Source organism: Streptomyces sp. NPDC101776 (assembly GCF_044766845.1).
Taxonomy (GTDB): Bacteria; Actinomycetota; Actinomycetes; order Streptomycetales; family Streptomycetaceae; genus Streptomyces.
In genome coordinates this window covers 1-47,737 of sequence record NZ_JBIWMV010000038.1, presented here as the reverse complement: position 1 = coordinate 47,737, position 47,737 = coordinate 1, and the positions used below count along the sequence as shown (strand labels likewise).

General features: G+C 69.3%; 44 protein-coding genes and 5 pseudogenes. 29 read left to right on the top strand and 20 right to left on the bottom strand.

What is annotated here, in order from left to right; all coding sequences use genetic code 11:
• The 3 genes and pseudogenes from ACIRRY_RS50045 to ACIRRY_RS50035 form a co-directional block, all read right to left on the bottom strand.
• Nucleotides 1-667: pseudogene (locus ACIRRY_RS50045) on the bottom strand (IS701 family transposase); the annotation flags it as partial.
• Between the two features lie 3 nt (nt 668-670).
• Nucleotides 671-1,333: a transposase gene (locus ACIRRY_RS50040; RefSeq protein WP_403987266.1), complete on the bottom strand. Its 663-nt coding sequence runs from the start codon at nt 1,331-1,333 to the stop codon at nt 671-673.
• A gap of 762 nt (nt 1,334-2,095) precedes the next feature.
• Nucleotides 2,096-2,224: a glutamate-cysteine ligase family protein gene (locus tag ACIRRY_RS50035; RefSeq protein ID WP_403987275.1), complete on the bottom strand. Its 129-nt coding sequence runs from the start codon at nt 2,222-2,224 to the stop codon at nt 2,096-2,098.
• Nucleotides 2,225-2,587: 363 nt separating this feature from the next.
• Here ACIRRY_RS50035 and ACIRRY_RS50030 point away from each other — a divergent pair, with 363 nt between their 5' ends.
• From ACIRRY_RS50030 to ACIRRY_RS50020, 3 genes and pseudogenes are all read left to right on the top strand, one after another.
• Complete coding sequence (locus tag ACIRRY_RS50030) at nt 2,588-4,273, top strand: ribonuclease J (protein WP_403987263.1); 1,686 nt, start codon at nt 2,588-2,590, stop codon at nt 4,271-4,273.
• Between the two features lie 101 nt (nt 4,274-4,374).
• The gene (locus ACIRRY_RS50025; RefSeq protein ID WP_403987260.1) at nt 4,375-5,103 is read left to right on the top strand and encodes a spermidine synthase; all 729 of its coding nucleotides are present in this window, start codon (nt 4,375-4,377) and stop codon (nt 5,101-5,103) included.
• Between the two features lie 51 nt (nt 5,104-5,154).
• A pseudogene (locus tag ACIRRY_RS50020) lies at nt 5,155-5,328 on the top strand (phosphopyruvate hydratase); the annotation flags it as partial.
• A gap of 391 nt (nt 5,329-5,719) precedes the next feature.
• Here ACIRRY_RS50020 and ACIRRY_RS50015 read toward each other — a convergent pair.
• The 6 genes from ACIRRY_RS50015 to ACIRRY_RS49990 form a co-directional block, all read right to left on the bottom strand.
• A complete protein-coding gene (locus ACIRRY_RS50015; protein ID WP_403987257.1) occupies nt 5,720-6,130 on the bottom strand; it encodes a hypothetical protein in 411 nt (136 codons plus the stop codon).
• An 87-nt stretch (nt 6,131-6,217) separates the two neighbouring features.
• On the bottom strand, nt 6,218-6,802 hold the full coding sequence (locus tag ACIRRY_RS50010) for a DUF1097 domain-containing protein (RefSeq protein ID WP_403987254.1): 585 nt from the start codon (nt 6,800-6,802) through the stop codon (nt 6,218-6,220).
• A gap of 2 nt (nt 6,803-6,804) precedes the next feature.
• Nucleotides 6,805-7,836: an alpha/beta fold hydrolase gene (locus ACIRRY_RS50005; protein WP_403987250.1), complete on the bottom strand. Its 1,032-nt coding sequence runs from the start codon at nt 7,834-7,836 to the stop codon at nt 6,805-6,807.
• Nucleotides 7,837-7,873: 37 nt separating this feature from the next.
• Nucleotides 7,874-9,121, bottom strand: coding sequence for a formamidase (gene fmdA / locus ACIRRY_RS50000; protein WP_403987247.1), 1,248 nt, complete (start codon nt 9,119-9,121; stop codon nt 7,874-7,876).
• 46 nt (nt 9,122-9,167) lie between these two features.
• Nucleotides 9,168-9,449: an FmdB family zinc ribbon protein gene (locus ACIRRY_RS49995; protein WP_403987244.1), complete on the bottom strand. Its 282-nt coding sequence runs from the start codon at nt 9,447-9,449 to the stop codon at nt 9,168-9,170.
• A gap of 127 nt (nt 9,450-9,576) precedes the next feature.
• Nucleotides 9,577-10,674, bottom strand: a complete 1,098-nt coding sequence (locus ACIRRY_RS49990; protein ID WP_403987241.1) for a substrate-binding domain-containing protein — start codon at nt 10,672-10,674, stop codon at nt 9,577-9,579.
• 162 nt (nt 10,675-10,836) lie between these two features.
• Between ACIRRY_RS49990 and ACIRRY_RS49985 the strand changes: the two genes are divergently transcribed.
• A complete protein-coding gene (locus tag ACIRRY_RS49985) occupies nt 10,837-11,274 on the top strand; it encodes a MarR family winged helix-turn-helix transcriptional regulator (protein ID WP_403987238.1) in 438 nt (145 codons plus the stop codon).
• A 275-nt stretch (nt 11,275-11,549) separates the two neighbouring features.
• On the opposite strand, the gene ACIRRY_RS49980 is transcribed toward ACIRRY_RS49985, so the two are convergent.
• Nucleotides 11,550-12,590 (bottom strand): LacI family DNA-binding transcriptional regulator, encoded by a 1,041-nt coding sequence (locus ACIRRY_RS49980; RefSeq protein WP_403987235.1) that lies wholly within the window; start codon nt 12,588-12,590, stop codon nt 11,550-11,552.
• Nucleotides 12,591-12,688: 98 nt separating this feature from the next.
• On the opposite strand from ACIRRY_RS49980, the gene ACIRRY_RS49975 reads away from it, so the two are divergent.
• From ACIRRY_RS49975 to ACIRRY_RS49955, 5 genes are read left to right on the top strand one after another with little or no spacing between them, the layout of a single operon-like run.
• Nucleotides 12,689-13,990: an ABC transporter substrate-binding protein gene (locus ACIRRY_RS49975; protein ID WP_403987232.1), complete on the top strand. Its 1,302-nt coding sequence runs from the start codon at nt 12,689-12,691 to the stop codon at nt 13,988-13,990.
• Nucleotides 13,991-14,016: 26 nt separating this feature from the next.
• On the top strand, nt 14,017-14,928 hold the full coding sequence (locus tag ACIRRY_RS49970) for a carbohydrate ABC transporter permease (protein WP_403987229.1): 912 nt from the start codon (nt 14,017-14,019) through the stop codon (nt 14,926-14,928).
• Between the two features lie 8 nt (nt 14,929-14,936).
• Nucleotides 14,937-15,803, top strand: a complete 867-nt coding sequence (locus ACIRRY_RS49965) for a carbohydrate ABC transporter permease (protein WP_403987226.1) — start codon at nt 14,937-14,939, stop codon at nt 15,801-15,803.
• Nucleotides 15,803-17,599 carry a DUF2264 domain-containing protein gene (locus ACIRRY_RS49960; RefSeq protein WP_403987223.1) on the top strand — a complete coding sequence of 599 codons (1,797 nt, stop codon included), beginning with the start codon at nt 15,803-15,805 and terminating at the stop codon, nt 17,597-17,599. Before ACIRRY_RS49965 ends, ACIRRY_RS49960 begins: the two co-directional genes overlap by 1 nt.
• Complete coding sequence (locus ACIRRY_RS49955) at nt 17,596-20,247, top strand: discoidin domain-containing protein (protein ID WP_403987219.1); 2,652 nt, start codon at nt 17,596-17,598, stop codon at nt 20,245-20,247. The genes ACIRRY_RS49960 and ACIRRY_RS49955 overlap by 4 nt, the downstream gene beginning before the upstream one ends.
• 95 nt (nt 20,248-20,342) lie before the next feature.
• Here the strand turns inward: ACIRRY_RS49955 and ACIRRY_RS49950 are convergent, their stop codons facing one another.
• Nucleotides 20,343-22,679 carry a glycosyl hydrolase family 95 catalytic domain-containing protein gene (locus ACIRRY_RS49950; protein ID WP_403987216.1) on the bottom strand — a complete coding sequence of 779 codons (2,337 nt, stop codon included), beginning with the start codon at nt 22,677-22,679 and terminating at the stop codon, nt 20,343-20,345.
• 447 nt (nt 22,680-23,126) lie between these two features.
• Between ACIRRY_RS49950 and ACIRRY_RS49945 the strand changes: the two genes are divergently transcribed.
• Nucleotides 23,127-24,059 (top strand): polysaccharide lyase family 7 protein, encoded by a 933-nt coding sequence (locus tag ACIRRY_RS49945; RefSeq protein WP_403987213.1) that lies wholly within the window; start codon nt 23,127-23,129, stop codon nt 24,057-24,059.
• A 16-nt stretch (nt 24,060-24,075) separates the two neighbouring features.
• Here ACIRRY_RS49945 and ACIRRY_RS49940 read toward each other — a convergent pair whose 3' ends face one another.
• Nucleotides 24,076-26,241 (bottom strand): NEW3 domain-containing protein, encoded by a 2,166-nt coding sequence (locus ACIRRY_RS49940; RefSeq protein ID WP_403987210.1) that lies wholly within the window; start codon nt 26,239-26,241, stop codon nt 24,076-24,078.
• Nucleotides 26,242-26,746: 505 nt separating this feature from the next.
• Between ACIRRY_RS49940 and ACIRRY_RS49935 the strand changes: the two genes are divergently transcribed.
• Together ACIRRY_RS49935 and ACIRRY_RS49930 are read left to right on the top strand one after the other, a co-directional pair.
• The gene (locus ACIRRY_RS49935; protein WP_403983505.1) at nt 26,747-27,223 is read left to right on the top strand and encodes a hypothetical protein; all 477 of its coding nucleotides are present in this window, start codon (nt 26,747-26,749) and stop codon (nt 27,221-27,223) included.
• Between the two features lie 124 nt (nt 27,224-27,347).
• Nucleotides 27,348-27,821, top strand: coding sequence for a hypothetical protein (locus ACIRRY_RS49930; RefSeq protein ID WP_403987207.1), 474 nt, complete (start codon nt 27,348-27,350; stop codon nt 27,819-27,821).
• A gap of 45 nt (nt 27,822-27,866) precedes the next feature.
• Here ACIRRY_RS49930 and ACIRRY_RS49925 read toward each other — a convergent pair whose 3' ends face one another.
• Complete coding sequence (locus ACIRRY_RS49925) at nt 27,867-28,565, bottom strand: response regulator (protein WP_403987204.1); 699 nt, start codon at nt 28,563-28,565, stop codon at nt 27,867-27,869.
• The gene (locus tag ACIRRY_RS49920; protein ID WP_403987201.1) at nt 28,562-29,809 is read right to left on the bottom strand and encodes a sensor histidine kinase; all 1,248 of its coding nucleotides are present in this window, start codon (nt 29,807-29,809) and stop codon (nt 28,562-28,564) included. Before ACIRRY_RS49920 ends, ACIRRY_RS49925 begins: the two co-directional genes overlap by 4 nt.
• Before the next feature lie 132 nt (nt 29,810-29,941).
• Here ACIRRY_RS49920 and ACIRRY_RS49915 point away from each other — a divergent pair, with 132 nt between their 5' ends.
• Together ACIRRY_RS49915 and ACIRRY_RS49910 are read left to right on the top strand one after the other, a co-directional pair.
• Nucleotides 29,942-30,508 carry a class I SAM-dependent methyltransferase gene (locus ACIRRY_RS49915; protein WP_403987198.1) on the top strand — a complete coding sequence of 189 codons (567 nt, stop codon included), beginning with the start codon at nt 29,942-29,944 and terminating at the stop codon, nt 30,506-30,508.
• A 634-nt stretch (nt 30,509-31,142) separates the two neighbouring features.
• Complete coding sequence (locus ACIRRY_RS49910) at nt 31,143-31,325, top strand: hypothetical protein (RefSeq protein ID WP_403987195.1); 183 nt, start codon at nt 31,143-31,145, stop codon at nt 31,323-31,325.
• Nucleotides 31,326-31,335: 10 nt separating this feature from the next.
• Here the strand turns inward: ACIRRY_RS49910 and ACIRRY_RS49905 are convergent, their stop codons facing one another.
• Nucleotides 31,336-33,135 carry a sensor histidine kinase gene (locus tag ACIRRY_RS49905; protein ID WP_403987192.1) on the bottom strand — a complete coding sequence of 600 codons (1,800 nt, stop codon included), beginning with the start codon at nt 33,133-33,135 and terminating at the stop codon, nt 31,336-31,338.
• Nucleotides 33,125-33,859: a response regulator transcription factor gene (locus ACIRRY_RS49900; RefSeq protein WP_403987189.1), complete on the bottom strand. Its 735-nt coding sequence runs from the start codon at nt 33,857-33,859 to the stop codon at nt 33,125-33,127. The genes ACIRRY_RS49905 and ACIRRY_RS49900 overlap by 11 nt, the downstream gene beginning before the upstream one ends.
• 341 nt (nt 33,860-34,200) lie before the next feature.
• Here ACIRRY_RS49900 and ACIRRY_RS49895 point away from each other — a divergent pair, with 341 nt between their 5' ends.
• The 4 genes from ACIRRY_RS49895 to ACIRRY_RS49880 are packed head-to-tail and all read left to right on the top strand — an operon-like array spanning nt 34,201 to nt 37,868.
• A complete protein-coding gene (locus ACIRRY_RS49895) occupies nt 34,201-34,734 on the top strand; it encodes a hypothetical protein (protein WP_403987186.1) in 534 nt (177 codons plus the stop codon).
• Nucleotides 34,721-35,962, top strand: coding sequence for a hypothetical protein (locus tag ACIRRY_RS49890; protein WP_403987183.1), 1,242 nt, complete (start codon nt 34,721-34,723; stop codon nt 35,960-35,962). The genes ACIRRY_RS49895 and ACIRRY_RS49890 overlap by 14 nt, the downstream gene beginning before the upstream one ends.
• Nucleotides 35,959-36,651, top strand: coding sequence for an ABC transporter ATP-binding protein (locus ACIRRY_RS49885; protein ID WP_403987180.1), 693 nt, complete (start codon nt 35,959-35,961; stop codon nt 36,649-36,651). The genes ACIRRY_RS49890 and ACIRRY_RS49885 overlap by 4 nt, the downstream gene beginning before the upstream one ends.
• Complete coding sequence (locus ACIRRY_RS49880; protein WP_403987177.1) at nt 36,648-37,868, top strand: ABC transporter permease; 1,221 nt, start codon at nt 36,648-36,650, stop codon at nt 37,866-37,868. Before ACIRRY_RS49885 ends, ACIRRY_RS49880 begins: the two co-directional genes overlap by 4 nt.
• 57 nt (nt 37,869-37,925) lie before the next feature.
• Here the strand turns inward: ACIRRY_RS49880 and ACIRRY_RS49875 are convergent, their stop codons facing one another.
• A complete protein-coding gene (locus tag ACIRRY_RS49875) occupies nt 37,926-38,513 on the bottom strand; it encodes a hypothetical protein (protein ID WP_403987174.1) in 588 nt (195 codons plus the stop codon).
• A 105-nt stretch (nt 38,514-38,618) separates the two neighbouring features.
• On the opposite strand from ACIRRY_RS49875, the gene ACIRRY_RS49870 reads away from it, so the two are divergent.
• The gene (locus ACIRRY_RS49870) at nt 38,619-38,882 is read left to right on the top strand and encodes a hypothetical protein (protein WP_403987171.1); all 264 of its coding nucleotides are present in this window, start codon (nt 38,619-38,621) and stop codon (nt 38,880-38,882) included.
• A 37-nt stretch (nt 38,883-38,919) separates the two neighbouring features.
• Nucleotides 38,920-39,036, top strand: a pseudogene (locus ACIRRY_RS49865) (IS5/IS1182 family transposase); the annotation flags it as partial.
• Nucleotides 39,037-39,221: 185 nt separating this feature from the next.
• Here the strand turns inward: ACIRRY_RS49865 and ACIRRY_RS49860 are convergent.
• Nucleotides 39,222-39,554, bottom strand: a complete 333-nt coding sequence (locus ACIRRY_RS49860; RefSeq protein WP_403987168.1) for a MerR family transcriptional regulator — start codon at nt 39,552-39,554, stop codon at nt 39,222-39,224.
• 144 nt (nt 39,555-39,698) lie between these two features.
• On the opposite strand from ACIRRY_RS49860, the gene ACIRRY_RS49855 reads away from it, so the two are divergent.
• Nucleotides 39,699-40,034 (top strand): EthD domain-containing protein, encoded by a 336-nt coding sequence (locus ACIRRY_RS49855; RefSeq protein ID WP_403987165.1) that lies wholly within the window; start codon nt 39,699-39,701, stop codon nt 40,032-40,034.
• 442 nt (nt 40,035-40,476) lie between these two features.
• On the opposite strand, the pseudogene ACIRRY_RS49850 reads toward ACIRRY_RS49855, so the two are convergent.
• Nucleotides 40,477-40,746, bottom strand: a pseudogene (locus tag ACIRRY_RS49850) (transposase); the annotation flags it as partial.
• Nucleotides 40,747-41,026: 280 nt separating this feature from the next.
• Between ACIRRY_RS49850 and ACIRRY_RS49845 the strand changes: the two are divergent.
• Complete coding sequence (locus ACIRRY_RS49845; RefSeq protein ID WP_403987162.1) at nt 41,027-42,601, top strand: SDR family oxidoreductase; 1,575 nt, start codon at nt 41,027-41,029, stop codon at nt 42,599-42,601.
• A gap of 64 nt (nt 42,602-42,665) precedes the next feature.
• Nucleotides 42,666-43,079: a hypothetical protein gene (locus ACIRRY_RS49840; RefSeq protein WP_403987159.1), complete on the top strand. Its 414-nt coding sequence runs from the start codon at nt 42,666-42,668 to the stop codon at nt 43,077-43,079.
• Between the two features lie 666 nt (nt 43,080-43,745).
• On the opposite strand, the gene ACIRRY_RS49835 is transcribed toward ACIRRY_RS49840, so the two are convergent.
• On the bottom strand, nt 43,746-44,603 hold the full coding sequence (locus ACIRRY_RS49835; RefSeq protein WP_403987156.1) for a lysozyme: 858 nt from the start codon (nt 44,601-44,603) through the stop codon (nt 43,746-43,748).
• A 332-nt stretch (nt 44,604-44,935) separates the two neighbouring features.
• Between ACIRRY_RS49835 and ACIRRY_RS49830 the strand changes: the two genes are divergently transcribed.
• The 6 genes and pseudogenes from ACIRRY_RS49830 to ACIRRY_RS49805 all read left to right on the top strand — a co-directional run bounded on the left by ACIRRY_RS49830 (nt 44,936) and on the right by ACIRRY_RS49805 (nt 47,378).
• A complete protein-coding gene (locus ACIRRY_RS49830) occupies nt 44,936-45,229 on the top strand; it encodes a hypothetical protein (RefSeq protein ID WP_403987273.1) in 294 nt (97 codons plus the stop codon).
• Nucleotides 45,230-45,394: 165 nt separating this feature from the next.
• A complete protein-coding gene (locus ACIRRY_RS49825) occupies nt 45,395-45,544 on the top strand; it encodes a hypothetical protein (RefSeq protein ID WP_403987153.1) in 150 nt (49 codons plus the stop codon).
• 118 nt (nt 45,545-45,662) lie between these two features.
• Nucleotides 45,663-45,758: pseudogene (locus ACIRRY_RS49820) on the top strand (AAA family ATPase); the annotation flags it as partial.
• A gap of 342 nt (nt 45,759-46,100) precedes the next feature.
• Nucleotides 46,101-46,478, top strand: a complete 378-nt coding sequence (locus tag ACIRRY_RS49815; protein ID WP_403987150.1) for a hypothetical protein — start codon at nt 46,101-46,103, stop codon at nt 46,476-46,478.
• Nucleotides 46,479-46,698: 220 nt separating this feature from the next.
• Complete coding sequence (locus tag ACIRRY_RS49810) at nt 46,699-47,214, top strand: ATP-binding protein (RefSeq protein WP_403987147.1); 516 nt, start codon at nt 46,699-46,701, stop codon at nt 47,212-47,214.
• Complete coding sequence (locus tag ACIRRY_RS49805; protein WP_403987269.1) at nt 47,097-47,378, top strand: ATP-binding protein; 282 nt, start codon at nt 47,097-47,099, stop codon at nt 47,376-47,378. Before ACIRRY_RS49810 ends, ACIRRY_RS49805 begins: the two co-directional genes overlap by 118 nt.
• Nucleotides 47,379-47,737: the final 359 nt, after the last annotated feature.

The following is a 47,737-nucleotide window of genomic DNA, read 5'->3' as shown; positions in this document are numbered from 1 at the left end:
GCGTTGCAGCATGTTCCAGGGCACCAGCCAGCCACGGACGGCCCGTATTGCCCGGGGCCAGCAGGGCAGTTGGGGCGGATGGTGTTCTGTCCCGCTCCCTCTCTGCCGATCCAGATGGTGTGTCAGGATCGGGTGCTGGGTCGGCCGATGCCGGTGGCGGTGGGGCGAACCAGGTGTTCCAGCAGAAGCTGAACGCGCAGTCGACGAGGGTCTGGTGGCGTCGGACGGCGGTGTCGGAGCGGACCTGGAAGTCGGCCCGGCCGAGTTCGTCCTTGACCTGTTTGCAGCTCTGCTCGACCCAGTGCCGCAGCCCGTAGATCCGCACGGTCTCGGCGAGGTCGGCGGGCAGGTAGGGCGAGTCGGCGACGCGCGGGGAGCCGGGCCGGGGCAGGTCGGTGGCCAGGTACCAGGTCGCCTTCGCCGGCAGGGTGGCCGGGTCGGTGGTGGCCACGACCAGGCGGACGTTCCCGTCCGGGCCCCACCAGCCGAGCCGGGCCTCAGCGGCCCACCAGGTGACAGTGTGTCCGTCGCGGAAGGTGCGCTCGATACGTGTCCAGTCCCCGGAACGGTCGGCATCGGTCCAGGTCAGGCCGTGGGCGGCATCGACGGGGGTGTACGCGCCGGTGCCGTAGGACCAGGTACCGTGCCGGGGTTTGAGGGCTATCACGAACTACAGGCCGGCTGCGTGGAGGCCGGCACGGAAGCTGTCGTGGTCGCCGTAGGCGCAGTCGGCGGCCACCGCCCTACAGGAGAGCCCGGCCGCCTTGGCCTGGGCGGCCAGGGCCACCGCGATCTGCAGTTTGGACCGGAAGCCCGGGTCCGTCTTTCCCAGTGGGAAGTGGTGAGCAGGGGTGTAGGGGCAGGCGTGCACGGGATAGTAGACGCGCTCGTCCGCCCAGCAGGTGGTCACGGTGACCACCCCGCGGTCGATCTTCCCGACCGAGCCCAGGTACTGCTTGCCCACGTGCGCGGTCGCCGTCCCTGACGTGCGGTCCCCGGAATCATCGATCACCAGCTCCCCGCTCCCGTGCGGCGCGGTGGCCGGATCGGCCAGCAGCAGTTCCAGGCGACGCCCGTTGAGCTGGTGGTTGTCCCAGGTCGACTCCGAGAGGAAGAACTGCAGCCGCTGCACCGCCGCATGCTGGGCACCGACCACCGGCTCGGTACCTGCCAGGCAGGTCAGCGTCTTGTTCCGGTCCCGCGGAAGCAGCAGCCCGGCCAGATACTCACGAAACCCACGCCGCTGCGCCAGCGTCTCGAAGAGATCATCGAAACAGGCGGCGCAGGCTTCCAGCGGACCGGGCGCGGGCGGGCAGGGCAGCCACTTCGTCATCTCAGGCTCCACGAAGCCCAGTTGAAACTCTCACCTCCGGCGTACTACCGCCCCGACCCGCCGTCAACAAACCACCGCAACGTGCTGAGACAGCACAGGAGTCGGGCACCTGTGATCAATCGTCGGCCGATCAGGTACGCCATCGGCGGCTCACCCACTGACGCGGTGAACCGCCGGGTGAACGCCGTACGCGAAATGCCGGCCGCGTCGTCGACCGTCCGGGCCCTGCTCCCCTGCCACTGCCACAGACGCAGCACCTGTGTGAGCAGCAGGTCGACGAGCGCGCCGAGCGGGTCACATCGGTGCCGGCCCGTAACAGGGTACCGTCGTTGTCCGGCATGTAGATGAAGGACCGGATTTCCGGGTGCCGGCCGTAGTCGGGCGGCCCGGTGACGGTGTCCGGCAGGTGGCGCAGAAACGGATGTACCCGGCGACGGTCGTGGGCGGTAGGCACCGCGGAGGAATTCGATGTCGTCCGGATCCCGGCCGTCCGGTCGTGGGCCCGTGTCGGCCAACGGCAGGCCGCCGCCCGGAGCGGGTACGGCGTGGGTGGGACCGCGTTCCGCGCCGTGCGGGGCAAGGACGATGCCGCCGGACCGCAGCGCGACGGCCTCTCCGTCGGCCGTGACCACATATCCCGCCCCCTGGCGGGATATGTGGAACCCGATGCCCGGGAGGCCGGGAGCGCATGCCCGAGAGCCGCTCTCATGGATTCGGGGGCAACGCCTGCCCGGCACGCGCCCCGCCGACATTCCTCGTTGATCACGTCCGCACGCCGAGGCTGGTCCGGCGTGCGGCCGGTGCCGCGGTGGGCCGGCGCTCCCACATCGGCGTGCGCCGGTCGGCGTGGCTCGTGTCGGACCCGTGCCTGAAGGGTGAGCTGGCGGACATCGCCAGCAGGTCGGGCAGCCAGAGGCGACGGCTCACATGACACCGACTGCCGTGTCGCGGTCGGGTATGTCCACATGTACCTGCGTGCCGCAGACGCGGGCAGGACGAAAGCGCGAGGCCAGTAGGCCGGCATTCTCCTGAACGGCGAGCGCGAGAATTGCATGGCCGAACGGGGAAGCGCCGACGGCCACGGCGTGCACGGCTCCGCGGACGAAACCGAGATGCCCCGGAACAAGGCAACGGGCGGGGGCCACGGCCTCCAGTGTGCGAACGCCCGGCGTCGCACGCGCCTCGCCTCCACCATGGAGCCAGGCGACAGAGGGTGGTGGATCATCCTCGCCGACTCCCCGGTAACGTGAGGGTATGAGCCATCCGCACCCAGAACTCAAAGCCGCTCCGCCGCTACCCGAAGGTGGGCTGAGGGTCACCGCCCTGGGCGGCCTGGGTGAGATCGGTCGCAACATGACCGTCTTCGAGCATGCGGGAAAGCTGCTGATCGTGGACTGCGGTGTGCTGTTCCCCGAAGAGAACCAGCCCGGCGTGGATGTGATCCTGCCCGACTTCACGTCGATCCGGGATCGCCTCGACGACATCGTGGCCATAGTGCTCACCCACGGCCACGAGGACCACATCGGGGGCGTGCCCTATCTGCTGCGGGAGCGCTCCGACATCCCCGTCGTCGGCTCCAAGCTCACCCTCGCATTCCTCGAGGCCAAGCTCAAAGAGCACGGCATCACCCCGCGTACGGTGCGGGTGCGGGAGGGCGACCGGCGCGGCTTCGGCCCCTTCGACTGCGAGTTCGTGGCCGTCAACCACTCCATCCCGGACGGGCTCGCGGTGGCGCTGCGGACCGGGGCCGGCTTGGTGCTGCACACCGGTGACTTCAAGATGGACCAGTTCCCCCTGGACGACCGCATCACCGACCTGCGCGCTTTCGCGCGCCTCGGCGAGGAGGGCGTGGACCTGTTCCTCACCGACTCCACCAACGCCGAGGTCCCCGGCTTCACCACGTCCGAACGCGAACTGAACCCCGCGATCGAGCAGGTGATCCGGACCGCACCCCGGCGGGTCATCGTCTCCAGCTTCGCCAGCCACGTGCACCGCATCCAGCAAGTCCTCGACGCCGCTCACCAACACGGCCGCAAGGTCGCCTTCGTGGGCCGCTCCATGGTTCGCAACATGGGCATCGCCCGGGACCTGGGCTACCTCAAGGTCCCGGCCGGCCTCATCCTGAACATCAAGGAACTGGAGAGACTCCCGGACCACAAGATCACCCTGGTGTGCACGGGCTCTCAGGGCGAGCCGATGGCGGCCCTGTCCCGGATGGCCAACCGCGACCACGCGATCCGTATCGGCAAGGGGGACACCGTCCTGCTCGCCAGCTCCCTGATCCCCGGCAACGAGAACGCCATCTACCGGGTGATCAACGGCCTGACCCGGTGGGGCGCCAACGTCGTCCACAAGGGCAACGCCAAGGTGCACGTCTCCGGGCACGCCAGCGCCGGGGAACTCGTCTACTGCTACAACATCGTCCGGCCTCGCAACGTCATGCCCGTGCATGGCGAGTTCCGACACCTGCGGGCCAACGCCGACCTCGCCATCCGTACCGGCGTCGACCCCGACCGGGTCGTGATCGCCGAGGACGGTGTCGTTGTCGATCTCGTCGACGGCCGCGCCTCGATCACCGGCAAGGTGCCCGCGGGGAACGTCTATGTGGACGGCATGGAAGTCGGCGGTGCCACGGAGGCGTCCCTCAAAGACCGCGTCACGCTCGCCCAGGAGGGCGTCATCACGGTGGTGGCCATCGTCGACGCCGACACGGGCGCCCTTGCCGAGGCCCCCGACTTCCTGGCCCGCGGCTTCGTCCACGACGACACCACTTTCGAGCCGGTCGTCCCCGTCATCGAAAAAACGCTGGCCAACGCCGCCCGGGAGGGCGTCGGTGATGCCCACCAGCTCGAACAACTCGTCGCACGCGCCGTGGCCAATTGGGCTTTCCGCACCCACCGCCGCAGGCCCCTGATCATCCCCGTCATCATCGACGCCTGACAGGGCCGCCACTTCACCGTCTCGCTCCCGCACCGGGGTGGAACACGCCTCGTCACGCGGCATCAACACCGTGCACCCACGCACGTCAGAAAGGTGAACACATGGGCCTGCGCTTCGAGGAGCTCGACTGGCAACCGACGCCCCTCGGCGAGATCAGTCTGCGTCGGCGCCGCCACCCGGTCTCGGGGGACGACGTGTACGAGGTGAAGCTCGGCGACGAGTTCCTGATGTCCAGCCTCTTCACCACCGGCGAGGTCGCTCTCACGGAACTCGCCCTGGCGACCCTGCCGGACACCGAACTGGATGTGGCCGTGGGCGGGCTCGGACTCGGCTACACCGCCCAGGCCGCCCTGGACGACCCCCGGGTGCGCACGCTGACCGTCATCGACGCGCTCGCCGAAGTCATCGACTGGCATCAGAGGGGCTTGGTGCCCCTCGGAGCCCGGCTCTCCTCGGACGCCCGCTGCCGCCTGCTGCACGGGGACTTCTTCGCGCTGGCCGCCGGTCCGCACGGTCTCGATCCCAGGGAGCCGGGCCGCCGGTTCCACGCCATCCTGCTCGACGTCGACCACTCGCCGCGCCATGTGCTCCACCCGCGCCACGCGGCGCTCTACGAGCCCGCCGGGCTCCGCGCTCTCGCCGATCACCTCCACCCCGGCGGGGTGTTCGCGTTGTGGTCGAACGACCCGCCCGACGCGCAGTTCACCTCCACGCTCTCCGAGGTCTTCGCACAGACAGCGGCCCATGTCGTCGACTTCGACAACCCGCTGCAGGGCGGTACCTCGACCAACACCGTCTACCTGGCCGGCAAAGCACCGGACACGCCGTAGGAAGAACTCGGCGGGCGGTCCGGCCGCTGCCCGCGTACGGCAGAGCATGCGCTCCAGGACCGCTACGAGGAGCTGTGCGACCGCGTCCCCTCCGGTTCATCGAGGCGGCCTTGGCGAGGCCATCGGGACGGCCGGAGCCGAATGACGGAACGCCACGGCAACCGCACCCAGCTGGACGGCGACGACCTGTTGGTCAGCAACCCGGCGATCATCGGCGAGGAGTGACGGAGTGGCGGATCTGCGCACCGCGGTGATCGGCCCACAGGTTGCCGTACAGGTCGAGCCGGTAGGCGGCGCAAGGATGCTGAGCTGTATCGGCTGGAAGCGACCGTGTCTGGATCGTCAGCCGGGGTGCCGACACGCAACCACGGATACCCGTATGCGGGCAGTTCGACGAGGAGCAGACCGTCGTCGGACACCTGAGTCGGGCGTGGTCCTCGTCGAGAAGGTCGTTCAGCCTGCCACCCGGTTCGGTGTCCGGAAGCCGCAGCCGTACGGTGAGGGGGCGGCCTGCGAAGTTGTGCAGGGCCAGGACCCCCCGTCGATCGTGCCGCTGATGTGGGCGAGCACGGCGCGCTCCCCCGTCTCCACCAGGCGGTACTCGCCCCAGGCCAGCTCAGGAGCCTCCCGGTAGCGCTCGACGAACAGCCGAATGCGGCTCGGCGGTGGAAAAGAGCACGGGGGTGCCAGGCAGGGTGAAGAGCAGGCTGTAGGCGAGTTCGCTACGGCGCCGGTCGCCGTCGACCATGGGTGGCAGCCTGCGGCGCAGGTCCCGGTCGTACAGCCGCATGTCCTTGTCGGGGCCGAAAGCGGCGAAGACCTCGGCGCGTTCGTCGTCGCTCAGCTTGTCGAGGGTGAGTTCGTCGTGGTTGCGAACGAACCTGGCCCAGTGGGCGTCGCGCCGGGCGGCGGGGCGATCGTGCGGTGCGGCAGCCTGTGGCCCTGCCTCCGTTCGTGCCATCGACAGGTGCATCCGCTGCATTCCGATGAAGTCGAAGCACATGGTGAGTTCGTCGCCACGGTCCACAGCCAGTGCGTCGAACCTACCCGGAGACGGCGCAGGGCCGGCCGGTGGTCGGCCGGCCCTGCGCCGTGGTGGGCGCGAGCGGTTGTGTCACGCGGGTGCCTCGTTGACCGAGGGGGTCACCTCCTCGGTCTCGAACTGCGCCACGGGCTCGGGTGCGGTGGGTGGGGGTGCGAGCATCAACCGCAGGCCGAGCGTGGCGCAGAGGGGGCCCAGGGCGCACATCGCGGCGGCGCTGACGAAGGCGGCGCCCAGGTGGCCGGCGTCGTAGCCGAAGCCGCCGAAGTAGGTGGCGAAGAGGGAGGCGAAGCCGAAGAACATGCCCGGGATGAGAGCGAAGGGCTTGAGCCGGCCAGTTGCCAGGAGGGTGCCGTTGACGACGAAGATCACCACGGCCAGGGCGAGGGTCTGGGCGAAGGCGCCGGTGCCGAACATGGTGCCTGTCTCGCGGTTGAGCAGTACGGCCACCACGCCGAAGCCTGCCCCGGTGGTGGTCGCGGTGACCATGGCGAGCGCGTTGGAGCGGCTCGGACCGCCCTGGAGGAACGTTCCCGCCCAGGTGATGAAGATGGCCCAGGTCGGCATCTTGAGCGGGCTCATCAGCAGGAAGACGGTGGCGAAGGCGACGATCGAGGCGCTGACCTCGTGCGGGAGTCTGATCCGTCCGAGGTTCATGGCTAGGCCAGCCCCCCTGGCTTGGCCAGCAGTTCCTTCAGACCCGTGTCGATGAACTCGGTGTCCTTGGGGTTGCTGCCGTGGCCGGCGAAGTGTCCCCAGATGCCGGGGATCACGCGGAGTTCGGCGCTGGCGATGTGGCTGACGGCCCAGGCCTCGTCCTCCGGCGGGAAGTAGAGGTCCTTCTCGGCGGGCATGTCGAGCGTTGTCGCCCGGATCGAGCCGAGCGCCGCCTCGGTGTTTCCGTCGAAGCCGGGGGTGAGCCCGACGTCGCCGTTCTGCCAGGTCCAGAGCATGGTGAGGAGGTTGTTGGGGTCACGGCCGTCGAGGAAGAAGCCCTCCCAGAAGCCGACGAGGAAGTCCTCCAGGGAGGTGTAGCCGAGTTTCTCGTACTCCTTCTCCCAGTAGAACGCCTGCGAGAAGCCCCATCCCGCGTACACCCGGGCGAGCGCCCGCAGTCCGGTGGTCGGCCGCTTCTCGTCGTACCAGCCGCCGTTGTAGACCGCGTCGGCGGTCAGTGCTGCTTTGACGCCTTCGAGGAAGACCTTGTTGTGGAGGCTGGTGCGCGGGGAGCCGCAGAAGGGGGCGATCCGCTCGACCATCTCGGGGTGGCTGACGGCCCATTGGTAGGTCTGCCCGGCGCCCATCGACCAGCCGGTCACGAGAGCGATCTTCTCGATGCCGAACTCCTCGGTGACCAGCTTGTGCTGGGCCTCGATCTGGTCGTACACCGTGATGTGCGGGAATCGGGCGCGATCGTACGGCGGCGGGGTGTTGCTCGGTGATGTGGACAGGCCGTTGCCGAGCATGTTGGGGACGATGATGAAGTAGTGCTCGGGGTCCAGGGCCAGTCCGGAGCCGATGAGCCACTCGTTGTCCCAGTGCCGGCCGGAGTACCAGGTGGGGTACACGATCACGTTGGACTTGTCGGCGTTCAGCTCGCCGTACGTGGTGTAGGCGAGGGTCGCACCACGCAGGGTGGCACCGTGCTGGGTGGTGAAGTCGCCCAGCTGGAAGGTGAGTTGTTCACTCATGGGGTGTCCTTTCGGGGGAACGGTGGAGAGCGCGGTGTCAGGAGGTGACGGCGCACTGGCCGCGGTCGGCCCTCCTCGGTCCCTCGGCCGTCGGCTTGATGTCGAAGTCGAAGATCGCCGTGGGGAGGTAGAGGGTGCTGCACGCGTTCGGGATGTCGACGACTCCGCTGATCCGGCCCTCGATCGGGGCCGAGCCGAGGAGGAGGTAGGCCTGTTCGCCGCTGTAGCCGAAGGTGGTGAGGTAGTCCACGGCGTTGAGGCAGGCGTTGCGGTAGGCCATCGTCGCGTCGAGGTAGTGGTTGGTGTCCGTGTCGTGGTCGACGGAGATGCCGACGAACGAGATGAACTCGGTGTACTGCGGTGCGACGTTGCCCGGCATGAAGATGGGGTTGGTGGTGACCCCGTACTTCTCCATGCCGCCCTTGATGAGGTCGACGTGCAGGTCGATGTAGCCGCCCATCTCGATGGCGCCGCAGAAGGTGATCTCGCCGTCGCCCTGGCTGAAGTGCAGGTCGCCGCCGGACAGCAGGGCGCCGGGGACGAGGACGGGGTAGAAGACCCGTGAGCCGCGGGTGAAGTTCTTGATGTCGTGGTTGCCGCCGTTCTCGCGGGCCGGGACGGTGCGGGCGCCTTCGGCGGCGATGCGGGAGGCGGTCTCGCCGCTCGCGGTCCCGGCCAGGGCGCCCGCGGCCAGCGGGGGCAGGGCGAGCGCCGGCACCCGGTGCGGGTCTGTGTCGATGAGGGCCTGCTCGCGGGCGTTCCAGCGGGCCAGCAGTTCGGCGGAGGGCGCGGTGCCGAAGAGGCCGGGGTGGGTGATGCCGGTGTAGCGGACGCCGGGGATGTGGCGTGAGGTGGCCTGCTGGCCGTGGAAGTCCCAGACGGCTTTGTACGAGTCGGGGAAGCGGTCGGTGAGGAAGCCGCCGCCGTTGTCCTTGGCGAAGACACCGGTGTAGCCCCAGCCCTGTCCCGATCCCTCGCCCTGCGACTGCGGCACGGGTCCGAGGTCGAGGATGTCGACGACGAGCAGGTCACCGGGTTCGGCGCCCTCCACCGCGATGGGCCCGCTGAGCATGTGGGCGTGGCTGAGGTCGACGTCGCGTACGTCGTTGGCCGAGTCGTTGTTGCCGATCTGGTTGTCGGTCCAGTCCCGGCACTCGATGCGGAACTCCGAGCCCGGCTTCACGGTGACGGCGGGCGGGACGTCGGGGTGCCAGCGGTTGTGACCGGGGACCTTCTGGTCGCGCATGGACATGGCCTGGTCGACGCTGAAGACGACTTCGGGCATGGGACTGCCTCCAAGAACAGGTGGCTGGGGGTTCGGGCAACAGGCGTCAGGGCTTGGGCAGTTGGGCTTGCCGGGGGTCGGAGGGCGAGGCCGGGCGGCGGCGAGCCGACGGGATCTCGGTGACGACGCGCGGTTCGTGGGCGCTGGCCTCCTGGGACTGGAGGGCTCGGGCCAGGGGGGCGGAGGTGCGGGGGAGCATCGGGGCGGTGAAGGCACGGCGGCCGTGGAGGCCGCACGTTGGGCACTGCTCTTCGGGGAGGGCGCGACCCATCGGACGGGTCACGTCGAAGGGACCGCAGCCCGGGCAGCGGTACTGGTATGTCGCCATGGAGAACTCACTTCCGAAAGCTTCGAGAAAAAAGTATTTCCATCCGAAGCAATTGGGCAAGAGTTCACCGTGTTACGTGCGCGTAAAAGGCTGAAGGCGCCGAGGTGTCGAGGTGTCGAGGTGTCGCCTACGGCAGCTGCTGGAGCACGTCCCACTGCAGCCCGTCGGCCGCGGCGAGGAACACCCGCTGACGCAGATGGCGGTCGCGGATCTGGACGGTGCCGCGCGGAGTCTCGTACTCAAGGCCCTCGGCGGTCGCCTGGATCCTCTCCATGTCGGCGCCGCCCGCCCGGCTCAGCAGCTCGGTGAGCATGCGCACGCCCTCGTAGCAGGACTCGCCGAGGCTGTTGAGCACCGGCGCCGCGGGGCCGAACCGGCGGCCGTACGCGGCGGCGAAGTCGAGGCCGGAGGCGGTGGGCAGGTCCTCGAAGTAGCCGGCGGCGGTCATCAGCCCCCGGGTGTTCTCCGGCCCGGTCGCCAGCAGGACGTTCTCCTCGATCAGCGAGCTGAACCGGATGCGGTCACGGTCGAGTCCGGCGGCGGTGAACGCGCGGTTGAAGAGCACGGCGTCGTCGCCGATCAGCAGCATGAGGACGGCCTCGCAGTCACTGGCCGCGACCCGGGCCAGGACCGGACCGAAGTCCTTGGTGCCCAGCGGGACATACATCTCGTCGCAGACCTCGCCGCCCAGCTCACGCAGGTAGCGGCGGGCGGCGCGGGCGGAGGAGCGGGGCCAGACGTAGTCGTCGCCGACGATCGTCCAGCGCCGGATGCCGAGTTCACCGGCGAACCACCGCAGTGAGGGCCGCAGTTGACGGCCCGGGGTCTCGCCGGTCAGGAACACGCCGGGTGACCGCTCTCCCCCCTCGTAGAGGGCGGTGTAGACGTACGGCACACGGCCGTCGATGCGCGGCGCCACGACCTCACGGACGGCGGAGATGTGCCAGCCGGCCACCGCGTCGACGACACCGCCGGAGACCAGCGCGTCGACCTCGGTCGCCACCTGCTCGGGCGGCGCCCCGCCGTCGACGAGGACCAGTCGCAACTCCCTGCCCAGCACGCCGGAGCCGGCGTTGACCTCCTCGACCGCGAGCCGCGCGCAGCACTCGCAGGACGGCCCGAAGATCCCGGCGGGCCCCTGGAGCGGTATCACCAGGGCGACGTCCAGCGCGTCCCGGGTCCGGCCTGCCGGAGAGCCGAGCCGGACAGACGCCTTCTCGATCATAGGGCTCACACTAGCGATTGGTTGCTACGAGAATATTTCACGGCGATAAGGAAATGACTGTATCGTGGAGCCACTCCACGATGAACCCCTTCTGCGGCGCGAGCGCGCACGACCGCCACCGCCGCAGTCCACCCCCACACCACGACGACACTGGGCAGGGCGATGACCACGACCCCGGCGGCCGTATCCGAACTCGACTTGGCACGAGCACTCACGCTCGTGGAGCGGAGCGTCGTCCAACGACTCGGTGAGGCCTTGAAGGCGGAGGGCGCGACGCTCGAGGAGTGGCGCGTGCTGTCGTTCCTGGGCGACGGCACCGGCCACGCCATGGCCGAAGTCGCCGAAGTCGCCCTGCTGACAGCCCCGACGCTGACCAAGGTCGTCGACCGCATGGTCTCCCTCGGCCTCGTCCTGCGCCGCGTGGACGACACCGACCGGCGGCGCGTCCTGGTCTTCGCCTCGGACCGGGGAGCCGAGGCACTCCCCCGCTGGACCGCCGCGGTCGAACACGAAAAGGATCACATCGCGACCGCCCTCGGCACCGAGGAGACGGCCCTGCTGCGGACACTGCTCCAGCGTGCGTCGAGGCGCCTGGGCTGACCGACCGTCCGCCTTGGAGCGCGGTCCGCCTCCCGCCCAGGTTCGAAGCCCGGTCCCACGCCGGCGACACCGGTACGGGGTCGAGATCGACCGCGCGGAACACCGTACCCGCGACGGAGTGCCTCCGATCCCGAACGGGTGAGCGTCGGCCCTCCCACCATGAGCGCCATCCGAACGATCCCCGTCAACCGGGACGCAGCAGAAACGACCGCACCCTCAGCCGAGCCGCAGCCGGACCTCTCAGCAGCATGCGCACAGTCGCGGCCCCCTCGTCCTCACCGGCGTCCGGTGCTCTCCCTCACCACCAGTTCCGTCGCCACCTCCACCCGCGTCGTCTCCGGCTGTTCGCCGGACAACAACCGCAGCACCATCCGGGCCGCGAGGGCGGTCATGTCGGCAAGGGGGGTGCGGATCGTCGTCAGGCGTGGGGTGACCCAGTCCGCGAAGGGCAGGTCGTCGAAGCCGACCACGCTGACGTCGGCCGGGATGCGCAGGCCCAGTTCGGCGGCGGCCCGGTAGGTACCCAGCGCCTGGTGGTCGCTGCCGGCGAAGATCGCCGTCGGACGGTCGGGCAACGCCAGGAGTTCCAGGGCGTGTTGGTACGCGAGGCCGTGGGTGAAGTCGCCGTAGCGCACCAGCCCGGGGTCGAAGGGCAGTTCCGCCTCCGCCAGGGCCGAGCGGTACCCGTCGACCCGTGCCCGTGAGGTGAGCCGACGCTCCGGGCCGCTGATGATGGCGATGCGCTCATGGCCCAGGTCGATGAGGTGCCGCGTCGCCGCCAGTCCGCCGGGCCAGTTGGTCGCGCCCACCCACGGTGTGCCCGGCGCCGGTTCGTCGATCGGCATCACGAGTGCGTAGGGGATGCCGAGGCGGCCCAACTCCTCGTGCTGCTCGGGGGTCAGTTCGGGCACCACGAGGATCGCTCCGCGGGTGGAGCGGGTGGCCAGCGAGTCCAACCACTGACGGGCACGTCTGGTCCGGCCGTGGGTGGAGGAAACCACCAGCCCCATGCCCGCGTCGTGCAGGACGTCCTCCGCGCCCCGGATCAACTCGACCGCCCAGGGGCTGTCCAGTTCGTTGATGACGAAGTCGATCAGGCCGCCGGGTGGGGCCGTGGTGGCGGCCGGGTGGTGTTTCGCCAGGTAACCGTGCTGTTCGAGCAGCCGCTGCACCTTGGCGCGAGTCTCCGCAGATACATCGGATCTCTTGTGCAGCACCTTGGAGATGGTGGACACCGATACTCCCGCTTGGTCAGCGATTTCCGCCAACGTGCGTCGCCTTCCGTCGCTGGATCCCGTCCGAACCGTTGACGTCATCGGATGAATCTCCTACGTTGCCGGGCGATCGAGTTTTGCGAAAAGTATCGCAATACCTGTTCCCGGAGTAGGGCTCCTCGGCGAAAAGGTGGTTCCTCATGAAGAGCTGGCACATGGCTCCCCTGGCCGTGGCCGCGGCCCTGGGTCTGGTGCTCTCCGGCTGCGGAGGCACCGGCGGCGGCAGCCGTTCGGGCGCCGGCAGGGGCGAGTTACTGGTCTGGGTGGACAACACCCGTATGCCCGCGGCCCAGCAGTACAAGAAGGCCCACCCCGACGTGAAGATGCGCATCGTCACCATCCCGCCCGACGCGGGTTACGTGCCCACCAAGATCTCGCTCGCCAACCGCACCAAAAGCGGTTGGCCCGACGTCGTCTTCCTCGCCAACCCGGCCGAGGCCGCAACGCTCGCGAGCGCGCGGTTCGGCTACGCGGCCCCGCTCGACGACCTGGTCCCCAAGTCCGTCCGCGACGGCTTCACCCCCGGCTCACTCGACACCTGCACCTTCGGCGGCAAGACGTACTGCCTGCGCAACGACATCGCCCCCACCGTCCTGTGGTACGACGCGAAACTGATGAAGCGATACGGCTACCAGGTCCCCAAGACCTGGGCCGACTACCAGAAGACCGGTCTGAAGGCGGCCTCGGAGCACCCCGGCACCATCGTCGGAGCCGTCAACGGCAAGTACGGCGCCGGCATCTACTTCGGCAGCAGCGGCTGCCCCACCCGCGACACGCTCAGCCTCACAAAGGTCCACATCGACCTCGGCCGGTCCGACTGCACCCGGGTCGCCGATCTGCTCCAGCCGCTCGCCCGCAAGAAGGCCGTCACCAGCGTCGTGCCCATCGACCCGGGCTTCGCGAAGTTCGGCAAGAGCGACAAGATCCTCATGCTGCCGGCCCCGGCCTGGTTCGGCGACTTCATGTTCGCGCCCGCCTTCAAGGTGCCGGCGGGCCGGATCGCCGCCGCCCCCATGCCCACCTGGCCCGGCGAGAACAAGCCGTACGCCGGACAGGTCGGCGGCGGCGCCTTCCTCGTCTCCTCGCACGCCGACGGACGTACCCAGCAGGCCGCGGACCTGGTGCGCTGGATGACCACCGACATCAACCTCCAGGCGAAGCAGCCCACTTACCCCGCCTTCACGGCAGCCGCGAAGAAGTGGGGCGAGGCCAAGTCGAAGGACTCGTACTACGCCTCCGACCCGATGCCGGCCCTCACCGCGGCGGCCAACGCGCTGCGGCCGGGCTTCGGCGCGGTCCGCTTCGAGGCCGACTGGCAGAGCAGCTTCAACGACACCTTCGTCAAAGCGGTCGACTCCGGCGGCAACCTCCGTGATTCCCTGGGGAGTTGGCAGGACAAGCTGGAAGCGGCGGCCAAGACCACCGGGTACACGGTCGGATGAGGACGCTCGCGTCAACCCGCCCGCCCGTGGCCTCCGTCGCTCGGCCGGTGGCAGCCCGCCGGCGCCGACGCCTCTCCCGTACCGCAGCCGTCTGGATCCTCGTCGGCCCCTACACGGTGTTCCTCGCGGTGTTCGGGCTCGCGCCCGCCGGCTACGCCCTGTGGACCTCCTTCGTCGAGGACGGCTCCCTCTCCGGCAGCCACTGGACGGCCGTCTTCCACGACTACCGGCTCGCCGACGCGACCGCCCACGTGACGACGTATCTCCTGCTGTGGCTGCCCATCCTGCTGCTCACCGTCCTGTCCCTCGCCTTCACCCTGCACGCCCGCCCCGGCCGCACGACGAGCGTCCTCCAACTCGTCTACTACCTGCCCGGCGCCGTCACCGGCTCGGCCGCCGCCCTGCTGTGGCTGTTCATGGTCAGCCCGGACAGCAGCCCCTTCTCACCCCTGCTCAAACTGATGGACGTCACAAGCGCCACGGACGCGTTGTCCGGCACCAGCCTCATCGCCGTCCTCACCGTGATGGGCGTCGCGGTGCACGCCGGCGGCTGGATCGTGGTGCTCTACGGGGCGCTCAACGCCCTCCCGAAGGACGTCCTGGAGGCCGCACAGGTCGACGGCGCCTCCGCCTGGCGGACCATGTGGCACGTCAAGCTGCCCATGGTCCGCACCTACGTCGCCTTCGTCCTGATCTCCAGTTTCGCCGCCGGCAGCCAGGTGTTCGTCGAGCCGACCGTGCTGTCCACCGGCGCTCCCGGCCAGATCAGCCCCACCTGGTCCGTCAACCAGCTCGCCTACGTCTACGCCACCCAGGACGGCGACTTCGGCAAGGCCGCCGCGCTGTCGCTGGCCATGCTCGGCGTCGGGGTGCTGGCCGCGTGGATCGTGATCACCCGTACGCGCATGTACGCCACCCACTCCCCCGATTCCCGGTGAATGAGTCGATGACCGCTCTGTCGCGCGGCGCCCGAGCCCTGTTCTTGCTCGGTGCGGCCGTCTTCTTCGGACTGCCCCTGCTGTGGCTGCTGCTGGCCCCCACCCGCACGGCCGACGACCTGACCACCGGCTCACCGATCGGCTTCGGGTCGCTGGGCAACGTGGGCGCCGCATGGTCGCATCTGACGTCGTACAACGACGGCGAGATCACCCTGTGGATCGGCAACTCGATCGCCTACGCGGCGGTCAGCGTGGCGCTCGCCCTGCTGCTGTGCGTGCCCGCGGGCTACGCGCTGGCCAAACACGACTTCGCCGGCCGCCGTGCTCTTCTCACCCTGTCGATCGTGACGATGATCCTGCCCCCGGCCGCGCTGGTGCTTCCGCTGTATCTGGAGATGTCGGCGATCAACCTCACCGGCACCGTCTGGTCCGTGATCCTGCCGCTGTCCTTCTACCCCTTCGGCGTCTACCTGGCCTTCCTGCACTTCCAGGCCAATGTGCCCGACAGCCTGCTGGACGCCGGACGCATCGACGGGGCGAGCGAACTGCGGCTGTTCTGGTCCGTCGCGGTACCACTGGCGCGCCCCGCCATCGCGCTGATCGCCTTCTTCGGCTTCGTCCGCTGCTGGACCGACTTCTTCCTGCCCTTCGTGATGCTCTCGGACGACCGCACCTTCACCCTCCAACTCGGCCTGATGTCCCTGTTGCAGTCCACCGGCGCGGTCAACAACTCCAGCGGCTTCGCCGACCTCAACATCCACCAGCCGGAGGCGGCCCTCGCCGGACTCGTGGCCTGCGCACCGCTACTCATCGGATTCGTCCTCGCCCAGCGCTTCCTGCGCACCGGGCTGCTGGCCGGAGCGGAGAAGGGCTGATGGACGGGGAGGACTTGATAGACGACGCACGCACCGAACTCGCTTGCGAAGTAAGGGACTTGATTGAGCCCGTCACGTCCCGCTTCAGCACGGGCCGGGCGCGTGTACGGCTCGGCGTGAACACCGCGATCCACGACGACACGGCGGCCGAACTGGAGGCGTTCGCCCGGCCCCTGTGGGGGCTCGCACCCCTCGCGGCGGGCGAACTGGACGTACCGCACGCCGAGTTGTGGGTCCAGGGGCTCGCCCACGGCAGCGACCCGGCGCACCCCGAGTACTGGGGCGAGCCGACCGACCACGACCAGCGCATCGTCGAGATGGCGGCCATCGGCTTCGCGCTCGCGCTCGCCCCGGAGCAGTGGTGGGACCCGCTGAGCGGCCTCGAACGCGACCGGCTCGCACGCTGGTTGCTCAGCGCGCTGCCCCGCGCGACCTCCGACAACAACTGGCTCTTCTTCCCGGTACTGATCGGCCTCGGCCTCGACCGGGTGGGGGTGCCCTACGACCGCTCACTGACCACCGCGCGCCTGGACCGTCTGGAGACCTTCTGGCTCGGTGACGGCTGGTACGCGGACGGACCCACCGAACGACGCGACTACTACGTCCCGTGGGCGATGCACTTCTACGGTCTGCTCCACGACACCCTCACGGGCGGAGACCGCTTCAAGGAACGGGCGGCCCGCTTCGCCGGCGACTTCCGGCACTGGTTCGCCGACGACGGTGCCGCCGTCCCGTACGGCCGCAGCCTGACCTACCGCTGGGCGCAGGCCGCGTTCTGGGGCGCGTTACCGTTCGCGGGCGTCGACACACTGCCGTGGGGCCAGGTCAAGGGCTATCTGCTACGACATCTGCGCTGGTGGCGCGGACGGCCGGTGACCGGGCCCGACGGCCTGCTGTCCATCGGCTACGGCTATCCGCAGCCCGCGCTGGCCGAGCAGTACAACGCGTTCGGCTCCCCCTACTGGTCGCTCAAGGCCTATCTGCCGCTCGCGCTGCCGGTGCGGCACGCGTTCTGGACCGCGCCGGAGGAACCGGCTCCCGCACTGCCCGCGGTCAGTGCCCAGCGGCACGCCGGGGCGGTACTCATGCGGACATCCGGCGACGTCACCCTGCTCGCCGGACGCCAGCACCACCGGTGGATACGCCATGGAGCCGAGAAGTACGCCAAGTTCGCGTACTCGACCCGTTTCGGCTTCAGCCTGCCGGGCGGCACGCTCGGGCTCGAACAGGGCGCCCACGACTCGATGTTGGCGTTGAGCGACGACGGCGGGTCGCACTACCGGGTGCGCGAGGAGCCGGCCGATCCCACGGTCACGCCGGACACGGTCCGTAGCACCTGGCACCCCTGGCCAGACGTGGAGATCACCACCTGGCTGACGGCCGCCGCGCCCTGGCATGTGCGCACCCACCACATCAGTACCGCTCGCGCCCTGCACACCGCCGAGGGCGGCTTCGCCGTCGACCGGGACGCGGGCCCGGACCGCGCGACCGGGCCGACGTACGCAAGGGCGGCGGCCCCGGCGGGACTCACCGGACTGCGCGACCTCGACGGCCGACGCGAGGGCCGGATCCTCGACTGCCTCCCCGGCACGAACGTCCTCGCCCGACGCACCGCGCTGCCCATGCTCATCGGCCAACTCCCGCCCGGCGAGCACTGGTTGAGGTGTGCCGTGCTCGGCGCCCCGAGCGGTGACGAAGCCGAGACGGCCTGGCGGGATCCCCCGACTACCACGCCTCTCCCCACCATCGCGCAGCCAACGCCCACCGCACGACCGACGATCGGAGACGGGACTTGAGACTCAGACACCTGTCCGTACTGGCGACCGTGACCGCGTTACTGGCCTTCCCGGCCCACGCGGACGCCGCACCGTCCGGCCACACCTACCACGTGTCCCCCCAGGGCAGCGATCACGCACACGGCACGCCGACAACCCCGCTGCGCACCATCGGCGCCTGCCTCGCCCGCGTCCGCCCCGGCGACACCTGCCTGATCCACCACGGCACCTACCGCGAACAACTCACCCCGCCCTCCGGCACGAAGGACGCCCCGATCACGATCGCCGCCTACGGCGACGGACCGGTGACCGTCGACGGGACCGATCAGGTGACCGGCTGGAAGGACGCCGGCGGCGGACTGGTCGCCGCAGACACCGACCTGCCGCCCGACCCCGACTTCAACGCGGTGTTCCTGGACAACACCCGTGCCGCGGAGGGCCGTTGGCCCAACTCGGGTGCCGATCCGCTGAACGCCACCTGGGCCGAGGCCGACACCACCTCCACCGACCAGCACATCGACGACAGCGACCTGCCCGACGCCGACTGGACCGGCGCCACCGTGCACCTGTGGGCGGGCTCCAACCCGTGGGCGCAGCAGACCGGCACGGTCACCACGACCGGACCGGGCGAACTGGACTTCAAGGGCGGCAACTACCGCTGCCCGCCGCTGTGCATGGGCAACCAGACCTACCGCAACTACTACCTCGTGGGATCCAGGGCCGCCCTCGACCAGCCAGGAGAGTGGTACTACGACAAGACCGCGCACCGGCTGTACATGGTCCCGCCGAGGGGCGGCCTCGCCGGACACACGGTGACGGCCAAGCACCGGCTGTGGGGCGTCGACCTCACCAACAGCTCGTACGTCACCGTGCGGGGCCTGAGCCTGTGGGGCACCTCCCTGCGAACGGGCGTCTCCAGTACGGGAGTTGTGGTCGACGGGCTGCACGCCACGTACATCTCCGAGTTCTCCACGCTGCCCATGCCACCGGACGGCGATCTCGCGGTCCCGCCGTTCGAGGGCAACATCGTCGCCTCCCGCATCCTCGACTCCGGCGTGCAGATCCTCGGCAGCGGCAACACCCTGAGGAACAGCGAGATCGCGCAGTCGGCCGGCGACGGGGTCCTGGTCCGGGGCACCGGCAACACCGTCACCGACAACTACATCCACGACGTCGGCTGGATGGGCAGCTACACCCCTGGCATCGAGATCAACGGCAACAGCCAGACGGTCACCCACAACACGATCCGGCGCACCGGACGGGCGGCCATCGACACCGCATGGCAGCTCAACGGCACCGAGTTCCACGACAACCGCATCGCCTACAACGACATCTCCGAGGCGATGCGCACCTCCCGCGACGGCTCGCCGTTCTACGTCTGCTGCAGCCTCAACGGCTCCGGCACCTCCGTCGACCACAACACCGCGCACGACGCCGACGGCCAGAACGGCTACTACGTCGACAACTACTCCAACCACTTCCGGCTGCACCACAACGTCGCCTGGAACACCGGAAGCAGGGGCGTCTACTTCAACGGCCACACCGGCCCCAGCATCGCCAACGAGGACCACAACTCCAGCTACGGAGTGGGCATCAACGTCGCCTCGACCGCCCTCGGCGGCGCCACGGACGCGTCCGGTTCCTACTTCAGCAACATCGTCGGACCCAAGCCGGTCACCGCGACGAAGGTCGGCGACCCGCCGCCGGTCGTCCGCTCCAACCTGATCAGCGACAAGCCTGGCTATACGGACGCCGTCAACGGTGAACTGTGGCTGAGGCCGCTCTCGCCCGCCATCGACGCGGGTGAAGTGGTCGACGGCGTCACCACCGATGTCCTGGGCGCCGCTCCCGACCAGGGCGCCTACGAGTTCGGTGCACCGATCTGGTCGGCCGGCTGCGATCTGCCCGGCTGCCAGGAGCGGGTGCGGCACGGCAACTGGACCGCCACCGCGAGCGACGCCAGCGACGCGTCCGCCACCGTCGACGGAGACATCAACACCCGCTGGACGGGCAGCTCTCCGCAGACCGCCGGCCAGTCCCTGACCGTCGACTTCGGCGAGAGCAAGACCTTCGGCAGGCTCTCCCTCGACGCGGGCCGCGACACCAACGGCCAGCCGTACGGTTTCACGGTCTCCGTCAGCCGCGACGGCACGCACTGGGGCGAACCCCTCGCCCGGGTCTCCGGCCGATCCTTCACCCAGGACGCGGTCCTCGACCGGCAGACCACCGCCCGTTATGTGCGCATCACGCTCACCGCGAGCGGGCCCGCCCCCTGGGTCGTCAACGACATCCGGCTGTACGGCGACGGGCCCGACGGCTCCTCGACCCTCCAGGCGGAGCAGGCCACGGAGGTTCGGGGAGCGGACCGCGGTACCGCCTCGATCAACCTTCGGGGCGGCGACCGGGCGGGCTTCCGCGAGGCCGACCTCAGGGGCACACACCTCACCGCGCGCCTCGTCCCTGCCTGCGAAGGCGGCTGCTCCCTCCAGCTGCGCCTGGACAAGCCGGACGGTCGCGTGGCGGCGGAGATACCGCTGAGCGGCACCGGCGACTGGCAGGAGCGGTCCGTGACCTTGAAGCACGCGGTCACCGGATCGCACGACCTGTATGTCGTGGCGAAGGGCAACGGCCGAGTGGCGCAGCTGGACTGGCTGACCATCAGGCCCTGACGAGCGGTACAGGGCGGCGTGCGTATCGCCGGTTCCGAGGCAGGTCCGGTGGACCGCCTCGGAGCCGGCGACAGATTTGCACACCCTCGGGTCCGCTACGGCAGACCCCAGGGCGGCCCCGGCTCACTCACGGCGACGGGCGCGATGGCGAGATCGGGACGGGAACCGGCGTGGACGAGCACCTCACGGCCCCGGGGAAGGTCGATGGCGAGGGTGCCGTCGCCCAGATCGTGGGTGCGGGCGCGAGTGCCGTCGTCCAGGAGCACGGTGAGAGTCCCGGTGAGGCCGTGCCGGAGCTTGAGCGGCTCGCCCGCCAGGCTTCTGATCCTGATGAACCGGGTCACCCCGGCTTTTCGTACGGCGCTGACCAGGAAGGCGCCCTGGGTGCGGAAGTCGTGCAGGGTGACGTCCGCCCAGGAGGACGGGACCGCCGGGAAGACGCGGAGCACGCCGCCCCAGCTCTGACAGAACATGTCGTGCAGGGACTGCGAGGCGGACAGCGGCGTCTCGATGACCGGACCGGCCTCGGTGTAGTGCGTGTTGGCTCGGCAGGGGTAGCGGGTGGTGGGGTCGAAGAACTTCCTCAGGTACGTGATCGCGGTGTCGCCGTCGCCGGTCATCGCGTACATGGAGGCGGCCCCGGTGTAGCTGTAGCCCCGGTGGGCGCCGGTCAGCGCGTGCCAGTGGGCCACCGACTTCGCGATCAGGTCGCGGCTGCCGGGCTGGTCCCAGTTGACGAGATACAGCGGATACACCATCAGCAGGTGCGAGTAGTGCCGGTGGGACTGCGCGTACGGGGTGTCCGCGCCGATCATGAAGCCGTTGTCGTCGACCGGGTACGGCGTGAGCCTGGCCAGCACCTCCTGCCACCGTGGGATCAACTCGTCGTCGACTGCGAGCAGTTCGGCGGACTCGATGAGCGTCTGGCAGCCCCAGCGGATCAGGGCCAGGTCGTAGTTCGTGTCCTGCGGCGGCACGACGGGGTATTCGGGCGAGAGCGTGCTGGGCAGGTGGAGTCTGCCGTCGCCGGCCGGGGCGAGGAAGTGCAGGTAGTAGTTGATCGCCCGGCGCAGCACCGGATAGATGGTGTCGCGCAGCAGTGCCTTGTCCATGGAGTGCCGGTAGGACAGCCACACGTTGTGCAGCGCCCACGTGAGGTCGCCGGTCTCGGCGCCCGTTCCCGGTCGGCCCACTTCACGGTTGGCGAACATGTCGGAACTGCGGCCGATACCGGAGCTGTCCGCCCGGTAGGCGGTGGGCACGTTGGCGGCCAGCTGTTCCTGGTTCTGCCGCAGCGTGGTGGCGAGCGAGTCCAGCTCGGGGTGGTTGAAGCCGTGGATGAGCCAGTACTCCAACTGGACGTTGAGGTTCCACCAGACCGCGGGCCAGGGCGTGGGCTCCAGCCACGGCCCGGAGGTGGCCATGACGGGGCCGCCGGAGCGGCTGGCGGAGGCGACTTTGTAGAGCTGGATCCAGTGAAAACTCTGCAGGCGCTGATCGGGGAACGAGACGAAGCTCTTGCGGTAGAACGTGTGCCACCACTGGGTGTGCCGTCGCCTGAGGGCGCTGTACGAGGCCGCGCGCCGCAGATTTCGCAACGAAGCGGCTGCGGCGGCGGTGTCGGAGGGCGAGCTGTGTCCGACGCTGAGCAGCAGGTCGTGGCCGGTGCGGCGGTAGGCGGTGGCGGTCTGACCGCCGGTGAGCGGCTGGAGCACCTGCTCGGTGCCGTCGGCGGAAGTCCGGGTGGTCCAGGGCGGGTTGGCGGTGTAGCCCGCGGGCGGAGCTTCGCTGATGCGCCGGGGGCTGAGTGCTTCTTCGGGGTGGAACGTCCAGGTGACGCGTTCCTCGCCGGCGGCCGTCACACGGGCGGCGAAGACCTCGTCGTGGATGAGGGCGGAGAGGGTGAGCGTGCCCGCGGTGGTGGTGACGGTGCCGGTGAGCTCGGCGTTCCACAGGCTCAGGCGCCAGTCGACGGAGGTGATGGTGCCGACCGGTTCGAGCGTGAGGTGGCCGACCGGCAGGCGACAGGTGCCCCAGCCGCTGCCGAACTCGGGCCGGTGGTCCTGGACCCGGCCGTGCTGGACGGTGAAGCGGAGCTGGTTGGTGCCTGGCTCCTGGTACACCATGCTGCCGAGCTGGCCGTCCCCCAGGAACGGTCCCTCGTGCCAGAGGGTGGGCAGTCTGCTCCACAAGAGATCCTGGCCCCGCAGAAATTCTTCCCAGGCACCGTCGGCACGCATGGTGTCGCGGAGTCTCCAGGGACTTCTGCCGCCCCGGGCCGCCGACGCGACGTCGGCCGCCCCCTCCGCACGTAGAGACTCGTCGGCATGGGCCGTCCCACCGGGCAGAGCCACGCCCGCGGCACCTCCCAACGCGGTGCCGAGTAAGACCCTGCGAGGCAGCGGCGAGTGCTTCCCCGGCTGCGAGGTCATCATCGTCCTCCAGAACTGACAGTCACTGATACATCGGGTGTATCGAGGAACGTAGGCACGCCCCGGGCACCTGTCAATCACCTCAACCGATGCCGCTTCACACCTAACGCCCCTACACTTACGGCCATTTGGGAAAATACGTACGCATTGACAATCCCGCCTTAGCCCTTGACTCCTCCGATGTATCGCGGTTTCCTGCGTTCGCGTTCCTCACCGCGCATTCCGTGTTCGGCCCACGGCCGCCCCCCAACCGGAAGGACGGCGCCCCCATGCGCACGGTCACGATCCGGCTCTCGCTCCTCACTCTCCTGGGAGCACGGGCAACGGCATCCGCGTCCACGACCGGCTCGGCGCGGCGCCACTCGGAATCGACGACACGGCCATCGCCGCACCGGAATCCACCGCCCCGAAAAACCCGGACCCCGCCACCCGGCCGACGAGGACGCCGTGAGCGATCCGGTCCCCCTACGGGTGCCCTCGGACACCAACCTGCTGGGCAGCCTGCACACGCCCCATGACTCGGACCCTGCGACCTCTCAGTGCTCCGCCCCGCCGACCTCGTTCCGCACCGACCGACTCACCGTCCGCCTGCGCCAACTGCCCCTGCACGAGCGCCTCGGCGTGCCGAACGCGGGCATGGCGGGCAACCGCGCCGACGGAAGGGCATCAGCCTCCGCTCCCCCACCGAAAGGACACACCATGAACAGGAGATCACTCATACAGGCCGGTGCCGGCCTGCTGGCCGGCGGTGCCGCGCGCGCCCTGCCGCCGGCCTCGCCCGCCGAAGCGGCACCGGCCGCCGCCCCGACCGACGGCTGGACACAGACCTCGTTCGGCTACAGCTGGCAGAAGCCCTGGAACCTGGACCTCAGCGACCGGCACAGCTCCAGCGGCGGTGTCGACCGCATGTGGGTGTACGCCACCGACGAGCCGTTCCAGGAGGGCAGTTCCACCGACCCGCGCACGGAGATGCGCTGGAAGGTCGACTACACCACCGGCAACCACATGTGGGACGCCGACGTCTACCTCCCCTCCGGCACCGATGGCGCCTCCTTCGTCCAGATCCTGCGAAGCGTCCACCCCTCGGGCACCCCCGCCACCGACATCATGCTCAACATCTACGACACGGGCGGTGGCACCGTACGCCGCTACGACGGCACAGTGCTCAAGACCGGCGCCTACGACACCTGGTTCAACGTGAAGATCGCCCACCAGGCGAGCAGCGGGACCGGAACCATCAAGGTCTACTTCGCCAACGCCCTCGTTCTGACCGTCGACGACCGGGGTCCCGCCACCCGCTACTTCAAGAACGGCGTGTACAACCACGGTTCCGGCCGTGCCGAGGCACGCTTCCGCAACCTCCGCTACTGGACGAAGTGACCGCCCCGCGCGACCGTCAACCGCTGGTCGTGAAGTCGGTGAAATCGTCTTCGCTCGGGTAACCCGGGTTGGCGGCGGTGCCGAAGAGGCCGACGTCCTGGGTACGGGTGGCGGAGGGAACGTCCGCGGTACTCAGCCGGGTCCAGTCGGTGCCGTCGGTGGAGTAGTAGCCGGTGAAGGTGGTCCCGGAGCGGACCAGCCGGACCCAACTGGGCAGGACGGGCTTGCCGACGCCGGAGCCGTTGGGCGCGGTGCCGGCGTCGAGCCGCCCGTCGCCGTCGGCGTCCCACTGCATGAAGTAGCCCTTCTTCGCGCTCACTCCCACGGTCACGAAGCCGGGCGAGTCGCTCGCGGCGGTGATGTCGTTGCGCACCATGATTCCGGTCTTGGCCCCGGAGTTCTGGTACCGCTGCCAGGTGACACGAACCGTCGTGACGGAACCGTCGTGTTCCGCGCCGGGGACGTACAGCGCGCCGTACTCGTTCTTCGGCCCGTAGACGCCCGCTCCGGCCGCGTGAATGCCGAGGGCGGAACCGACCTGCGAGAAGTCCGCGGGCTCGGGCGAAGAGGAAAAGGTGTGGAACGGAGCCCGGACGGGCTGGTCGAGCAGAACCGACGTGTGCCCGGCGGCCGAGCCGGTGGCCCGTGCCCCGGTGCCGGCGTTCCAGCGGAAGCGGGCGAAGGCGTCGAGCCGGACCGTCGGGAAGAGCTGCGTGATGGACGCCGGTGCCGTGACACGGTAGGTGGCGCGGACGGTCGCGCCGGGCGCCACGGCGGCGAAGGAGGTGGGCGAGACGGGGGTGGCCGACCACCCCTTCGGAACGGGCAGGGCCACGTGGACACCGGTCGCGACGACGGTGCCCCAGTTGGTGAAGTCCGCGCTGACGGTGGCCTGTTGACCGGTCCCCAGGGTGCCGGGGGCGGTCACGGTGAGGCCGGTCTGCGGGCGCCCCGGCGCCTTGCCCGCGGCCCACGGACGTACCCGGAACAGCGCCGCGCCGTGCACGGGGACCGAGGCGGCGACGGTGGCGCCGGAGGACCGGGTGACCTCGTGCGTCCACAGGTTGTCGAGGCGGTACGAAGAGGACGCGGACAGGCCGGCCGCGTCCGCGGCGACGGAAACGGTCTGTGCGACGGACCCGGTGTTGAACAGCCCAAGGATCACATCGCCGTTCGGCTCCGTTTTCGCGAAGACCTGCGCGGTCGCGCTCCTGCTCACCCGGTAGGCGTTGACCCCGTCCTGGTCCACGGCGATCACGTCACGATTCGCCAGCAGCCTCAGATCGGCAGCGTCGAGCCTCGTCAGATCCGTGCCCAGGAGCAACGGGGAGGAGGCCAGCGACCACAGGCTCAACTGGGTCTGCCGCTCGTCGGGGGTCAGCCCGCCCTCGCCGCCGTTGCCGACCTCGATCGAGTCGTAGTCGTTGAACGCGCCGGAGCCGCCGAACGGTTGCCAGGCCGCGACCTGGTCGAACCGGGCCGCCATCCGCTGCCAACTGGTCAACGGGGTACTGGATCCGTTGACGCCGCAATAGCACTCGATGTCGCCGCCGGTGCGCCAGCCGTTGCTGGTGGCCTGCCAGGTGGCGGCGTCGGCGATGCTCAGCGAGTTGGAAAGCTCCAGGTGCATCGGACGGCCGGTGGCCACGATCGCCTGGTGCCACGCCCGCATCTCGGGGCGGTTGTCGGCGGGGACGAGACCGCCGCCGGGGCCGACGAAGTCCATCTTGATGTAGTCGACGCCCCAGGAGGCGAACAGGTCGGCGTAGCCCTGCACGTACTCCTGCGCGCCGGGCTTCGCGAAGTCGATGCGATAGGAGTCGTTGTGGGTGTTGCCGGGCTGGGTCGGGTCCGCGATGTCCTGCATGTGGTACGCGGTGCCCTGGACCGGCAGGTTCTTCTGATACGCCTCGATCGGGACGCCCGGCGTGAGATAGATGCCGAACTTGAGCCCCAAGCGGTGCAGATACGCGGCGAGAGCGGGGATCCCGTTGGGGAATCGAGTGGTGTCCCAGGCGTTGCGCCCGTAGGCGTCCAGATGGTCGGACCACCCGGCGTCGATGTTGATGTAGCGGTAGCCGTAGCCCCGCAACTCGTCGTGCATCACCCGCGCCTGAGCCTTGATCCCGTCCTGGGTCAGTCCGCTGCCTTCGCGCAGCGCGCTCCAACTGCTCCACCCCATGGGTGGTGTGGCCGAGAGAGGCGCGGCTAAGTCAGCGGGAGCCGCAGGCGCCGACGCGGCGACCACGGGCGACGTTCCCGCCACCAGCCCGAGGAGCAGCAGGAGAGGCAGCAGACATCTGATCAATCTCGCATACATCGAACGACTCCTCGGAGTGGCCATCGCTAACTTGCCTGCCCTTACCGGTCGAACCGCACATGTTCTATGCGCGATCCACGGCCACGTCAACACATTCATCCGATGAATCATCAAGAGGCATCCCAAGGACTCACTTCGCACGCCACGCGACTCTCCTCGGCGCCCCCTCCGGCCCGGCACCCGCCCGTCCTGGAACACAGTCGGCCAGATTTCAACTTGCCGCTCCGTGTCACCGGCGTATCAATGGGGATCGCAAGAACCGACGGACCGTCAGATCCGATCCCCCGCAGTGTGCCCGCACCCACCCGGCCCGGGGTCGCCATCCCACACATGGCACTCCCACCAACGGGAAGGGAACACGATCCCCATGAAACGCTTGACCACAGGTGCGGCAGTCACGGCAGCGGCCATCGCCGCCACGACGCTGGCCTTCGCACCCACCGCATCCGCCGCCGTCACCCCCAGCTCCGCCACCATCACCGCCGCCTGCGGCATCTTCGGCGGCGGCACCGCCACGTTGACCGCCACCCAGGTCAGCAGCACCTCAGCCACCATCACCCTCAGCTCCACCGCCATCACCACACCCCTCGCCCTCTCGGCGAACTCCATCAGCTCCACGCTCACCATGACCAACTCCACCGGCGCCAACCGCGTGTTCAGCGGCACCGTCAACCCGGCCATCCCCGCAGGCGGCTCGGTCACCGTCGGCCCGCTTCCCGGCACCGTGGCCGTCGGCGACAGCCTCGACTTCTACAAGGGCTCACTGAAGATGGTCATCTTCGGCATCTCCGTCACCTGTACGTCAAACGCCGCCCAGACACCCGGGCCCTTCGTCTTCAGCTGAACCCGCCGTGAGTGAGTGATTGGTTCCAGGTGCCGCAAGGACCAATGGACCTGACAGTCCGTCACGTTCTTGCGGCGTCTCCACCGACTCCCGGGAGCCGTCCCACCCCGCTTAAACTGCGGGCGTGAAGTACAGCGAACTCGAGGACGGCATTCTCCAGTTGATCGTCGATGCCACCGAGGACAGTGTTCGTGCCTTCGGAGAGGAGACGGTGACCCGTCTGGTGCGGCCGGAGCTTCTGCGCGGTGCGGCCGAGGACGAACTCACCGAAGAGGCGCGGGCAGCACTGACCACCGCCTGCGCGAACGTCCTGACGATCAGCGCCCCCGAGTTGCGCGACGCGCTCGCGACGATCTACGCCGGCATCCTGATCGATGACGATCTGGACACCGGAGTCCTCACCGCCATCACCGCGTTGGCGCACTGGAAGAGCTATCTGGAGCAGAACCGGCGCGGCGAGCTCTACGAACTCGCCATCCGTTCCGTCGAGGACGTCGACCACGAGGTCTCCGCCGACCTCGACGACATCCTCGCCACAGCGGAGATGGCCGCCGAATACGAGCGCATCCGCCGGTTGCTCGCCCCCGGCACGACCTAGGGGTTCCGGACACGCTGGCCGCGGTCGTGGGATGTCCGTCGCCGCTCAGTCGCCAACCCGTACCAGCCCGCTCTCGTAGGCGAAGATCACCGCGTGGATACGGTCCCGAAGACCGAGTTTGGTCAGGATCCGGCCGAGGTGGGTCTTGACGGTCGTCTCCCCGACGAACAAACGGCCCGCGATCTCGCCGTTGGCCAGTCCCAGGGCCACCAGGGCAAGGACGTCCCGTTCCCGCTCGGTGAGGGCCGCCAGGCGGCCACGCTGGGCGGACACGGACGCGGGGGCGTGCAGGACGAAGCGTTCGACCAGGCGCCTGGTCAACGACGGCGCCACCATGACCTCGCCCCTCAGTACCGCCCGGACGGTCACGAGGATCTCCTCGGCGGGGGCGTCCTTGACGAGGAAGCCGTTCGCGCCGGCACGCAGCGCCGCGTAGGCGTACTCATCGAGGTCGAAGGTGGTGACGACGAGTATGCGGGGCCCGTCGGGTTGCGCGCAGAGGTGTTCGGTCGCCGCGAGTCCGTCCACACCGGGCATGCGGACGTCCATCAGGACGAGGTCCGGCTCCAGGGCGGCCACACCGGCGATCGCCGCGTCACCGTCGGCGGCCTCGCCCACCACGGTGAGATCGGGCTGGCTGTCGACGACCATGCGCAGCCCCATCCGGATCAGCTCCTGATCGTCGCAGATCAGTACCCGGGACGGTGACACGGTGTGCTCGGAGCCCGGGGGCGGGTCGCTCATGGGGTCGCCCCCGTGGACTCGGGCCCGGCAGGGCGCAGGGTCGCGGCGACCCGGTAGCCGCCGTCAGGTGTGGGCCCGGCGTGGACGCGCCCACCGTAGAGGGCGGTGCGCTCACGCATGCCGATGAGTCCGCGACCGGACGGGAGCAGTGGGACGGGACGCCCGACGGCTCCGGCTGAGTTCTCCACATTGACGCGAACCAGCCGCCCGGGGCCCTGCCTACCGGTGTCGACCCGCACATGAACCGTGGCGTCCGGGGGCGCGTGCTTGACGACGTTGGTGAGCGCCTCCTGCACGATGCGGTACGTCTGCGCAGTGAGATCCGCCGGAAGGCCGCCGCGCTCTCCGCGAAGGTCCAGCAGGGCGCGTCTGCCGTTCGTGTTGAGGCGTTCGACCAGTCGCCGCAGATCGGCCGCGAGGTGTTCGGCAGCCGCACCGGAGCCCGAGTCGCCGATCGGGGCGTCCGCGTCGGGGGTACGCAGCACCTCCAGCAGCCGGCGCAGTTCGCCCAGTGCCTCACGGCCGGTCGCGCTGATGACGCCGAGCGTGCGGTCGACGACTGCGGGGTCGACCTGCCGCATCAGCCTGCCGCCCTCGGCGTTCAGCACCATCACGCTCACACTGTGCGCGAGGACGTCGTGGATCTCCCGGGCGATGCGCGCCCGCTCCTCGGCGACGGCGACCTTGGCCAGGGCGAGGCGCTCCGACTCGGCGAGCACGGCCCGTCGTTCGAACTCGGCGACATAGGCACGCCGGGCACGGACGTACTCGCCGAACACCCAGGCCCCGGCCAGCAAGAGCCCCACCGCGAGCGGAGTGAGCCAGGCCCCCCGCGCACCCGGGCCGCCGTAGTCCCGCTGCCACGCGGGAATCCACAACAGAACACAGCCGGCGACACAGACCACGGTCGCCGCCGCGGCCCGGCGCAGGCCACGCACCGTGAGGGTGGCCAGGACCGCGGCCAGGGCGACGGCGCCGCGTCCCGGTTCCTGGCCCCAGACCTGTCCGAGATACTGCGCCCAGAACCCGGCCGCCACCAGCGCCGCGACGAGCACCGGCCGACGGCGGCGCCACAACAAGGGCAGCACCAGGGCGACGTAGAGGCCCGCCTGCACCCAGACCGGCCGCCACCCCGGCTGGGGGCGGATCACCGGGGGCACAGCGACCAGCACGACCAGCAGCAGGTCCGACAGCCACGGATGTCCGTGCCGCAGGCGGGACAAGGTCTCGATCAGCTGTTGCACCGCCTCACGCTACGGCCGGGGCCCGCTCGCCTGCATCGTCCTGGCGGGCGTCACCAGGTCCTCCCGCAGTCGTACAGACACCGGCCGCGGGTACGACGTGCGGCTACCCGGGGCGTTTCCACCATGGCCGCCATGTCGATCACCACCGAGTTCCTCAGACGACCCCTCATGACCGGTGCCGTAGCGGCCAGTTCACGACGGCTGGCGCACGTCATGACCGAGGGCATCGGCCTGGAACGGGCCCGAACCGTCGTCGAACTCGGCCCGGGAACAGGAGTGTTCACCGATGCGATCCTCGCTCGGCTCGCCCCCGGCGCACGGCTCGTCGCGATCGAGCTCAACCCGGTCCTCGCCGCACGACTGTCGGCCACCCGGCGCGACACGCGCCTGACCGTGATACGGGGTTCGGCCGCCGAGTTGACGGCGACGGTGGGCGAACCAGTCGACGCGGTGGTCTCCGGACTGCCGTGGACGGTCATGCCGCGGGAACGGCGCGGGCACATCCTGGACGCCGTGACCGAAGTCCTCACTCCTGGCGGCCGGTTCACCACCTTCGCCTATCTGCACGCGGCCCGGACTCCGCCCGCCCGCCACCTCACCGCCGAACTCGCCTGCCGCTTCGACCGGTTGGAGCGCTCGAAGACGGTGTGGGCGAACCTTCCGCCCGCCTTCGTACACCGAGCCACCAAGAAGCACTGAAGACAGCCACTTCTACGACATCGCCGTCGGCAGCATCAAGGCGCGGTACCGGGCGATCCTCTCCTGGCAGCCGGCCTGAGACCCAAATGTCCCGGCGCGCGGCGGATGCGGGAACGGCGCCGTTCCCGCCGTCGCTGTCATGCCGTCGACGCCGGACCTGCCGAACGGATCCCGCCGAGGGCGACCGCCACTTACCGGCTCCCCACGTACCACTTCTTCCTTCTTCATGAAGACCAGCTCCGGCTTCGGCGTGCCGGGGTCCGTCCAGAAGGGGCGCGGGACGGTCGCGCAGGCGCAGCTCGAAAAAGGCAAGCAGGACCTCGGGCCGCACGGCGAGCGAGCGGTGCCACTTCAGTGGGCTGGTGAGGGCGGCGATCCGCTCGGGTGTCGCGCCGAGTCGCGCCGCCGCCCGAGAAGGGCTCGGACCCGATCAGGCGGCCGCGCTGGCCGAGACGGCCGCCGAGGTCGACCTGGTCGTGGACTACCTCTGGGGCGGGCCCGCCGGTGACGCGATCATGGCGCTGCTGCGGGCCCGCGCCGACCGCAGCCGCGCGCTGAACTGGATCCAGATCTGCTGCATGGCCGGTCCGACCATCGAACTGCCCTCCGTGGCCTGCGTTCGGCGAACTTCCGGTTGCGGGGCAACGGCCGGGGCGCCGCGTCCACCAGGGCGCATCTGGCCGAACTGCCGTCGCTCATCGGGGAGATCGACGGCGGCGGCATCGCGGTCACCGCCAGGACGATGCCCCTGGCCGACATCGCGACCGCGTGGACCGAGCCCGAGGTACCGGGCGTACGCACCGTACTGACGCCCTGAACCGCCGTGGTCAGCCAGGTAGTTGGAGAGTGAAGACCGTCTCGGTTCCGGGGGAGCTGGTGACGCTGAGGCTGCCGCCGTGGGCCTCGGTGAACCGGCGGGCGATGGAGAGGCCGAGGCCGCTGCCGCCGGTGTGCCGGTTGCGGGACTTCTCGGCGCGCCAGAACCGGTCGAAGACATGCGGCAGGTCCTCCGGGCCGATGCCGGAACCGGTGTCGCTGACCTGGATCAGGACCGTGTCCCCGGTGCGGCGGGACCGCACGGTGACACTGCCGCCGGGGGGAGTGTGGCGTACGGCGTTGGACACCAGGTTGCCGACGGCCTGGCGCAGCCGCATGGGGTCCGCGTACAGCTCGGTGTCACCGTCGGTGCGCACGTCCAGGGTGATGCGCGCGCTCTGGGCCTGGCCGCCGTGGGCGGTGGCGACGTGGTGCAGGAGGTCGCCCGCGTCCAGGAGCTCACGGTGCAGCTGGAGCGTGCCGGCCTCGGCCGCCGCCAGGTCCCGGAGGTCGTCGATGATGTGCTGGAGCAGCAGGGTCTCCTCCAGCAGCACCGAGGTCACGTCGTCGTCCGGGGTGAGCACACCGTCCTGGGTGGCTTCCAGCCAGCTGCGGATGGTGCTGAGCGGTGTCCGCAGTTCGTGGGCGATGTCGCTGACCATGGCCTTGCGCTGCGCTTCGGTGCGTTCCCGGTGCTCGGAGAGGTCGTTGAAGGCGGCGGTGAGGCGGCCGATCTCGTCGCCGGTGGTCACCGGGACGCGGAGCTGCGGGCGGCCCGGGTTCCGTACGGCGCTGGTGAGCGCGCGCAGCGGTCTGACCAGGCGGACGCCGATCACCACGGTCACGGTCATGGTGAGGACGAGGACGAGGGCGATGACGCCGATGATGCGGATGGTGTTTGCCTGCGACAGGTCGAAGCCCGGGACCGCGGATCCGGCCGGTTCACTGACGAACAGCTGTGCCGCCGGGGCGACATAGGCGGCGAGCTGTTCCCGGCGACTGGAGTTGACACAGTTCTGCGCGGCAGGGGTGTCGGCGTCGCCCGGCTTGTAGGAGAGCGTCAGGTCGAGCACCACGGCGGGCCGGCCCTGATGTGCCAGACAGGTCCTGATCAGCTTGTTGAGGCTGTCGAGAGCCTTCAGCTCGCCCGGTGTCGCGAGTGCGAGCTGGAGCGTGGATTCACAATTGGCCAGGGCGTGGGCCTTCTTGGCGCCGTCGCCGGTCTCGATGCTGGGGTGACCGCTGAGCGAGACGGAGACCGTGGCGGGAAACCCGTATTTGAGCACACAGTTCCTGAGCTTGTTCGCGCTGCTGAGGAGATCCTGGCGCTGTGCGGCGGAAAGCCGGAACGGGCCGAGGGCACGGGGGGCGATACGGTCGGCGCCGGCGTCGGGGAACAGCGCGGGGTCGACCTGGAGCGGGTCGATGACCGCGAACGCATGGTCGGGCAGCGGCGATGTGCCGGGTGCGGAGTCCGCGATCGTCCGGCGGCCGTGGTCCTGGGCGGTGAGGGTGATACGCCGGTTGGTCCGGTCGGCGAGCCGGCTGATCGTCCGTGTGACTCCGTCCCAACTCGGGTGGACGGCGGCGTAGTCGGTGAGCATCTTGTAGATGTCCGTGTCGTCGGAGAGGACCTGCCCCTGCTCCTGGCGGATCGCGCTGGTGGTGGTCCGTACCGCAAGCCAGGCGGTGGCGGTGATCGCGCAGAGGGCGACGAGCAGCGAGGAAGCCAGCAGCCTGACCAGCAGACTCCTGCGCAGCGGCACCCTTGCCTCGGGGGTCTCGGCGTACACCGCGGGCTCAGTGCGCACGGTGGCCCTCGGGGCCGTCAGCCATCTTGTAGCCGACCCCGAAGACGGTCAGCAGGAGGACAGGCTGCTTCGGGTCGGCTTCGAGCTTCTTGCGCAGGTTCAGGATGTGCACGTCGACGGAGCGCTCGGTGATGAAGCGGTCGGACCCGCGGGTCCGGGTCAGCAACTGCCGCCGGGTGAAGACCCGTTCGGGCTCGGCGGCCATGGCCGCCAGGACCTCGAACTCTCCGGGGGTGCATTCCACCTGCCGCCCGCCGAGGTGGACGGTGTGCCGGACCGGATCCACCGAGAGGGCGCCGGCCCGCAGGACCGGGTCGGTCGGCCGGTGGTCGTCCGGTACGGCGCCGTCGCCGGTACGCCGGCTGCGCCTCAGCAGGGTGCGGATACGGGCCATCAGCTCACGGGGACTGTAGGGCTTGGTCATGTAGTCGTCGGCGCCGAGGTCGAGGCCGAGCAGCAGGTCCTCCTCGGTGGCACGGGCGGTCAGCATCAGCACCGGGAGGCCGGACGACTCCCCCCGCAGAATGCGGCAGACGTCCAGGCCGTCGACCACCGGCATCATCACGTCGAGGACGAGCAGATCGGGCGGCCGGCGGCGGGCCTCGTCGATCGCGGCACGTCCGTCGTGCACCACAAGGGCGGTGTGGCCCTCGCGTTCCAGATAGCGCCGGATCACCGTGGCCTGTCTGACGTCGTCCTCGGCCACCAGGACATGTGCGCACATGCTGCCGACCATAAGGCGGGGCGCTGCTATTCAGACAGGTTTTTGATGGTGGCCTGACAGGATCCTCATATCGCCCGGCCATGGTGGCCGCCATGCCGAACAGCAATGACCGCCCAGGCCTTGGTGCTGTGGCCGCAGACGTGTCCCGGGTCCGTCCGGTAGCCGGTTCGTCCTCAATCGCCGCCGGACGGCCCCTGTGCCTTGTCCTCAATCGCGGGACGGGCTGCGATCAGCCCGTCCCGCGATTGAGGACACAGCGCGGCCGAAGGCTGCGCAACCCGGCGAACCAATGCGGCCACAGCACCAGGTCCCGATCCGTCGCGTTGGCCGCCCCCGGGGTGGTGACGACTTCCGCGCTCACCGCGTGCGGTGGCGGATCCTCCGGTGCGGGCAGGGCCGGTGACACCGACGTGGCCTCGATCCCCGGCCCGGCCGCGAGCGCCGGATCTGCCGGGCCGAGCGCCGACCCCGACTCCGGCCGCCCCCAACTGCGCCTGGACGGCTGCGAGGAGGAACACCGGAGACTCAACAACGCCTGGGTGTCCTGCCTTCAGAACCACGAGGTGAAGACGTACACGAAAAGATCGGCGGGCGCCGAATGGATCCTCCCGGGCGTGAACGCTTCGGCTTTTCCCGCATCGGCGAAGGTCTGCGCCTCGAAGCAACCACTTCAGCCTGTGGAGACGGACCCGAAGAAGAACCCGCACTACGCGGATGACTTCCGCGAATGGATCAGGTGCATGAACTCCAAGGGGCTCAAGGTTGTCGGGCTGCCCGACAACGCGGGCTGGAACTACGCCTCCGACAACCAGCCGGCCAATTCGGATGACATCGAGAGCAGTTGCCGGCTGGAGGAATTCCGTGCGAAGAAGTGAGCACGCTCAGGCCGACGAGCCGCCCGGCAGCGGGACGCCGGGGAAAGCGCGGAAACGGGTCGTCATCGCGGTGTCCGCAGTGCTCACGGCAGGCGTGGTGGGGGTCAGCCTGGCCGGGGTGAGAAGTGGTGGGAAGCCGTCGGGCGCCGCGGCGAGCGATGCGCCCCGGGTGAGCACCGTCGCGGTGGTCAGGACCGACCTGTCCAGCACCCTTTCGCTGCACGGAACCCTGGGCTACGGCAGGACCGTATCGGTGAAGGGCGGCAAGGACGGCCTGGTCACCCAGCTGCCGGCGGTGGGGGCCAAGGTGTCCAGGGGCAGGTCCCTGTACCGGCTGGACGATCGTCCCGTGCCGGTGTTCTACGGGACCACACCGCTGTTCCGCCCCCTGGACACCAGGGGTCTCTTGGGCAGGGACGTCAAGGTGGTCGCGGACAACCTCAGGGCGCTCGGCTACGACATCGGCGCCCAGCCGGCGTCGGGCAGTTGGGTCGCGCAACGGCCGGAGCCGACCGGCGCCGCGAGCGCCCCGCCGTCCCCGTCGCCATCCTCGTCCCCGTCCCCGTCGCCGTCGCCGTCCTACGTCCAGGTCAAGCCCGGCGAGGGGGTGCTCACCGCCTCCCTGATCGCGGCGGTCGGGCGGTGGCAGACCCAGGTCGGTATGCCCTCCACCGGGGTCCTCGGCGCCGGCGACGTGGCGGTGCTGCCGGGCGAGGTACGGGTCGCTTCCGTACAGGCGCAGCCCGGTGACCCGGCCACCGGAACGCTGATGTCGGTCACCGGTACCGCCAAGTCGGTGTCGGTGCCGGTGGACGCGACCGACGTCGACTCGATCCAGCACGGTGACAAGGCGACCGTGACGCTGCCCGACAACTCCGAGGCCCATGGCACCGTCTCGGCCATCAGCACGGATGCCCAGGCCTCCGACCAGGCAGGCGGTGACTCCGGCGGCACACCGCAGCTGGTGGTGACCGTCTCGCTGGACAGCACGGCGGCGCTGCGCCGCCTCAACTCCGCACCCGTACAAGTGCAGTTCACCGGGCAGACAAAGAAGGGCGTACTGGCCGTGCCGGTCGGCGCGCTGCTCGCGCTGAGCGGCGGCGGCTACGCGCTCCAGCTCCCCGGTGGCCGTCTGCTGGCCGTCGAGACGGGGATGTTCGCCAAGGGACTGGTGGAAGTGAGAGGCACCGGCATCACCGCGGGCACCAAGGTGGCAACGGCCTCATGACCGACCACACACGTCCGGTACTCACCGTCCGCAACGCGAGCATGGCGTATCCCGGCGGGGTCAACGCGCTGGACGATGTCTCGCTGGCCATCGGGACCGGTGAACTGCTGGCCATCGTCGGACCCTCCGGATCCGGCAAGTCCACTCTGCTGAACATCATGGGCACCCTGGACCGGCCGACGAGCGGCACCGTGGAGATCGGCGGCCGGGACGTTTCCTCGCTGTCCGACCGGCGGTTGTCCGCGCTGCGTGGCTGCTGGCTGGGCTTCGTCTTCCAGCAGTTCCATCTCACCGAGGGGCTGACCGCAGCCGAGAACGTCGCCGCCGGCCTGCTCTACGCGGGTGTGCCGCGCGGCCGGCGCCGTCCGTTGGCGCTGGAGGCGCTGGCCCGGGTCGGCCTGGGCCACCGGGCCGGACACCTCTCGCACCAGCTCTCCGGCGGTGAACGCCAGCGCGTCGCCATCGCCCGGGCCCTGGTCAACAACCCCGCGCTGGTGCTCGCCGACGAGCCCACCGGCGCGCTGGACACCGCCAACGGACGGGCCGTCCTCGAACTGCTGACCGAGCTGAACGACGAGGGCACCACCATCGCGATCATCACCCACGACCGGGACATCGCCGAGCGGCTGCCCCGCCGGGTCGAGATCCTCGACGGACGCCTCGTCGCCGACACCTATGAGGAGTCATGAACACCACCGTCAACGAGGCGAACAGCAGGCCGGTACGGCTGGCCCCGCTGGACCTCCTGGGGCTGGGTCTGCTCGGCATCCGTACCCGGAAGATGCGGGCCGCGCTGTCGGCCCTTGGCATCTCGATCGGCATCGCCACCATGATCGTCGTCACCGGGATCCCGGCCTCCAGCCAGAAGGCACTGTTGAACGAGCTCTCGGCGATGGGCACCAACATGCTCCAGGCGCAGCCGGTCCCCAATCCGAATTCGCCGGTCCTCCTTCCCCCGGAATCGGTGGACATGGTTCGGCGGATCGGTCCGGTCACCATGGTCAGCGCCGTTGCCAACACCCATGCCAGCGTGCACCGTTCGGACCGCGTCGACCCCGACGACTACGCCGGACTCACCATCCTGGCCAGCAAGGACAACCTGCTCCCGGCCATCAACGCCGAGGTGCGGTCAGGCCGCTTCCTCAACGCCGCCACCGAAAGGTTCCCCACCGCGGTACTCGGTTCGGTCGCCGCCACCCGGCTCGGCTTCGCGAAGCTGAACGACCGGGGACCAGCCCCGCAGATCTACATCAACGACCGCTGGTTCACTGTCATCGGCATCCTTGCCCAGACCCCGCTCTCCCCCGACATCGACCGCTCGGTACTCGTCGGATGGGACGCCGCCCGCGCCCAGTTGAAGTTCGGCGGACACCCCACGGTGATCTACATCAAGGCCAGGGAATCCGCCATGGAGGCGGTCCGGGGCGTACTGCCCGCCACGGTCTACCCGGAACTGCCCGGCATGGTCCAGATCAGCCGCCCGTCCGACGCGCTGGCCGCGAAGCGCGCCACCCAGACCACCTTCTCCGCCCTCTTCCTGGGACTCGCCGGAGTCGCGCTGCTGGTCGGCGGTATCGGAGTGGCCAACACCATGGTCATCTCGGTCCTCGAACGCCGCCGTGAGATCGGCCTGCGCCGCGCGCTGGGCGCCAACAGGGGCCAGATCCGCGGCCAGTTCCTCACTGAGTCCGTCGTACTGTCCGCGCTCGGCGGCGTGGCCGGTACGGTCCTCGGCGTCCTGGCCACCGTCGGCTACGCCACCTACCAGCACTGGCCGCCGGTCGTCCCGCTCACCTCGGTGGCGGAAGGGTTCGGCGGCGCCGTACTCGTCGGCATCATCGCCGGTGTCTACCCGTCCATCAGGGCCGCCCGCCTCACCCCCACCGAGGCCCTCGCGTCAGCATGAACGACACGGACGAAGGGCGTTGGGCCGTTGCACGGCCCAACGCCCTTGCGTATGTGCCTACTTCTGGAAGGCTTTCACCTGGCAGGCGGTTTCGATCTCGTTGAAGTGCGGAGGATTCGGCTGGCTCTGGTCGAAGGAGTAGTCGGAGCCGCCGGGGGCCATAGTGGCCCTGATGCCGTGGGCGTTCAGGCACTTCACCATGACCCGCAGGTCGTCGGAGTAGTCCGGATTCTGGGCCGGGTCCAGCTCCGGCGGCGTGACCGGCTGCTTCGACGCGCAGGCCTTCGCTCCGGCCTTCTCGGCCGGGGTGGTCGGCGCCCCCTTCAGCGGGCCGCCCTTCGCCCTCAGGCAGGCGTACCAGCTGTCCCACATCCGGTTGGTCTCCTCGGTGGAGCTGTCCAGCCGGATAACGGGGCGGCCGGCGTCGGGGTCCGTTGTCCGCGTCGGTGTCCCAACTGCCTTGCCCGGGCTCGCGATCGAGGCGACACCGCTGTCGCCGGCACTGCTTCCGTCACTCCCGCTGCCCGAGCCGCCGCCACCGCACGCGGTGAGGACGACAAGGCCCGTTGCGCCGATGGCGGTGAACAGGGCTGCCCGCGCGGAACGGCCGGAGACCGGCCACCTGCGATGAGAGGGGTTCGTCATGGCGGCCACTGTGGCCGAACGATATGACGATCCTGTCAGGTTGCCGACAGGGACCTGTCTGAAACGGCCGGGCAGCCGACCTCGGGCCTCCGTACGAATAGTCGGTTGCCGACAGCCAAGGCGCCCGGCAACGGCGTAGCCACCGTGAGCGGTCGTGCGCCGCCCACGACCGATGGGACACAACTGATGTTGGCTTTCGCGGCGGCTGTGCTCTTGGGCATCGCCTTCATCATCCACGCCACCGAAACGTCGACCGACGTGATCTTCAGTTCGACGAGCCTGCTGTACCTCGGCCTCACACTGTTCGCCCTGCATGTGGCCGGTGTCGGGCCCGGTTGGTCCGGCAAGGGCCGCAGCCGTCGCCGCTGAGCGGCGTTCGCCGACCAACACACGGCGCAGGAAGCGCTGGTTCATGCACCACCGACGCCTCGCCCGCGACTACGAGACCCACCCGCACCGCTCCGAAGCCATGATCCACCTCGCCATGATCGACCTCATGGCCCGCAGACTCACCGGCGAAACCCCCCGAACCGGCGCGGAACCTGACACGGGACCAAACACGAATCACCGGACCAAACGCTCAGCCAGAAAGGGAACGATTCTAAGCACGCACTGCACGGGGCTGAATATTTCACCGGAGGAAACCAGAATGTTGATTCAGGCAGCCCGAGGCCTAGCCATCCGCCACGTTCGCCAGAAAGTTCCGATTTACGCAATCAGGTGATCAAGTGCTGTTCTGGCGGCAGCCAGGCTGTCCATTGTGGACGAAAGGCGATTTCGCTCCTGATTCATTGCGGTCAAAGCTTCCCGGGCTCTGTCCATGTTGGGCTCCGCCATGCAGGGGACCATCTGAGCGATGGTTCTGCTGGACATTCCGGCGGCCAGGAAGCTCTGAACCAGCGCCACCCGCTGGACGTGCTCGTCGTCGTAGCACCGCTGGCCGCTGGGGGACCTTGTGCTGACCAGCAAGCCCTGCTGCTCGTAGTAGCGCAGTGATCGACGGCTTGCCCCTGTCCGGGCGGACAGTTCACCGATCCACATCTCAACCCCTCGTGTGCATTGGGTCACAGCGACTTGCCCCTGACATCGATGTGAGTGTTTAGGTTAACCCCACGGCTCGCGATCCGCCGCCAGGGCATCTGGTTGCCGACCTCTCGCGTCCGCGAGCACGAAAAGGAGAAGTCGGTGATCAAGTTCGCTTTCATGATCAACCGTATCGATGGAATGACCTTCGAGGAATTCGTTGAGCATCACCGAAATCGCCACGCCCCGTTGTTCACCTCCATTCCAGAAGCGCGGCAGTACGTGAAGAAGTACACCGTCTCCCACCCGGTACCCGCCGAAGGGTATCCGGACCCCGCCTACGACGGCCTCACTGAAATCTGGTTTGAAAGCTGGGCGGATCACGACGCCTTCTTCGCGTCGAAGAATTACAAGAAGTCGGTGAACCCGGACGAGAGCAAGTTCATCGATATGAAGTCAGTGGCAATAATGGTCACTGAAGAAAGGATTGTGATTTAACCCTTTGAGCGCTTTATGCGGCGGGGCATCAACGTGATGGAGGCCCAGCGATCAGGGTTTTAGAGTGCTGGACGGGCCGTTCGTAGTCGCGGGCATGTTGGCGGGCGTGCACGATGCAGGCACAAGAATCTCTCGACGACCCGGCGGCGGGGTATACCGACGAATCCGGAGCTGTCCTTGGGGCGGCTTTCCTTGGGCTCGTGGCGATCACGTATCCGTCGATCGTTCCCACCCTGACGGGTAGCCCTGGTGGCGTGGTGGGCCTTCTCCGTATACCTGAGCCCGGATCCACCGGCTTGATTCCCGGTTGATCGTTTCTGGGTCGTGCGGGCCGTGTTGGGGCTGAGCTGTGGATTCGGGCATGGGGTGGCCGCTGGTCTGACCAGCTCTTCCCCTCTGTCCACAGGTCTCGGGCCCTTTCGGGCAGGTCGGTCAGGGAGCGTCAGAGGGCGGGCGGTGCATGCACCGTGCTGAACAGCTGGGTGAAGTCCTCGCTCCAGGGCCAGCGCTCGGGCAGGTGCAGGGTGAGGCGGCGGGCGGTGCGGGCCAGGCGGGCGGGCACGTTGATCAGGAGGTCACGGATGGTGGCGGTGGTCGCCCTGGCATGGAAGGCGAAGGTCAGGGCGCCGGCGGCGCGGCTCAGGTTGTGTGCCAGGGCCGCCAGGGCGAGCCACACGGCAATGGCCTGGGAATGACCGGACGGCGCGTGGGCGCGGCACGCAGCGGGGCCGGCCCGTCCGCGCCGCGAGGCCGTCCCCGGCTGCGCGCAAAGCCACTCGCGGGTATCGCGTGCCGGGCCGTGGCCGAGGGGCGGCGGAACCGGACGGCGCAGGCCGGCGGGCAGCGAGGAGACCGACGCGCTCGGCGGCATCATCGCCGCGGGCCCCGTCGGCCTGTCGGGCCGCGACGCCCCGACGGGCACGGGCACCCCGTTGCGGAGATGATCGGACGACGAGGCACCAGCGTCGGAGCAAGCGCGTGGAGGCAGAACAGTGAGCGCGGACGGACAGCGGAACGCGACCGACGCCGCCCAGGGACACGGCGGCCGCGGGCCCGGGCGACTGCACTGCCTGGTCACCGGAGCGTCCGGCTACGTCGGCGGACGCCTGGTACCGGAGCTGCTGGAGGCCGGCCACCGGGTACGCTGCCTGGCCCGTTCACCGGACAGACTCCGTGACCATCCCTGGACCGGCGACGCCGAGACGGTTCGCGGCGACGTCACGGACCCCGAGTCGATCGCCGCAGCCATGCGCGACATCGACGTCGCCTACTACCTGGTGCACGCCCTCGGATCCGGCGCCAGGTTCGAGGACACCGACCGCCGCGCCGCTCACATCTTCGCCGAGCAGGCACAGGCCGCCGGTGTACGACGGATCGTCTATCTCGGCGGACTCACCCCGAAAGACGTGCCCGAAAACTCCCTGTCCCCCCACCTGCGGTCCCGAGCCGAGGTGGGACGGATCTTCCTGGAGTCGCCGGTGCCCGCCACCGTACTGCGGGCCGCCGTCGTCATCGGCTCCGGATCGGCCTCCTTCGAGATGCTGCGCTACCTCACCGAGCGATTGCCGGTGATGGTCACCCCGAGCTGGGTGCACACCCTCACCCAGCCCATCGGGGTGCGCGACGTGCTGCGCTACCTCGTCGGCTCCGCGACCATGCCGGACGACGTCAACCGGACGTTCGACATCGGCGGGCCGGACGTCCTCACCTACCGCGAGATGATGCGCCGCTACGCCCTCGTCGCCGGACTGCGCCGACGGCTCGTCGTGCCCGTTCCGATCCTGACGCCCAGGCTGTCCAGCCACTGGGTCGGTCTCGTCACGCCCGTGCCCGCCCCCATCGCCCGCCCCCTCACGGAGTCCCTGCGCCACGAGGTCATCTGCCACGAGCACGACATCGCCCGCTACCTGCCCGACCAGCCGGGCCGGCCACTGCCCTTCGACCAGGCGCTCGCCCTGGCGCTCCAGCGCGTACGCGAGGCACAGGTGGTCACCCGCTGGTCGTCGGCCTCCGTCCCGGGGGCACCCAGCGACCCGCTGCCCACGGACCCGGACTGGGCGGGCGGCAGCCTCTACGAGGACGAACGGCAGGCCTCGGTCGACGCGTCGGGGCAGGCGTTGTGGAAAGTGATCGAGGGCATCGGCGGCGACAACGGCTGGTACTCCTTCCCGTTGGCCTGGGCGGTCCGGGGCTGGATGGACCGGTTCGTCGGCGGGGTCGGCCTGCGCCGCGGCCGGCGTGACGCCCAGCTCCTTCGGGTCGGCGACTCGCTCGACTTCTGGCGGGTCGAGGAGATCGAGCGCGGACGGCTCCTGCGGCTGCGGGCGGAGATGCGGCTGCCGGGCCTGGCCTGGCTGGAGATGTACTGCGAGACGGATACCGAGGGCCGCACCCGTTACCGGCAGCGCGCGCTGTTCCACCCCCGCGGTCTGCTCGGCCATGTCTACTGGTGGTCCGTCTCCCCCTTCCACGCAGTCGTCTTCGGAGGCATGGCTCGCAACATCACCCGGGCCGCCGCCAAGAGCACCGACGGGCCCAGGCATGCCCGTCACACCGTGCGGCCCTGAGACGACCGCAGCGGACCGAGATCCCACGGGTAGCGCAGGCAGCCACTCCTGTGCGGGAGTGACAGTGCCACGCGTTCCGGATCTCCTGTCCAACCAGATCCGTCATGCCGTCCTCGTCTCGGCGGTGGTGCCTCCCGACGGCACACGGGCGCTCGATCAGATCGATACCGGCGTACGGCAGGCGGTGGAGCAGTCCAACGTCGGCAGCGTCTACGACCAGACGCGTGCGGGTGCCGCCGCGAGGCTGTGCAACGACATGGACGAGACGACCGCTGCGTCCGTGCAGGACCGGGTGATCGACGACTCGACCGCCCTGCTGAGAGAGCCGGTCGAGCTGAGCGGCCACGGGCGCGAGATCCCCCGGACCCATGTGCGCACCTCACCCGGGAGCACTGCTACGTGGAGGAACGCCCGCAGCGGTCCATCGCGTTGCTCCGGCCGACCGTCGTCGATCTCGACACCGGCCACATGGCGATGATCTGCGCATCTTGCCAACTGGCCGCCGTTCTCAACGCGGTTCACCCCTGACGACGATCGTCGTCGGCGGTTCCCTCACGGCCCGGTCCACACCGGCCGCCGCCGCTCGGCGAACGCACGCGGGCCTTCCTGGGCATCCTCCAAGTCGAGCACTGCGCGGTATCCGGACGGACTGGTCGGCGCGGACCCATCGGTGAAGGCGAGGCCTTATGGACCCTGCGGCCCGAAGCCTTCGGCCTTGATCTGCCTTCGGCGTGGTGGAGATGCTCGCAGAGTGCGGCACCGGCCGGATACCGCAGCCGCCCCTCGCCGTGGAACCCGAACCCATGAGGGCCGACACCCCCTCATCCGGCACCAACCTCGCCTCCGGCTCCCCCTCCCTCCCCCAATCAGCCTTCCCCGAAGCCGACTTCAACTGGTCCCTTCGCCACCACCGGCCCGGTCTTCGTCCCGGCAGGCGTCCTGTGCGGCCTGCTCGGAACCCTCCTGTCCGCCGACAGGACCACCCCACGCGACCACAACCGCTACGAGACTCCCGAACCCGTCCTGCTCGCCGGACCACCAAATCCCCGCAGCGACCGACGGCGAGCGTGCCCCCGGGTCGGCGCGGACCGGGCCGGTGCGGACCTGCGGAGTCTTCCTCAGGCCCGCCCGGCACACGGCTTCGTCATCGGGTGGCGAACTTCCCCAGCGTGTCCGGGGAACCGTTGAACCTGTCGTGATCGCCGACCGTCGCCCCCGACGAGGTGTACTGCCACATCGTGTACGCCGACCAGCCCGCCGGGAGCGTCCCCGGCGAGGAGGCGTACCGGGCGACCCACAGGGGGTTGGTGGAAGCGAAACCGCGGTAGCCGCCCGTGCAGAGGGTCCACCAACTGGTGGACGTGTAGATGACCGCGTCGCGGCCGGTGCGGGCCCGGTAGCGGCCGAGGAAGTCACCGATCCAGGTGACCATGCCGACGGCGGACTTGCCGTAGCAGGAGTCCCCGTAGGGGTTCCACTCGATGTCGAGTGCGCCGGGAAGCGTGCGGCCGTCGGCGGCCCAGGCACCGCCGTGGTCGACGAAGTAGTCCGCCTGGGCGGTGCCGCTGCCGGAGTCCGGTGTGGCGAAGTGGTAGGCCCCGCGGACCATCCCGATGTCGTAGGCGGCCTCGTACTGCCCGCCGAAGTAGGGGTTCCGGTAGGAGGTGCCTTCTGTGGCCTTCGTGTAGGCCCATCGGGTGCCGCTGTTCCACAGCGTGGACCAGGCCACGTCACGCTGGTGGCTGGAGACGTCGACGCCCTCGGTCTGCCCGGCCCGTGTGGCCGGGGGGACCGCATCGGGCGTACCGGTGATTCCGTCGTGGGCCATCACGCCGATGCCCATGTACGCGCTGCCGCGCACAGGTGCGGGTTCCGTCGCCGCGGTCGCGGCGGGCGTCGCGGGCACTCCGGCCGCGGTCAGGAGGATGCCGGACAGGACCACGGCCAGACGCAGGCGCGAACGGCCGTACCAGGATGATATGGATCTTCGCATGGCATCCATCTGATCCTCGGTCGCGCCGAGTCGCACGTCATGTACCGCCAATGACGTCGCCACGGGCACCGCAGCGGCCGGCCGAGGCCGACGGCGGACGGAGCGGGGGGGGACCGTAGCACCGGATGTCTGTGTGCACGTTCGGGCCGTTGCCCATCGGGCGCGAAGAGTGAACCGCCGCTCCGCCGCGCCTCTGTGCGCCCTTCGCCCGATGCCCGTCACGCAGGACGATGCTCAAGCCACCACGAGCGGCGAGCGCGGATACGCGTGTGCCGGGGATCGGCCGTGGGCCGGCGTGCGGGCTGGTCGTAGACGACACGAGCGAGGAGCGGAAATTGGCTGTGGTGATGTTCATGCGCTGGACCGGAGTCACCCCCGAGCAGTACAACACCGTGCGGGACACCGTGGGCTGGGAGGAGAACTCCCCCGCCGGCAGTCAGGTCCACGTGGCATGGTTCGACGCACAGGGACTCAACGTGACCGACGTCTGGGACTCGGAGCAGGCCTTCCAGACCTTCTTCAGCGAACGGCTGGCTCCTGCAGTCGAGAAGGCGGGCATCACCGGCGAGCCGGAGAGCGAGTTCTGCCCGCTGTACAGGCGCTTCATCTCCCCCGGGGTCCTCGGGGCCGCGTGAACCGGTCATCGGCCGCGAGGCGGCCGCTCTGACAGGGGCCTGACGCATGGATGCGGACATCGGGCGAAACGCCCACTTCTCTCGATGTCCGCGAGCCCAGGAAGCCCTGCGTTCCACGCAGCCTCGCATCCACAACCTCCTGCACCACAGACGGGCCACCCCGGCATGGGGGTCCAGCGATACACGTTTCGTGGAGCGCAGATCAGCACGCCTTACAACAACATCGACGGGGTCGATCCCGACGGAGCACGCTTCCGCCGGACCAACCACGAGGATGTGGCCTTCGTCGGCCAGGTCAGCGAATACCTCGCCTGATCCAACGGGTCACGCGGAGAGCCTGATGCTCGGTCAACGGGTACGTCCGGTTCGGCGGTCGGAGACGGGAAAACCGGCACCGGAAACGGTGCACGGCGTCCCGTCCCCGATGCACGACCTCGAACTCGACCGCCGCGGCGCGGAGATGCTCTTCGAGGTCCTGACGGAGCGCGAGGAGAAGAACAGCATTGCGATTGCCTCCAACGAGGCGTTCATGAAAACGCATACGCTCCGGCGAACTCGTGCGAGGCGGCGCCGAAAGTCAACGGGTTCGCCTACCGGGTACTGCGATCAGTCGTCGGAGAAGGAGAGACAGACCGAAGTCGGCTCCAGAGTCACTTGGTTCTGGGTGTAACAGTCCGCTTGTCGGGTGGCGACTGCGGCTCCGCAGCCCCTGCAGACCAGATTCAGGCCATCGCCGCCTGCAGGGCCTTGGCAGCAGCCGATTGATCGCCTGAGGTCGGGATGCTGTTCGGCGCCGATCAAGTCGGTGGGGTGCACGATGAAGCCCGGGACGTCGTTGCTGAACTCGCTCAGCCGAAAATTGGGGGCATAGGTGCCGCAGGACACGCGGGCCGGACGTGTCCGGACACCCGGGATCTCCGACATCGGCACCGAAGGCGGCACTTTCACCTTGGTGACCGGTCCGGTGAGGGGGCGTCGGCAGTGGTCACACAAGAAGCGCGGCATTCTGCTGATTCTGCAGATCGAACACTGCCGTGCCCAGCGAATTTGTCGCGTCAGTCATGCGTCAGGCAGACGGCCCGATCCGATGCGATGCGATGCGGTCGGCGAGACAGATCATGGTGGCTTCCGGGTCCATGCCGAACTCGGCGGCGGCGAGCTTGGGATCGAGGGTGTTGCCCAGGTCGGCCAGGCGGGTGCAGCGCAGGGTCCGAGGCGGGACGCCGCAGGGGTCCAGGATGTGGGCTGAGATACGCCGTCGAGGCTGCTGCCCTGCCGGATTCGGTGATCTTGGTGACGACCACGTGGGGATTGTCGGTGCGCTGGTTTTCGCGGTGGACCAGGCAGCGTTGCAGCGCTGACCAACTGGCCGCGACCGTGACGTTTCCACAGGCTCCGGCCCTGCCCGAGGAGTTGGACAGACTGATGCGCCGAATGCGCCTGCCCTATATGCGCAAAGCCGCCCCGATGTGCCGGCTACCGCCCGCGCGCAACACTGGGACCCCGCCGAGGTCCTGCGGCTGCTGATAACCGAGGAGGTCACCGGCCGCGATGCGGCCACCCGGCGCCCGCGTCGCCACTCAGCGAACTTCCCCACCGGAAAGACCCTGGGGTCCTGGCGGGTCAAGGACTCCACCATCCCCGAACCCACCCAGAACTCGCTGACCACCCCTGAATGGATCGGCCGCGCCGAGAACTTGATGATCGCCGGCCCGAGCGGCACGGGGAAGAGTCATTTCACCGAGCGACTCGCCCAGGCCGCGACCGAGAAGGACATGCGGGTGTCCTGGTTCACCCTGGAAACGCTGAGCGCCTCGATGGGCAAGTCGAAGGTCGACGGGTCCACCGCACGGACCGTCGCCCGGATCTGTCGCACAGACCTCATCGTCATCGACGACATTGGCCTGCTGCCGTCGGCGAGGACGCCGCCAAGGCGTTCTACCGGATCATCGATGCCGCCCATGAGCGCCGGTCCATCGCGGTGACCAGCAACATTCACCCCTCGGGCTTCGACACGATCATGCCGAAGACTTTCGCGGGCGCGAGCACCAACCGCCTCATGCACCACGCTCACCTCGTGACCACCGCCGGCGACTCGCATCGCCTCGCCGAGGCCCTTGCCGGGAAGGGAGTGGTCCCCTTGAACTGACCGTTCCTAAACAGTGTGCAGGAGTGACATTTGCTGCCAGTTCCCGGAACTGCGCGCGTCCCGAACGGTGTTGGATGCGCTTGTCTCCCGCGTTCGCTGTGTCCCCGTCCGGCGGCGTGCATCGTGTGCACGTTCCGTGGCGGGTGGGCGGGTTTCCTCACGCCCTCGGGCACATGGTCCGGCCTGGACGGTCCGATGCCCCGCAGCATCGCTCTGGTACTGCGGGGGCGGTGCCGTCCGTCGCCGGATCGGGTGCCCGAGGGCGGGGTCTGTAAAGCGAGCGGTGTAACTGGGTTCGGTGTGGCTAGAGTTGGCCTGTGGTGAGGCGGCCGTCGAAGGCCAGGTCGAAGGCATTCATG

Excerpts from the sequence above, each read along its gene's own strand:
- ACIRRY_RS50040 (WP_403987266.1), bottom strand. The coding sequence starts at position 1,333 with ATGACGAAGTGGCTGCCCTGCCCGCCCGCGCCCGGTCCGCTGGAAGCC.
- ACIRRY_RS50035 (WP_403987275.1), bottom strand. The coding sequence starts at position 2,224 with ATGTCCGCCAGCTCACCCTTCAGGCACGGGTCCGACACGAGCCACGCC.
- ACIRRY_RS50030 (WP_403987263.1), top strand. The coding sequence starts at position 2,588 with ATGAGCCATCCGCACCCAGAACTCAAAGCCGCTCCGCCGCTACCCGAA.
- ACIRRY_RS50025 (WP_403987260.1), top strand. The coding sequence starts at position 4,375 with ATGGGCCTGCGCTTCGAGGAGCTCGACTGGCAACCGACGCCCCTCGGC.
- ACIRRY_RS50010 (WP_403987254.1), bottom strand. The coding sequence starts at position 6,802 with ATGAACCTCGGACGGATCAGACTCCCGCACGAGGTCAGCGCCTCGATC.
- ACIRRY_RS50005 (WP_403987250.1), bottom strand. The coding sequence starts at position 7,836 with ATGAGTGAACAACTCACCTTCCAGCTGGGCGACTTCACCACCCAGCAC.
- fmdA (WP_403987247.1), bottom strand. The coding sequence starts at position 9,121 with ATGCCCGAAGTCGTCTTCAGCGTCGACCAGGCCATGTCCATGCGCGAC.
- ACIRRY_RS49995 (WP_403987244.1), bottom strand. The coding sequence starts at position 9,449 with ATGGCGACATACCAGTACCGCTGCCCGGGCTGCGGTCCCTTCGACGTG.
- ACIRRY_RS49990 (WP_403987241.1), bottom strand. The coding sequence starts at position 10,674 with ATGATCGAGAAGGCGTCTGTCCGGCTCGGCTCTCCGGCAGGCCGGACC.
- ACIRRY_RS49985 (WP_403987238.1), top strand. The coding sequence starts at position 10,837 with ATGACCACGACCCCGGCGGCCGTATCCGAACTCGACTTGGCACGAGCA.
- ACIRRY_RS49980 (WP_403987235.1), bottom strand. The coding sequence starts at position 12,590 with ATGACGTCAACGGTTCGGACGGGATCCAGCGACGGAAGGCGACGCACG.
- ACIRRY_RS49975 (WP_403987232.1), top strand. The coding sequence starts at position 12,689 with ATGAAGAGCTGGCACATGGCTCCCCTGGCCGTGGCCGCGGCCCTGGGT.
- ACIRRY_RS49965 (WP_403987226.1), top strand. The coding sequence starts at position 14,937 with ATGACCGCTCTGTCGCGCGGCGCCCGAGCCCTGTTCTTGCTCGGTGCG.
- ACIRRY_RS49960 (WP_403987223.1), top strand. The coding sequence starts at position 15,803 with ATGGACGGGGAGGACTTGATAGACGACGCACGCACCGAACTCGCTTGC.
- ACIRRY_RS49950 (WP_403987216.1), bottom strand. The coding sequence starts at position 22,679 with ATGACCTCGCAGCCGGGGAAGCACTCGCCGCTGCCTCGCAGGGTCTTA.
- ACIRRY_RS49940 (WP_403987210.1), bottom strand. The coding sequence starts at position 26,241 with ATGGGGTGGAGCAGTTGGAGCGCGCTGCGCGAAGGCAGCGGACTGACC.
- ACIRRY_RS49935 (WP_403983505.1), top strand. The coding sequence starts at position 26,747 with ATGAAACGCTTGACCACAGGTGCGGCAGTCACGGCAGCGGCCATCGCC.
- ACIRRY_RS49925 (WP_403987204.1), bottom strand. The coding sequence starts at position 28,565 with ATGAGCGACCCGCCCCCGGGCTCCGAGCACACCGTGTCACCGTCCCGG.
- ACIRRY_RS49915 (WP_403987198.1), top strand. The coding sequence starts at position 29,942 with ATGTCGATCACCACCGAGTTCCTCAGACGACCCCTCATGACCGGTGCC.
- ACIRRY_RS49900 (WP_403987189.1), bottom strand. The coding sequence starts at position 33,859 with ATGTGCGCACATGTCCTGGTGGCCGAGGACGACGTCAGACAGGCCACG.
- ACIRRY_RS49885 (WP_403987180.1), top strand. The coding sequence starts at position 35,959 with ATGACCGACCACACACGTCCGGTACTCACCGTCCGCAACGCGAGCATG.
- ACIRRY_RS49880 (WP_403987177.1), top strand. The coding sequence starts at position 36,648 with ATGAACACCACCGTCAACGAGGCGAACAGCAGGCCGGTACGGCTGGCC.
- ACIRRY_RS49875 (WP_403987174.1), bottom strand. The coding sequence starts at position 38,513 with ATGACGAACCCCTCTCATCGCAGGTGGCCGGTCTCCGGCCGTTCCGCG.
- ACIRRY_RS49860 (WP_403987168.1), bottom strand. The coding sequence starts at position 39,554 with ATGTGGATCGGTGAACTGTCCGCCCGGACAGGGGCAAGCCGTCGATCA.
- ACIRRY_RS49835 (WP_403987156.1), bottom strand. The coding sequence starts at position 44,603 with ATGGATGCCATGCGAAGATCCATATCATCCTGGTACGGCCGTTCGCGC.
- ACIRRY_RS49825 (WP_403987153.1), top strand. The coding sequence starts at position 45,395 with ATGGGGGTCCAGCGATACACGTTTCGTGGAGCGCAGATCAGCACGCCT.